Annotated in this window: 51 protein-coding genes, 2 tRNA genes, 1 rRNA gene and 1 pseudogene; 52 read left to right on the forward strand and 3 right to left on the reverse strand. The window is 38.6% G+C overall.

The genetic code is table 11. The features are described 5' to 3' along the window. The first annotated feature begins 469 nt into the window (after positions 1-469). From FXW34_RS20140 to rsmI, 9 genes are all read left to right on the forward strand, one after another. Positions 470-676 carry a sigma factor G inhibitor Gin gene (locus tag FXW34_RS20140; protein ID WP_147535854.1) on the forward strand — a complete coding sequence of 69 codons (207 nt, stop codon included), beginning with the start codon at positions 470-472 and terminating at the stop codon, positions 674-676. Between the two features lie 158 nt (positions 677-834). Continuing rightward, entirely contained in the window at positions 835-2,271 is a 1,437-nt protein-coding gene (locus FXW34_RS20145) for an aminotransferase class I/II-fold pyridoxal phosphate-dependent enzyme (protein WP_147535855.1), read from the forward strand. A 30-nt stretch (positions 2,272-2,301) separates the two neighbouring features. Next, a complete protein-coding gene (tmk, locus tag FXW34_RS20150) occupies positions 2,302-2,931 on the forward strand; it encodes a dTMP kinase (RefSeq protein ID WP_147535902.1) in 630 nt (209 codons plus the stop codon). Between the two features lie 34 nt (positions 2,932-2,965). Then, positions 2,966-3,973: a DNA polymerase III subunit delta' gene (holB, locus tag FXW34_RS20155; RefSeq protein WP_147535856.1), complete on the forward strand. Its 1,008-nt coding sequence runs from the start codon at positions 2,966-2,968 to the stop codon at positions 3,971-3,973. Further along, positions 3,966-4,793, forward strand: coding sequence for a PSP1 domain-containing protein (locus FXW34_RS20160; protein ID WP_147535857.1), 828 nt, complete (start codon positions 3,966-3,968; stop codon positions 4,791-4,793). Before holB ends, FXW34_RS20160 begins: the two co-directional genes overlap by 8 nt. A gap of 13 nt (positions 4,794-4,806) precedes the next feature. Next, on the forward strand, positions 4,807-5,181 hold the full coding sequence (gene yabA, locus FXW34_RS20165) for a DNA replication initiation control protein YabA (protein ID WP_147535858.1): 375 nt from the start codon (positions 4,807-4,809) through the stop codon (positions 5,179-5,181). 83 nt (positions 5,182-5,264) lie between these two features. Next, entirely contained in the window at positions 5,265-6,005 is a 741-nt protein-coding gene (locus tag FXW34_RS20170) for a tRNA1(Val) (adenine(37)-N6)-methyltransferase (RefSeq protein ID WP_147535859.1), read from the forward strand. Then, positions 5,995-6,279, forward strand: coding sequence for a GIY-YIG nuclease family protein (locus tag FXW34_RS20175; protein WP_147535860.1), 285 nt, complete (start codon positions 5,995-5,997; stop codon positions 6,277-6,279). Before FXW34_RS20170 ends, FXW34_RS20175 begins: the two co-directional genes overlap by 11 nt. Then, positions 6,257-7,141: a 16S rRNA (cytidine(1402)-2'-O)-methyltransferase gene (rsmI, locus tag FXW34_RS20180; protein ID WP_147535861.1), complete on the forward strand. Its 885-nt coding sequence runs from the start codon at positions 6,257-6,259 to the stop codon at positions 7,139-7,141. The genes FXW34_RS20175 and rsmI overlap by 23 nt, the downstream gene beginning before the upstream one ends. Before the next feature lie 32 nt (positions 7,142-7,173). Here rsmI and FXW34_RS20185 read toward each other — a convergent pair whose 3' ends face one another. Then, positions 7,174-7,458: a transition state genes transcriptional regulator AbrB gene (locus tag FXW34_RS20185; protein WP_147535862.1), complete on the reverse strand. Its 285-nt coding sequence runs from the start codon at positions 7,456-7,458 to the stop codon at positions 7,174-7,176. Between the two features lie 480 nt (positions 7,459-7,938). On the opposite strand from FXW34_RS20185, the gene metG reads away from it, so the two are divergent. The 26 genes from metG (at position 7,939) to FXW34_RS20315 (ending at position 33,609) form a co-directional block, all read left to right on the forward strand. Then, the gene (metG, locus tag FXW34_RS20190; RefSeq protein ID WP_147535863.1) at positions 7,939-9,906 is read left to right on the forward strand and encodes a methionine--tRNA ligase; all 1,968 of its coding nucleotides are present in this window, start codon (positions 7,939-7,941) and stop codon (positions 9,904-9,906) included. A 171-nt stretch (positions 9,907-10,077) separates the two neighbouring features. After that, entirely contained in the window at positions 10,078-10,845 is a 768-nt protein-coding gene (locus tag FXW34_RS20195) for a TatD family hydrolase (protein WP_147535864.1), read from the forward strand. A gap of 234 nt (positions 10,846-11,079) precedes the next feature. Next, positions 11,080-12,273, forward strand: coding sequence for a resuscitation-promoting factor (locus FXW34_RS20200; protein ID WP_147535865.1), 1,194 nt, complete (start codon positions 11,080-11,082; stop codon positions 12,271-12,273). A 100-nt stretch (positions 12,274-12,373) separates the two neighbouring features. After that, the gene (gene rnmV, locus FXW34_RS20205) at positions 12,374-12,934 is read left to right on the forward strand and encodes a ribonuclease M5 (protein ID WP_147535866.1); all 561 of its coding nucleotides are present in this window, start codon (positions 12,374-12,376) and stop codon (positions 12,932-12,934) included. Next, the gene (rsmA, locus tag FXW34_RS20210) at positions 12,927-13,814 is read left to right on the forward strand and encodes a 16S rRNA (adenine(1518)-N(6)/adenine(1519)-N(6))-dimethyltransferase RsmA (protein WP_147535867.1); all 888 of its coding nucleotides are present in this window, start codon (positions 12,927-12,929) and stop codon (positions 13,812-13,814) included. Before rnmV ends, rsmA begins: the two co-directional genes overlap by 8 nt. Positions 13,815-13,996: 182 nt before the next feature. Further along, positions 13,997-14,887 carry a sporulation peptidase YabG gene (yabG, locus tag FXW34_RS20215; RefSeq protein WP_147535868.1) on the forward strand — a complete coding sequence of 297 codons (891 nt, stop codon included), beginning with the start codon at positions 13,997-13,999 and terminating at the stop codon, positions 14,885-14,887. 299 nt (positions 14,888-15,186) lie between these two features. Continuing rightward, positions 15,187-15,453: a biofilm formation stimulator Veg gene (gene veg / locus FXW34_RS20220; protein ID WP_147535869.1), complete on the forward strand. Its 267-nt coding sequence runs from the start codon at positions 15,187-15,189 to the stop codon at positions 15,451-15,453. Between the two features lie 104 nt (positions 15,454-15,557). After that, a complete protein-coding gene (locus FXW34_RS20225) occupies positions 15,558-15,755 on the forward strand; it encodes a small, acid-soluble spore protein, alpha/beta type (protein WP_147535870.1) in 198 nt (65 codons plus the stop codon). 249 nt (positions 15,756-16,004) lie between these two features. Then, positions 16,005-16,874, forward strand: coding sequence for a 4-(cytidine 5'-diphospho)-2-C-methyl-D-erythritol kinase (ispE, locus tag FXW34_RS20230; RefSeq protein ID WP_147535871.1), 870 nt, complete (start codon positions 16,005-16,007; stop codon positions 16,872-16,874). A gap of 56 nt (positions 16,875-16,930) precedes the next feature. Next, positions 16,931-17,773: a pur operon repressor gene (purR, locus tag FXW34_RS20235; RefSeq protein ID WP_147535872.1), complete on the forward strand. Its 843-nt coding sequence runs from the start codon at positions 16,931-16,933 to the stop codon at positions 17,771-17,773. A 43-nt stretch (positions 17,774-17,816) separates the two neighbouring features. After that, positions 17,817-18,191: a RidA family protein gene (locus FXW34_RS20240; protein ID WP_147535873.1), complete on the forward strand. Its 375-nt coding sequence runs from the start codon at positions 17,817-17,819 to the stop codon at positions 18,189-18,191. 654 nt (positions 18,192-18,845) lie between these two features. Continuing rightward, positions 18,846-19,136: a septation regulator SpoVG gene (spoVG, locus tag FXW34_RS20245; protein ID WP_003347151.1), complete on the forward strand. Its 291-nt coding sequence runs from the start codon at positions 18,846-18,848 to the stop codon at positions 19,134-19,136. Positions 19,137-19,367: 231 nt separating this feature from the next. Further along, complete coding sequence (glmU, locus tag FXW34_RS20250) at positions 19,368-20,741, forward strand: bifunctional UDP-N-acetylglucosamine diphosphorylase/glucosamine-1-phosphate N-acetyltransferase GlmU (protein ID WP_147535874.1); 1,374 nt, start codon at positions 19,368-19,370, stop codon at positions 20,739-20,741. A 16-nt stretch (positions 20,742-20,757) separates the two neighbouring features. After that, a complete protein-coding gene (locus tag FXW34_RS20255) occupies positions 20,758-21,714 on the forward strand; it encodes a ribose-phosphate diphosphokinase (RefSeq protein ID WP_147535875.1) in 957 nt (318 codons plus the stop codon). Positions 21,715-21,800: 86 nt separating this feature from the next. Continuing rightward, the gene (locus tag FXW34_RS20260; RefSeq protein WP_147535876.1) at positions 21,801-22,433 is read left to right on the forward strand and encodes a 50S ribosomal protein L25/general stress protein Ctc; all 633 of its coding nucleotides are present in this window, start codon (positions 21,801-21,803) and stop codon (positions 22,431-22,433) included. Positions 22,434-22,511: 78 nt separating this feature from the next. Beyond that, a complete protein-coding gene (pth, locus tag FXW34_RS20265) occupies positions 22,512-23,072 on the forward strand; it encodes an aminoacyl-tRNA hydrolase (protein WP_147535877.1) in 561 nt (186 codons plus the stop codon). A gap of 104 nt (positions 23,073-23,176) precedes the next feature. Continuing rightward, positions 23,177-23,407, forward strand: coding sequence for an anti-sigma-F factor Fin (fin, locus tag FXW34_RS20270; protein WP_147535878.1), 231 nt, complete (start codon positions 23,177-23,179; stop codon positions 23,405-23,407). Between the two features lie 358 nt (positions 23,408-23,765). Continuing rightward, positions 23,766-27,314, forward strand: a complete 3,549-nt coding sequence (mfd, locus tag FXW34_RS20275) for a transcription-repair coupling factor (RefSeq protein WP_147535879.1) — start codon at positions 23,766-23,768, stop codon at positions 27,312-27,314. A 214-nt stretch (positions 27,315-27,528) separates the two neighbouring features. Further along, positions 27,529-28,065, forward strand: a complete 537-nt coding sequence (gene spoVT, locus FXW34_RS20280; protein ID WP_147535880.1) for a stage V sporulation protein T — start codon at positions 27,529-27,531, stop codon at positions 28,063-28,065. 200 nt (positions 28,066-28,265) lie between these two features. Next, positions 28,266-29,867, forward strand: a complete 1,602-nt coding sequence (locus FXW34_RS20285) for a putative polysaccharide biosynthesis protein (protein ID WP_147535881.1) — start codon at positions 28,266-28,268, stop codon at positions 29,865-29,867. Between the two features lie 5 nt (positions 29,868-29,872). After that, complete coding sequence (gene yabN / locus FXW34_RS20290) at positions 29,873-31,339, forward strand: bifunctional methyltransferase/pyrophosphohydrolase YabN (protein WP_147535882.1); 1,467 nt, start codon at positions 29,873-29,875, stop codon at positions 31,337-31,339. 25 nt (positions 31,340-31,364) lie between these two features. After that, entirely contained in the window at positions 31,365-31,628 is a 264-nt protein-coding gene (locus FXW34_RS20295) for an RNA-binding S4 domain-containing protein (protein ID WP_147535883.1), read from the forward strand. Between the two features lie 91 nt (positions 31,629-31,719). Beyond that, the gene (yabP, locus tag FXW34_RS20300; protein ID WP_425457455.1) at positions 31,720-32,025 is read left to right on the forward strand and encodes a sporulation protein YabP; all 306 of its coding nucleotides are present in this window, start codon (positions 31,720-31,722) and stop codon (positions 32,023-32,025) included. Continuing rightward, complete coding sequence (gene yabQ, locus FXW34_RS20305; protein WP_147535885.1) at positions 32,022-32,663, forward strand: spore cortex biosynthesis protein YabQ; 642 nt, start codon at positions 32,022-32,024, stop codon at positions 32,661-32,663. Before yabP ends, yabQ begins: the two co-directional genes overlap by 4 nt. Positions 32,664-32,683: 20 nt before the next feature. Continuing rightward, positions 32,684-33,076, forward strand: coding sequence for an FtsB family cell division protein (locus FXW34_RS20310; RefSeq protein ID WP_147535886.1), 393 nt, complete (start codon positions 32,684-32,686; stop codon positions 33,074-33,076). Positions 33,077-33,162: 86 nt separating this feature from the next. Beyond that, positions 33,163-33,609 carry a S1 domain-containing RNA-binding protein gene (locus FXW34_RS20315; protein WP_147535887.1) on the forward strand — a complete coding sequence of 149 codons (447 nt, stop codon included), beginning with the start codon at positions 33,163-33,165 and terminating at the stop codon, positions 33,607-33,609. A gap of 702 nt (positions 33,610-34,311) precedes the next feature. Here the strand turns inward: FXW34_RS20315 and FXW34_RS20320 are convergent. Both FXW34_RS20320 and FXW34_RS20330 read right to left on the reverse strand, forming a co-directional pair. After that, positions 34,312-34,383, reverse strand: a tRNA-Glu gene (locus FXW34_RS20320). 257 nt (positions 34,384-34,640) lie between these two features. Next, positions 34,641-34,714 (reverse strand) — tRNA-Met (locus tag FXW34_RS20330). Positions 34,715-34,920: 206 nt separating this feature from the next. On the opposite strand from FXW34_RS20330, the gene spoIIE reads away from it, so the two are divergent. The 17 genes and pseudogenes from spoIIE to FXW34_RS20410 all read left to right on the forward strand — a co-directional run. Continuing rightward, positions 34,921-37,395 (forward strand): stage II sporulation protein E, encoded by a 2,475-nt coding sequence (gene spoIIE, locus FXW34_RS20335; protein WP_147535889.1) that lies wholly within the window; start codon positions 34,921-34,923, stop codon positions 37,393-37,395. Between the two features lie 91 nt (positions 37,396-37,486). Further along, positions 37,487-38,224 carry a VWA domain-containing protein gene (locus FXW34_RS20340; RefSeq protein WP_147535890.1) on the forward strand — a complete coding sequence of 246 codons (738 nt, stop codon included), beginning with the start codon at positions 37,487-37,489 and terminating at the stop codon, positions 38,222-38,224. Further along, on the forward strand, positions 38,193-39,170 hold the full coding sequence (locus FXW34_RS20345) for a protein kinase domain-containing protein (protein WP_147535903.1): 978 nt from the start codon (positions 38,193-38,195) through the stop codon (positions 39,168-39,170). The genes FXW34_RS20340 and FXW34_RS20345 overlap by 32 nt, the downstream gene beginning before the upstream one ends. A gap of 153 nt (positions 39,171-39,323) precedes the next feature. After that, a pseudogene (gene tilS / locus FXW34_RS20350) lies at positions 39,324-40,592 on the forward strand (tRNA lysidine(34) synthetase TilS); the annotation flags it as partial. Between the two features lie 138 nt (positions 40,593-40,730). Next, entirely contained in the window at positions 40,731-41,276 is a 546-nt protein-coding gene (gene hpt, locus FXW34_RS23490) for a hypoxanthine phosphoribosyltransferase (RefSeq protein ID WP_246141239.1), read from the forward strand. 134 nt (positions 41,277-41,410) lie between these two features. Continuing rightward, positions 41,411-43,354 carry an ATP-dependent zinc metalloprotease FtsH gene (gene ftsH, locus FXW34_RS20355; RefSeq protein ID WP_147535892.1) on the forward strand — a complete coding sequence of 648 codons (1,944 nt, stop codon included), beginning with the start codon at positions 41,411-41,413 and terminating at the stop codon, positions 43,352-43,354. Positions 43,355-43,456: 102 nt separating this feature from the next. After that, positions 43,457-44,236: a type III pantothenate kinase gene (locus FXW34_RS20360; protein ID WP_147535893.1), complete on the forward strand. Its 780-nt coding sequence runs from the start codon at positions 43,457-43,459 to the stop codon at positions 44,234-44,236. Positions 44,237-44,263: 27 nt separating this feature from the next. Next, entirely contained in the window at positions 44,264-45,142 is an 879-nt protein-coding gene (gene hslO / locus FXW34_RS20365; RefSeq protein WP_147535894.1) for an Hsp33 family molecular chaperone HslO, read from the forward strand. A 24-nt stretch (positions 45,143-45,166) separates the two neighbouring features. Continuing rightward, a complete protein-coding gene (locus FXW34_RS20370; protein WP_147535895.1) occupies positions 45,167-46,036 on the forward strand; it encodes a peptidyl-prolyl cis-trans isomerase in 870 nt (289 codons plus the stop codon). A gap of 186 nt (positions 46,037-46,222) precedes the next feature. Further along, on the forward strand, positions 46,223-47,149 hold the full coding sequence (gene cysK / locus FXW34_RS20375; RefSeq protein WP_147535896.1) for a cysteine synthase A: 927 nt from the start codon (positions 46,223-46,225) through the stop codon (positions 47,147-47,149). A gap of 269 nt (positions 47,150-47,418) precedes the next feature. Next, positions 47,419-48,198, forward strand: coding sequence for a dihydropteroate synthase (folP, locus tag FXW34_RS20380; RefSeq protein WP_147535904.1), 780 nt, complete (start codon positions 47,419-47,421; stop codon positions 48,196-48,198). Then, a complete protein-coding gene (gene folB, locus FXW34_RS20385; RefSeq protein ID WP_147535897.1) occupies positions 48,185-48,544 on the forward strand; it encodes a dihydroneopterin aldolase in 360 nt (119 codons plus the stop codon). The genes folP and folB overlap by 14 nt, the downstream gene beginning before the upstream one ends. Position 48,545: 1 nt before the next feature. Then, entirely contained in the window at positions 48,546-49,076 is a 531-nt protein-coding gene (gene folK / locus FXW34_RS20390) for a 2-amino-4-hydroxy-6-hydroxymethyldihydropteridine diphosphokinase (RefSeq protein ID WP_147535898.1), read from the forward strand. Beyond that, positions 49,028-49,240 carry a helix-turn-helix domain-containing protein gene (locus tag FXW34_RS20395; RefSeq protein WP_147535899.1) on the forward strand — a complete coding sequence of 71 codons (213 nt, stop codon included), beginning with the start codon at positions 49,028-49,030 and terminating at the stop codon, positions 49,238-49,240. The genes folK and FXW34_RS20395 overlap by 49 nt, the downstream gene beginning before the upstream one ends. Before the next feature lie 49 nt (positions 49,241-49,289). Further along, positions 49,290-50,294: a tRNA dihydrouridine synthase DusB gene (gene dusB, locus FXW34_RS20400; RefSeq protein WP_147535900.1), complete on the forward strand. Its 1,005-nt coding sequence runs from the start codon at positions 49,290-49,292 to the stop codon at positions 50,292-50,294. A gap of 209 nt (positions 50,295-50,503) precedes the next feature. Next, positions 50,504-51,988, forward strand: a complete 1,485-nt coding sequence (gene lysS / locus FXW34_RS20405; RefSeq protein WP_147535901.1) for a lysine--tRNA ligase — start codon at positions 50,504-50,506, stop codon at positions 51,986-51,988. Positions 51,989-52,399: 411 nt separating this feature from the next. Beyond that, positions 52,400-52,530 (forward strand): 16S ribosomal RNA (locus FXW34_RS20410); the annotation flags it as partial.

The raw sequence follows: 52,530 nt of genomic DNA on the forward strand, positions 1-52,530 counted from the left end.
GTATTTTTAAGAAATAGGTATTACTTAATTGAAATATTTGCACAGAAAAATAGCGATATGCACGCCCAATCGTGAATATGATACAATTCAAAAAATATATGCACGACTTTTGAAATATATGATACAAGTTTTCAAATATATGCACGACTTTTGGCGTAACAAAATTTATATGCACACAAAATCACAGATATGCACGTTTAAATGTGGATATGCACACAAATAGTCATATATGCACAGGTGCTTCCCCACCCCTACGGCACCCCAATCCCAACACCCCACCTCCTAACCACCCGGAGCGTCCCCCTAATCCTTAAATACCAAACCAGTAGCGGAAAATGTTATTTTTAAAAAACCTCCAAATAGACATACACCCAATCGCTTAATAAAACATACAATAAAATGCGGTCATCTCCGAGTTGAATATTCAAAAAATTGTATACAAATCAAACAGCACGGCAAGAATAGGCGTATGGAGGTGGGAATATTGAATTCGCAGCATTTAGGGGAAAAATGTGTCATCTGTCAGAAAAATAAGTTGAAGGGAATTCATCTTTATACATCGTATATATGCACAGATTGTGAGACAGATTTGATTAAAACAGAAACGGATGATCCTAAATATAGGTTTTATGTTCAGCAGTTAAAGAAGGCAACAACACCTGAAATATATTCTTAAAATCAAATAATCATATATTTTTGAACGCAAAGTGCTCTAAAGGGGGCACTTATTTTTTTTATAAAGAAGAGTTTGTCAAAAAGTGATGAGGATTTGTTAAAATAAACATTAGTGTTAACAAATCCTTATCTTAACAGAGATAATTAGCGGTGATGAAGATGGAAATACAATTGAAAACACCATTATATGATAAATTAATTACCTACTCGAGCGATAATCCGATCTCCTTTCATGTTCCAGGACATAAAAATGGGGTTATTTTTCAAGAAAAGGGTAGACCTATATTTGAAGGCTTATTAAAGCTTGATGTCACTGAATTAACAGGATTGGATGATTTGCATTCTCCAGAGGGTGTTATTCAGGAATCTCAAAAGTTATTAACTAAGCTTTATGAGGTGGATACAAGCTATTTCTTAGTTAATGGGACAACCGTTGGCAATTTAGCGATGATTATGGCAGCAGTTAATGAAGGCGATGTAGTACTAGTTCAAAGAAACTGTCATAAATCAGTATTAAATGGGCTTCAATTAAGTGGTGCTCGGCCAGTGTTTATCAATCCGGAATATGATGTTGACTGGAATGTAGCATCAGGACTGTCAGTTAATTCGGTACAATCGGCATTAAAGCAATATCCAGATGCTAGAGCGTTAATTGTTACTTATCCTAATTATTATGGGATGGTATATAATCTGAGTGAAATCATTGAACTAGCACATCAAAAAAACATTCCCGTTTTAGTGGATGAAGCCCATGGAGCTCATTTTATTGCAGGGGGGCCTTTCCCAAGCTCTGCAGTTACACTAGGGGCAGATATCGTCGTACAATCTGCACATAAAACTTTACCGGCGCTGACAATGGGGTCTTTTTTACACTTTAATAGTAAGCTTGTCTCGAAAAGCAGACTAGAAAAATATTTGCACATACTGCAATCAAGCAGTCCATCTTATCTCATTATGGCATCATTAGACTTGGCACGAAGTTATGTTGGAACGCTTAATGATTTAGATATAGAGTATTTAACGGAGCAAGTTACCGAGTTTCGCAGGTGTTTAGGAAATCTGCCAGGTATTAAAGTACTGTCATATGAAAATGATGAAGGTGACTTATTAAAAGTTACGATTCAGTCTACCAGAGGAATGAGTGGATTTGAGCTCCAAGATATTTTTGAAAAGGCTGGTATTTATGCGGAGTTAGCTGATCCGGTAAATGTATTGTTGATTTTTCCATTGATAAAAGTTGGTATTAGTTATCCTTTAGTAGAAATCATTTCACGACTCAGACAAGCATTACTTTCATTAGAAGAGCAAGAAGAAAAACAAAAAGAATTCCTTCCCCTTACTAAAGAAGGTACTTCAACACTTGAATTGTCTTTTGGAGAAATGGAAAAACGAGAAATGAAGAAGGTTGACTTCGATCAAGCAGTTGGAAAAATATGTGCTGAAATGATTATTCCATATCCACCTGGAATTCCACTGTTATTTCCTGGGGAAATGATTTCCGAGGAAGATGTGAAGCAAATTGTTTGGCATTTAAATAAAGGAACAAGATTCCAAGGTGGAGAATTGTTAAGGGAAGGCTACTTGAGAGTATTTTAGACGTTTAAAATTATTGGAGGCTTTATAATGATAGATAAAGGTGTATTTATTTCGATTGAAGGCCCTGAAGGTGCTGGAAAATCTACTATTGTTGGAATGATTGCGGAGCATCTGGAGCAAAAAGGATATAAAATTGTTCAAACTAGGGAGCCTGGTGGAATAGATATCGCTGAGCAAATTCGTAATGTGATTCTAGCAAAGGAAAACACAGCGATGGACCCGCGCACTGAGGCATTGTTGTACGCGGCAGCAAGGAGGCAACATTTAGTTGAAAGAGTGAAGCCGGCGCTTGAACAAGGCGCAATCGTTCTTTGCGACCGCTTTATCGATAGCTCGTTAGCATATCAAGGTTATGCTCGGGGCTTGGGGATTGACGAAGTATATAGCATTAATGAGTTTGCCATTGAAAATATGATGCCGAAACTAACTCTTTACTTTGATATTGAGCCAGAGGTGGGCTTGCAGAGAATAAACCAACATAAAGGTCGGGAAGTCAATCGATTAGACTTAGAGGCTATTGATTTTCACCGAAAGGTCCGTGAAGGATATATTCAGTTAAGTAAAAGGTTTGGAAGTCGAATCAAAACCATAGATGCGTCCAAGCCGGTACAGGCTGTTTTTGATGATGCTTTAGGTATAATTGGGAAAATTTTAAAATAGGGATGTTACTAATTTACGTAAGTGAGTGATGGATTTGCCAAAAACTTGGGACCAACTTGAAGTCATCCAGCCAACTGTGTTGAAAATGTTAAGGAATAGTTTGATTCGTAATCGTGTGGCCCACGCCTACCTTTTTGAAGGTTTGAGAGGTACTGGTAAGAAGGAAGTTGGCTTGCTTTTAGCAAAAAGTTTATTTTGCCTCGAACCACAGGATGGATATTTTCCTTGTGACAAATGCGTGAATTGTAGAAGAATCGATAATGGTAATCATCCAGATTTCCATATTATTGAGCCAGACGGATTATCTATTAAAAAGCAACAAATTCTCGCATTGCAGGAGGAATTTTCAAAAACAGGTGTAGAATCTAAGCAAAAAATATATATGATTGTTCATGCGGATAAGATTACGGTTAATGCTGCTAACAGTCTATTAAAATTTTTAGAGGAACCACATCAACAGACCTATGCTATCTTAATAACGGAGCAGATTCAAAGGATTCTGCCAACTATCCTGTCTAGGTGCCAAATATTAACCTTCACACCACTTTCTCCTAAACATTTGATAGAAAAGCTCGTATCTGAGGGAGTAGAACCAAGCGTTGCGCCATTATTGGCTCAGTTGACGAATAATATTGATGAAGCAATGGAGTTAAGTAAGAATGATTGGTTTGCACAAGCACAAAAGATAGTGGTAAAATTATATGAAGTGCTAAAAAAGAATTCGCTAGAAGCTTTAGTTTCACTTCAAGATCAATGGTTTGAGCACTTTAAAGAAAAAGAACAATTGGATAGAGGATTAGATTTATTACTTCTTATTTATAAGGATTTATTATATATACAATTGGGAAATGACCAACAGGTTGTTTTTCAGTCAGAAATGGATCGGTTAAGGCAGTATTCGTTGCAAACAACAGGACGAAGCTTGGCTGAGCAAATGTCAGCAATATTAGAGGCAAAGCGTAAGCTGCAGGCAAATATGAATCAACAGCTGTTAATGGAGCAGCTTGTGCTAAAATTGCAGGAGGGATCTTCATTTGTATGATGTAGTAGGAGTACGCTTTAAAAAAGCGGGTAAAATATATTACTTTGATCCCGGGGATCTTCAAATTCAAAAAGATGAATTTGTCATAGTAGAAACTGTTCGTGGTGTTGAGTACGGTAAAGTGGTTACTGGTCGTAAGCAGGTTGACGAACAGGATGTTGTTCTTCCTCTTAAGAAAGTTTTGCGTTTAGCAGATCAAAAGGATAAACTGATTGTTGAAGAAAACAAGCAAGCTGCGAAGGAAGCCTATGAAGTTTGCTGTAGCAAAGTGAATGAACATCAACTAGATATGAAACTGGTAGATGTGGAATATACGTATGACCGAAACAAAGTTATTTTTTATTTTACCGCTGATGGACGCGTCGATTTTCGCGAATTAGTTAAGGATTTAGCAGCGATTTTCCGAACAAGAATTGAGCTTCGCCAAATTGGGGTTCGTGATGAAGCGAAAATGCTAGGCGGAATTGGCCCTTGTGGTAGAATGCTGTGCTGTTCCACATTTTTAGGTGATTTTGACCCAGTTTCAATAAAAATGGCGAAGGATCAAAACCTTTCATTGAATCCAACTAAAATATCCGGCTTGTGCGGACGTCTAATGTGTTGTTTGAAGTATGAGAATGATGAATATGAAAATGCTAAAGAGCAGCTGCCTGATTTAGGGGAAAAAATTGAAACACCTCATGGAATCGGGAAGGTCGTTGGTTTAAATATTTTAGAACGGGTCCTTCAAGTAGAATACAGCGATCAAGGCCGTGTACTTGAATTCACGCTTGATGAGATTATTAAAGCGGGCGCCGTTTCGATACAATCCACAGATTAATGAGGTGGAATAGGTGGATAAAAAGGAAATCTTTGACTCAGTAATCAATATGGAAGAACAAATTGGTCAATTATACAAACAGCTTGGCGAGTTAAAGCAGCATCTTGCGGAAATACTAGAAGAAAACAATTCGCTAAAGCTTGAAAATGATTTGTTAAGAAGACGGTTTGAATTAACTGCGGAAAAAGAAGAGCAGAAGAAAAAGCCGGCTAAAAAAAATAAAACTCAAGTTGCAGCAACGGATCGATCCAGTTTTGATATTGGTGAAGGCTATGATAATCTTGCCCGACTTTATCAGGAAGGCTTCCATATTTGTAACATCCATTTTGGAAGTCCTAGAAAAGAAGGGGATTGCTTATTCTGCCTATCCTTTTTAAATAAGAAATAATCGCGGCCTTCCTCAATTAGGAAGGCTGTTTTTTCGAACATACAAGTTTGGGCTTTATGGTTTTGGTTAGGAGGAATAGGACGATGGTAATGTTAAAAGACGACGAGCGTTTGGATTACTTGTTAGCAGAAAAATTGAGGATTATTCAAAGTCCGTCTGTTTTTGCTTTTTCATTAGATGCGGTCTTGTTAGCAAAATTTGTTTATGTTCCTATACAAAAGGGACAAATTATTGATTTATGTAGTGGAAACGGGATTATTCCGCTTTTATTAAGCACAAGGTCAAAAGCACGGATTACTGGAGTTGAAATACAAGCACGTCTCTATGATATGGCAATGCGCAGTATTGATTACAATCAATTGACTTCGCAGTTGCAAATGATTCATGGTGATATTAAGGAAATGCCAAAGCAACTTGGCCATGGAAAATTCGATGTAGTGACTTGTAATCCACCGTATTTTATAACGCCTAATAAGAATGAAATCAACGAAAATGAACACTTAGCAATTGCTCGGCATGAAATTTTATGCACGCTAGAAGATGCCGTACGTGTATCGAGCCAGCTTGTTAGACAGGGCGGAAAAGTCGCCTTTGTTCATCGTCCCGGTCGATTGTTGGATATTATTACGTTAATGCGGCAGTATCGCTTAGAGCCAAAACGAATCCAGTTTGTTCATCCCAAAATGGGGAAAGAGGCTAATACGCTATTAATTGAAGCCATTAAGGATGGTCAACCTGATTTAAAAATCTTACCACCATTGTTTGTATATAATAAAAATCAAGAGTATACTCCTGAGGTTAACGAGATTTTGTATGGAAAATAATCATTATTTTTATGTGCTCAAATGTAAGGATGGCAGTTTTTACGGAGGCTATACGAATAATCTTAAACGGCGCATTGAGATGCATAACCAAGGTAAGGGCGCAAAGTATACAAGAGGTCGAGGTCCGGTAGAGCTTTTGTACCAAAAAGCCTTTTCAAACAAAAGTGATGCATTAAAGGCGGAGTATGAGTTTAAGAGTTGGTCGCGGAAAAAGAAGGAACTATTTTTATTAGAAGAGGCAGGTGAAGGGTATGTGGCAGCAGAAGAGCTTTGAGGCGGGGGGACTTGGTGGGATTCTTTATTTAGTGCCAACACCAATTGGGAATTTAGAGGATATGAGCTTTCGGGCAATCCGGATATTAAAAGAAGCGAATGTCATAGCAGCAGAAGATACAAGGAATACAATTAAGCTTCTTAATCATTTTGAAATTGAAACACCTATCGTCAGCTATCATGAACATAATAAACGGAATAGTGGCGAAAAACTGTTAAGCAGATTACGTGCAGGTGAGATTGTAGCACTTGTTAGCGATGCTGGGATGCCAACAATTTCTGACCCAGGCTACGAATTGGTACAAGCGGCTGTTGAGGAACAATTAAAGGTAGTACCACTCCCGGGTGCAAATGCGGCGTTAACTGCTTTAATTGCCTCCGGTTTATGTACTCAACCGTTTTATTTTTACGGTTTTTTAAATCGGCAGAAGAAAGAAAAACGCAAGGAGCTTGAAAAACTGTCGAAAGAGACCGCTACCATTCTGTTATATGAATCTCCTCATCGTTTAAAGGAAACTCTGCAATTAATGAGAGAGAATTTAGGGAATCGGGAAATTGTCTTATGCCGGGAGTTAACAAAGAAATTTGAAGAGTTTATCCGTGGGACCATTGAAGAGGTAATTGAATGGTCGAGCAAGGATGAAATTAGAGGTGAATTTTGCATCGTTGTTGAGGGTGCTAGTGATGAACAATTAGAAGCCGTGGAACATTGGTGGAAGGAAATGAACATAGTAGATCATGTTGATTTTTACATTTCAGACAAGGGTATGCCATCTAAAGAGGCGATTAAGGCAGTTGCAAAAGATCGTCAGCTAAATAAGCGGGATGTCTATCAGGCTTACCATGTTGAAGACGAAAAATAAAGGCTGACGTATGTCAGCCTTTTGATTTTATATTATTTGTTTAGATCAAATGTAGCTTTGATCTCTTCCATTAATTGTTCTGCACCTTCACGGCTTAAAATTAATTTCCCGTCTGCTAAGGTAACATTTTCATCTGAAACTTCGCCAGTAACTTGGCAAGTCATATTTGGTTTATATTTTTTTAATATAATTCTTTCGTCATCAACATAAATCTCTAAAGCATCTTTTTCTGCGATTCCAAGCGTTCTTCTCAATTCAATCGGGATTACAACACGACCTAATTCATCAACTTTACGTACAATTCCTGTAGACTTCATTCCATTAATCTCCTCTCAAATCTGTGTGTTTCTCTCTATTATGGTTTTTATTCGTCATTATTCGACATTTTTTAATCTGTCTTTATAATACCAGCCATTCCCATAATCGTCAATTATTTTTATTTTCATTACAATAACAATTTTTTCCTAAATGTAATAAAGCTTGATTTAGCAACCTTCATCATAAGTACGTTATCTAATTTTTATTTTATTAATAGAGAACAAAAATCATTATCACTAGTTTAATGATTTGTTGACTTCGTGTCCATTCGATAAAATTCGACAAAATTCACCATCTTTTTCTTTTTTTCGAAAAGATGATTTTACAACCTATAGTGTTGTTGCACAATTTTGCATTTTTAGGTATATTTTGATGATATAAGAGGTAATGCTTACATAGGAAATCATTCTATTTATAAAGCTTTTTGAAATAATTATATCTCTACTATATTATTTGAGATTTTTATGGGAGGAATTTTAATGGAGGAAAAACAAAACACCTTTTATCTGTCGACTCCAATCTACTATCCAAGTGGAAATCTTCATATAGGGCATGCATACACAACAGTTGCTGGTGATGCAATGGCACGCTATAAGCGGATGCGCGGTTTTGATGTAATGTATTTGACAGGAACGGATGAACATGGTCAAAAGATTCAAGAAAAGGCAGAAGAAAAAGGCGTGACACCTCAGGCCTATGTTGATGATATTGTTGCTGGGATTCAGGAGCTTTGGAAAAAGCTAGATATCTCCTATAATGATTTCATTCGGACAACTGAAGATCGTCATAAAGAGGTTGTTCAAAAGATTTTTGCCCAACTCCTCGAGCAGGGAGACATTTATTTAGGTGAATATGAGGGTTGGTACTGTACGCCATGTGAATCATACTATACCGAAATCCAATTAGTAGAAGGAAATTGTCCTGATTGTGGACGTCCTGTGCAAAAGGTGAAGGAAGAGTCGTACTTTTTTAAAGTAAGTAAGTATGCTGATCGCTTGCTAGCGTATTATGAAGAAAATCCAGAATTTATCCAGCCAGAATCACGAAAGAATGAAATGATTAATAATTTCATTAAACCAGGCTTAGAGGACTTAGCCGTATCAAGAACTACTTTTGATTGGGGTATTAAAGTTCCTGGAAATCCGAAGCATGTCATTTACGTGTGGATTGATGCACTTTCCAATTATATTACTGCATTAGGATATGGAACAGACAATGACTCAAAATATCAAAATTACTGGCCAGCAAATGTTCATTTAGTAGGAAAAGAGATTGTCCGCTTCCATACTATTTATTGGCCAATTATGCTTATGGCATTAGATTTACCACTTCCGAAAAAGGTATTCGCTCACGGTTGGCTTCTGATGAAGGATGGAAAAATGTCAAAATCAAAAGGGAATGTAGTTGATCCGGTTACGTTAATTGATCGCTACGGTTTAGATTCTTTACGCTACTATTTACTGCGTGAAGTTCCGTTTGGTGCTGACGGCGTGTTCACACCAGAGGGCTTTGTTGATCGAATTAATTTTGATTTAGCAAATGACTTAGGAAATTTGTTAAACCGTACGGTTGCGATGATCAATAAATATTTTGGTGGGGAAATCCCGCAATTAACAGGCTCTAATGGTGACTTTGACCAACAATTAGTAACTGTAAACCAAGAAGCTGTCGCAAAGTATGAAGAGGCAATGGAACGAATGGAGTTTTCGGTTGCCTTAACGTCCATTTGGCAAGTTGTAAGCCGGACCAATAAATATATTGATGAGACACAGCCTTGGGTATTGGCAAAAGAAGAAGCAACAAAGCCTGAATTAGCGAATGTGATGGCACATTTAGCAGAATCTTTACGCCGCGTTGCCATTCTGTTAAAGCCGTTCTTAACACAAGCACCTGATAAGATTTTTGCCCAATTAGGGATTACAGATGAAGCGTTAACAAGCTGGGAAAGTCTTGAAGGGTTCGGTAAAATCCCTTCTGGAACAAAGGTAACAAAGGGTGAGCCAATTTTCCCACGTCTAGATATTGAAGCTGAAGTTGGTTATATAAAAGAAAAAATGGCTCTGCCTGCGCAAGCTACACCGAAACAAGAGGTGAGTGCTTCCGTACCTGAAAAGCCTGAGGTAGAAGAAATTACGATTGATGATTTTATGAAGATTGACTTGCGCGTAGCTGAGGTGATTGAGTGCGAAGCGGTACCAAAAGCTGATAAGCTGTTAAAGCTGCAGTTGGATTTAGGCTATGAGAAGCGCCAGGTGGTTTCAGGAATTGCTCAATATTATAAGCCTGAAGAGTTAGTTGGACGTAAAGTAATCTGTGTGACGAATTTGAAACCTGTGAAATTGCGTGGTCAGCTTTCACAAGGCATGATTTTAGCCGGCAGTCATGATGGTCAATTGTCATTAGCAACAGTAGACCAAAGCCTAGCTAATGGTTCAAAAGTAAAATAACTTTAAAAACTCCTGTGCACAATGTAAAGTACAGGAGTTTTTCTTTATTTTTTTAAGAAACTATTTTTCAAAAATGTTCCACATGAAACATTTTCCATCCTAATGATTTGTTTTTAAATCAGAAAAAGTTAAACTATAAAAGAATTCACAAGATAAAGGGAGTAATAAATCATGCTTTTCGATACACATGTCCATTTAAATGCTGAACAATATAAAGAAGATTTACAAGAAGTGATCCAGCGAGCGCAAGCAGAAGGCGTTACAAAGATGGTTGTGGTTGGTTTTGACAGACCTACGATTACAAAAGCGATTGAGCTTGCTGAAGCTTATGAGTTTCTATATGCAAGTGTTGGCTGGCATCCAGTTGACGCCATCGATATGACAGACGAGGATTTAATCTGGATTGAAGAGTTAGCAACTCATCCTAAAGTGGTAGCGCTTGGAGAAATGGGCTTAGATTACTATTGGGACAAATCTCCTAAAGAAGTGCAAAAAGAAGTGTTCAGGAAGCAAATTCGGTTAGCGCGTAAAGTTAAACTGCCAATTATCATTCATAACCGTGATGCAACCGCTGATATCATTGAAATCTTGAAGGAAGAGAACGCCAGTGAGGTTGGCGGAATCATGCATTGCTTTAGTGGAAGTCCAGAAATTGCCTTGGAGTGTATAAAAATGAACTTCTACATTTCACTTGGAGGCCCAGTTACATTTAAAAATGCCAAACAACCGAAAAAAGTGGCAGAAATGATTCCGTTGGATCGCTTATTAATTGAAACTGATTGTCCATATCTTACTCCACACCCTTATCGAGGAAAACGTAATGAACCTAGTTATGTAAAATTGGTCGCTGAACAAATAGCTGACATAAAGGGTGAAAGTTTTGAAGATATTTGTAAGATTACAACGGAAAATGCCAAGAAAGTATTCGACATAAAATGATGGCGGATACTGTCGAATATAAGAGAAACTTGTCCTAATTTTTAATAATAACTTACTGTTCTACACGCCTCCGAGGATTCATAGGATAAACATGTCGATATAAATTTCTTTACATTTTCACTTGACTTTTTGCATAATAAGTTTACACCAAGGGAAGTGTTTAGTTGACAGTCGGCAGAATAGTCTATATAATTCACTCGAGAAAAGGAGGCGTTTTTCATCGTACTCAAAAACATGAAAAACCTGTATTCCGATCTTTCGAGGAAGAGGAGATGGACCGTATTAATTGCTAGTTTTATAGTTTTTGTTGCAGCGGCTTTCGGAATTATTTATGAAACGAGTAAGAAAACTGTAGCATTAACAATCGACGGTCAAGAAAAAATCATTAGGACCCATGCGAACACCGTTGAGGGAATTTTTGATGATTTAAAAGTCTCACTTCGCTCAGAAGACTATGTGTTTCCTTCGGTAAACACTAAGGTAAAAAACAATCTTAAGGTTGTTTATAAACCGGTAAAACAGGTCGAACTTGTCAAGAATGGCGAGAAGAAAACGGTTTTAACGACAGCTATAACAGTTGCACAGTTATTAAAGGAGCAAAAAATATCATTACAAGAACATGACGAGGTACTTCCCAGGCCGAAGACTAAACTAAGAAACAACTTAACTGTAGATGTGAAATCGGCTCTTTCAGTAACACTTATTGAGGGTGGTAAAGAGCAGAAGGTATGGTCAACTTCGACTACGGTCGCTGACTTTTTAGTACAACAAGGAATTAAACTAAACAAACTAGACCGAGTTGAGCCTAAGCCCGAGCAATCACTCACTAATGATGTGGTGGTTAACGTGATTAGGGTTGAAAAAGTCACCGATGTGGTGGAAGAACCAGTTGATTTCGCGACAATCACGAAACAAGATAATAACCTCGCACAAGGTACTAAACAAGTTGTACAAGAAGGTCAACAAGGTCTAACGAAGCGCACATACGAAATAGTTTACGAGAATGGTAAGGAAGTTGTTCGAAATATATTGAATGAAACAAAGCTCAAAGAAAAAATTGATAAAGTTGTAGCTGTGGGCACAGGTTCGCTGGCGGTGGCTCAACAAGTTTCCCGTGGCGATGCTAACGCTAATACTAACGGTCAAGAGTTTTATGTTACTTCTACTGCTTATACAGCCTCGTGCAATGGCTGTTCTGGTACAACCGCAACAGGGATTAATTTATTAGCAAATCCAAATGCCAAAGTCATTGCTGTTGATCCAAGAATTATTCCACTTGGTACAAAGGTGTATGTAGAAGGTTATGGATATGCAGTGGCTGCTGACACAGGATCAGCGATTAAAGGTTATAAAATCGATGTATTTATTCCTTCAAAAGCGGATGCTTACCGTTGGGGTGTTAGAAAAGTTAAAATCAAAATCTTATAATTAGCGATTTGCAGAGGAAAAGGCTTCCTCTGCATTTTGCATTTTCGCAAATTTTCTTTAATATAGTAAGAGGATCATTTTGATGGAGGAAGGCTTTTAAATGAAAATTAAAGAGATCATAGTGGTAGAAGGAAAGGATGATACCACTGCGATAAGACATGCCGTTGATGCCGATACAATCGAAACGAACGGTTCAGCAATTAATGAAGAAACGCTTGAAAAAATAAAGTTAGCTCAGAAGACACGTGGAGTGATTGTGTTAACTGATCCTGACTTTCCAGGTGAGAAGATAAGGCATACCATTTCACAGCACGTACCAGGAGTTAAACACGCCTTTATTAATAAAGCAGAAGCGTTAGCCCGTAATGGAAGAGGGTTAGGTGTTGAGCATGCTTCGAAGGAAACGATTATTGAAGCACTTAGTCAAGCTCATGAAATGAGTAAATCAATTGCCGAGGTAATTACCCAAGATGACTTAATTGATGCAGGACTGATTGGTGGACAAGGAGCTAAGGAAAGACGAGAGAAGTTGGGGAAATTACTTAAGATTGGCTATACAAATGGAAAACAGCTACATAAGCGATTGATGATGTTTCAAATTAGCGCTGCAGAGTTTAGTGCAGCAATGGCAGTTATTAGACAGGAGGAGAAGAATGAATAAGGATATTGCAACACCGATACGAACAAGAGCGATTCTTGAAAAGTATGGGTTTTCCTTCAAAAAAAGCCTGGGGCAAAACTTTTTAATTGACCCAAATATATTAAAAAGGATTGTCGATCATGCCGATATTACAAAAGAAACCGGTACTATCGAAATTGGACCTGGAATTGGAGCGTTAACAGAGCACTTGGCTCGCAGCAGTAAAAAGGTAGTTGCGTTTGAAATTGACCAAAGATTATTGCCAATCTTAAAAGAAACGCTATCTCCGTATGATAATGTCGAAATCATCCATCAGGATGTCTTAAAGGCCAATGTGAAGGCCGTCATGGACGAGAAGTTTACCGATATTAGCGACGTAATGGTGGTTGCTAATTTGCCATACTATGTAACAACACCAATCATTATGAAATTGTTGGAGGAGAAGCTCCCGATTCGTGGTATTGTCGTTATGCTACAAAAAGAGGTCGCAGAGCGAATTTCAGCACAACCTGGAACGAAGGACTATGGCTCACTCTCGATTGCCATTCAGTATTATACAACTGCAGAGGTAGTCATGACCGTACCAAAAACAGTATTTGTGCCTCAACCAAATGTCGATTCAGCGATCATTAGATTGACACGACGAGATAAACCTGCGGTAGAAATGAAGGATGAGGCTTTCTTTTTCCAAGTCATTAAAGCGAGTTTTGCCCAAAGACGAAAGACGATATTAAATAATTTGACAAACCAATTGCCGTTGGGGAAAGAGAAGAAGGACTTAATTGTTCTTGCGTTAGAGGCTGCTGAGATTGATCCTGGAAGACGGGGCGAAACGTTATCAATTCAAGAATATGCGCGTTTAAGTGATGAGTTACTACCTCATTTTAAAAGTGAAGCTTAATAATATATAGTTTCGTTATTATATTAATGTATTATTTTCGTGATAAGGATTGCCTTTTTGAGAAGAGGGCAATCCTTTTTAATTTTTAACGTAAATTCACACTTTCTCCCGTAGTTGCATAGCCTATACTAGAAATATTTAGTTTAGGAAGGCCAGGCATTGGCCATTTGGAGTGGATGACTGTGACGATAAAAATGATGGATATAGTCGGTAGAAAGTCATACCATTGTGACATCCTCTTCCGCGTGATTGATCTTAGGCAAGATTCAGGAAAAAAAATTGCTATCCTTTATGGAGAGGATTTTCGGTTAATTGCCGATGCACCTTATGAGGATCTCATTATTATCAACCCAGCACAATTACGAAAAAAAACACAAGAGTTCAGGTCGTTGGAGCAACAATCATTTGAATTATTTCGACAAGATGTAAGCTTGCTAAAAGAAAAACAAGAGTTTGCAGCAACCGAAGGATTTAGTAAGGATATAAATATTTTTCAAGTTCCTGGAAAGGTTTTGCATCTTGATGGTGACCCATCGTATTTAAAGAAATGTATGATGGTTTACGAAAAGGTCGGCGTTCCGGTATATGGGGTCCATTGTAATGAAAAGGAAATGCCGCTTAAGGTGGGGCAGCTTTTGGATTATTATCGCCCAGATATATTAGTCATCACTGGACATGATTCTTATTCAAAGTCAAAGGGGAAAATGTCTGATATAAATGCTTATCGACATTCATTACATTTTATGCAAACTGTAATGGAGGCAAGGAAAAAGAACCCCCATCTAGATCAGTTGGTGATCTTTGCTGGTGCATGCCAGTCTCATTTTGAGTCATTAATTCAAGCAGGTGCCAACTTTGCGAGTTCTCCATCCCGCGTTAATATTCATGCGCTGGATCCTGTATATATAGTAGCAAAAATCAGTTTTACTCCTTTTATGGAAAGAATTCATGTCTGGGACGTTCTAAGGAACACGTTAACTGGTGAAAAAGGTCTTGGTGGAATTGAAACAAGAGGAGTTCTTAGAACTGGTATGCCCTACAAGCTTCCATTGGAAGATGAAAGTCAAAAATAAGCCGTCTACAAAATTCGGCTTATTTTTGCATTATGCATAATACGATCAAATGTTTTTTATGAAAAGCGTTTTTAATTCCTGTCCTTTAACGTATTAACGTTTGTGATCGGATATTGTTATACTAATGAAATTTAGTTACATAATCTATAGTGAATTCGGCAATTATAAAAATGTAGAAATTTAGCAAAAAAAGTGGAATGAAAAACATTGACAATCGATTAATTTGACTGTTATAATTTTATATTTTATTTGACTTTTTAAGCTAAAAGTGTTATACTTTTCATAGTGAGGTGGACCGAATGCCAAAAACATTAGCGGATATTAAGAAGGCTCTCGACTCAAATCTAGGGAAAAGACTGATGCTAAAGGCGAATGGGGGACGAAGAAAGACGATTGAACGTTCCGGTGTTTTAGCAGAAACCTATCCTTCTGTATTTGTGATTGAATTGGATCAGGAAGAAAATGCGTTTGAACGGGTATCATACAGCTACGCAGATATTTTAACAGAGACGGTTCAGATTACCTTCTATGAGGATCCAACAACTGGTACTGTAGCTTTAAGTTAATACTTGTTTTAAATTGCAGTGGACTCTTGTTTACTGCTTTTTATTTTGTTTTCTTTTTGGGACTATATTTGCTCGAATATCACAAACTACTAAGGCCGATGTGAATGAGGAGGTTGTTTGATTTGAGCAGAAGAAGAAGAGGGATTATGTCTGAACATTTTAAAGAGGAGCTCGCTAAGGAGCTTGGTTTTTATGATGTGGTTCAAAAGGAAGGTTGGGGCGGAATTAGAGCCAAAGATGCTGGGAATATGGTGAAAAGAGCCATCCAACTTGCTCAGCAGCAGCTTGCGAACAAACAATAATTTCTCTTATTATTTAGCTTTTGATGCAATCAATATACATCACACGGCACAGGAAGTCAGGGAATAGCCTTGACTTCTTTCTTTTTGTGCTTCAAAACGCTGCTTCTTCTGTTTTGTAAAAGTATTTTAGGAAAATAATGTTTATAATTCAGAATAATGTAAGGAAGTTCCGTTCTTCCTCGTCTGTTTTATGGTAAAATAGGACAAAATATGAAGATATCGTCGAATTTTGTAAAGTAGGTGGATATGTTGAAGCTGTTAGTGAAAGCACCGGCGAAGATCAATTTGTCATTAGATGTACTGCATAAACGTCCTGATGGTTACCATGAGGTGGAAATGATTATGACGACAATTGATCTCGCTGATCGCCTTGAGCTTTCTTTATTAGATAAAGATGAAATACATATTGTTTCTCATAATCGCTTTGTTCCTGATGATCAAAGGAATTTAGCCTATCAGGCAGCTAAGCTATTGAAGGAACGTTTCCATGTTAAGCAAGGTGTACGTATTGCCATAGAAAAAATGATTCCAGTAGCTGCTGGTCTGGCGGGAGGAAGCAGTGATGCAGCAGCAGCTCTAAGAGGGCTTAATAAGCTTTGGGGATTGGGTTTATCTTTAGATGAACTTGCAGTGCTAGGGGCAGAAATCGGCTCAGATGTCTCTTTTTGTGTGTACGGAGGGACTGCACTGGCCACAGGGCGTGGAGAAATCATTTCTGAGCTTCCGGTTCCACCGACATGTTGGGTGATTTTAGCTAAGCCGTTTATTGGAGTATCCACCGCAGATGTATATAGACGTTTAGATATCAATAAAATTAATCACCCTAATACAGCTGCAATGATAAACGCCATTCATTCCAAAAACTATCAGCAGATTTGTCAACAAGTCGGAAATGTTCTGGAAGATGTCACGTTGAATCTTCATCCAGAGGTTGCCCAGATTAAGGATCAAATGCGGCGTTTTGGTGCTGATGCGGTATTAATGAGCGGTAGTGGTCCTACAGTGTTTTGTCTTGTTCAGCATGATTCAAGGATGCATCGGATCTATAATGGCTTAAGAGGTTTTTGTGATCAAGTATTTGCTGTGAGGATATTAGGTGACCGTCATAAGCTTGATTAAAGCCGGATATTAATGATATATTATCGTTAAACATTCGGTTTTTGGAGGTCCCTTTTATGAAATTCCGACGGAGTGAACGTTTACTTGACATGGCTCATTATTTAATTGAACATCCCCGCCAATTGGTTTCGCTTACATTTTTTGCTGAACGCTATAAATCGGCTAAATCGTCCATAAGTGAGGATTTAGCTATTATTAAAGATACCTTTGAACAACGAGGTATTGGCACGCTGCAAACGGTTCCTGGAGCGGCAGGAGGGGTAAAATATTATGTTAAGGTCGGTGAGACAGAAGCCAAGGAATACGTCCAAGAGCTCTGTGAGTTGATGGCTAGTCCAGAGCGACTTCTACCGGGTGGTTATTTGTATATGACAGATATTATCGGGAATCCTTCTATTATCCGAAAAGCAGGTCGGATGTTTGCATCAGCATATGCTTTTGCGGATATTGATGCTGTTATGACTGTTGCAACTAAGGGGATTCCACTAGCATATGCTGTGGCAGCACAAATAAATGTCCCGGTTGTAATCGTTAGAAGAGACAGTAAGGTGACAGAAGGATCGACTGTAAGCATAAATTATGTGTCGGGTTCTTCCAAACGAATTCAAACGATGGTCCTATCGAAGCGAAGCTTAGCGGAAGGTTCAAAAGTTCTGATTGTTGACGATTTTATGAAAGCAGGCGGAACGGTTAATGGGATGAAGAGCCTGTTAGAGGAATTTAAAGCTCAGCTAGCTGGAATTGCAGTGTTGGTTGAATCAGAAAATATCGAGGAAAGACTAGTAGATGAATATATTTCGTTAGTCAGATTATCAAATGTCGATGAAAAGGCGAAAACGATTAATGTAAGTGAAGGTAATTATTTTACATTATCGGGCAATATGTCTTGGGAAAAATAAGTAATTATTCATTACATATAAACTATCTTGGGAGGTTTTTAAGGTGAAAGTAGTACAAACGAATGCTGCACCTGCAGCGATCGGTCCGTATTCACAAGGGATTATCGTTAATAATATGTTTTATAGTTCAGGTCAAATCCCTTTAACAGCAGACGGTGTCTTAATTGAGGGGGATGTTCAAGTTCAAACACATCAAGTGTTTAAAAACCTTCAAGCAGTTCTAGAAGAAGCAGGCTCTTCACTTGAAAAGGTTGTTAAAACGACTGTGTTTATTAAGGACATGAACGATTTTGCAGCAATGAATGAAATTTATGGGGAATATTTTTCTGTTCATAAGCCAGCACGTTCTTGCGTAGAGGTTGCAAGACTTCCAAAAGATGTATTGGTTGAAATTGAAGTAATAGCGCTCGTTAGCTAATAACGAGCTTTTTTTATTTATGGCTATGTATTGTTGTTTTCCGCTGCAGGCACGTGCGGTTCACGGGGCCAGTTGGGAGCCTGTCTAGCTGCAGCGGCTAGGAGCTCGGGGTCATAAGCCAAATCACTCCAGAGACTAACGTCTCTTGCGCGATTCGTCTTATGCCTGTCGCCCCTGGGCAAGCCACTTCCGCTTTTCTGTCTAGCTCCAGTGGCTAGGAGCTCGGGGTCATAAGCCAAATCACTCCAGAGACTAACGTCTCTTGCGCGATTCGTCTTATGCCTGTCGCTCCTGGGCAAGCCACTTCCGCTTTTCGAACTCCTCGGCGCATTTGCGCCTGTGGGGTCTCCCATACCAGCTACTCCCGTAGGAGTCTCCGTGCCTTCCGCTCCAATCAACTCAAAAAAGTAAATTATAAGCTTTAAAATTTCATTCTAATTATTAAAAAAATATCAAAAATTCAAAACAATATAAGCATAATGTAAACCGCATTGCAGTGCGTTTAGTCACACTATTTCGAAAATCGATTCATTTTTTGTTCACAATTTGAGCCAATTTTTTGAAAAAAAGTATTTCTTGGGGAGGAAATTTGGAAATACTTGTTGAATAATTTAGGTGGTTTTCATTTTGAAAATTAAAAAGGTGGTGAACATGATGGAAGTGACAGACGTAAGATTACGCCGAGTTAACACAGATGGACGTATGAGAGCAATCGCTTCAATTACATTAGACAATGAATTCGTAGTTCATGATATCCGTGTAATTGACGGTAATAATGGATTATTTGTAGCGATGCCGAGCAAACGGACACCAGATGGAGAGTTTCGTGATATTGCCCATCCAATTAATTCGGGGACTCGTGGCAAAATTCAAGAAGCCGTGTTGGCGGAATACCATCGATTAGGTGAATTAGAAGTTGAATTTGAAGAAGCTGGAGCGTCCTAAAAACAATTAGCTAAACAACGAGAGCCTGCTATCATAAGTAAGGCTCTTTTTTTATGGGATTACAAAATTACCCTTGAAAAACCCCTATAAACATTGATTATTTTCCTCGAAAAACATTTCCATTTAATTCCCACATATAACAATTATTCGCACTTTGTGAGGATTCCTTGAAATAAGCAGCTTTTTAAGATATATTCTTAATGGATAAAAAGGTAAATTGGAGGGCCATACATGTCTACACGGTATGCAATAATATTAGCTGCAGGTCAGGGAACACGTATGAAATCAAAGCTTTATAAAGTGTTGCACCCTGTATGTGGCAAACCAATGGTTCAACATGTTGTTGATCAAGTTTCAAAGCTTAACATAGATGAAATGGTCACAATTATTGGTCATGGTGCGGAAAAAGTGAAAGCTCAGCTTGGTGATAAAAGCCAATATGCGTTGCAGGAAAGCCAGCTTGGTACAGCACATGCTGTGATTCAAGCTAAGGGAACTTTAGCAGGAAAGCAAGGAGTAACTATCGTTGTTTGTGGAGACACACCTCTAATCGAGGCGGAAACAATGGAGGCGCTCATCAAACAGCATGAAGCAATGAATGCAAAGGTAACAGTATTAACCGCTGCTACAGACAATCCTACTGGGTATGGGAGAATCGTGCGGAATGCAGAGGGACATGTTGAAAAAATCGTAGAGCATAAAGATGCTACCGATCAAGAACGCAGTATTAAAGAAATAAACACCGGTACATATTGCTTTGATAATAAAGCGCTTTTTGAAGCATTAGAACAGGTATCGAACGATAATGTCCAAGGTGAATATTACTTGCCTGATGTGATTGAAATTTTGAAAAAACAGGGTGAAATTGTTACGGCGTATCAAACTGGAAACTTTGAAGAAACACTAGGTGTCAATGATAGAGTTGCCCTTAGTCAAGCAGAGCAAATCATGAAAAATAGAATTAATGAATCACATATGCGTAACGGCGTAACGTTAATTGATCCAACATCTACGTATATTGGCGCTGATGTTGAAATTGGTCAAGACACAGTTATCTATCCAGGAACTGTTGTTTCTGGAAGAACCGTTATTGGTTCAGACTGTGTCATTGGACCTAACAGTGAAATCAAGGATTGTAAAATTGGTGATGCCACTACAATCCGCCAATCTGTTGCACATGATAGTAGTATCGGTTCAAATGTTAACATAGGTCCTTTTGCTCACATTCGCCCTTCATCAGATATTCATGATGAAGTGAAAATCGGTAACTTTGTGGAAATTAAAAAGGCTGTATTTGGTCAAGGTAGCAAAGCGTCTCATCTTAGCTATATTGGCGATGCGGAAGTTGGCAAGGATGTAAACATTGGCTGCGGTTCAATAACAGTCAACTATGATGGGAAAAATAAATTCCTAACAAAAATTGAGGATAATGTATTTGTGGGATGCAATTCCAATTTAGTAGCTCCAGTCACAATTGGTAAAGGCTCTTATGTGGCTGCAGGTTCTACAATTACGAATAATGTTCCTGAAGAAGCACTGTCAATCGCTCGTGCGCGTCAAGTGAATAAAGAAAACTATGTCCAAAAATTAAATTTAAAGAAATAAGCTGGAGGGGCTTTACATGTCTAATCAATATTTAGATCCAAATTTAAAGGTATTTAGCTTAAATTCGAACAAAGAGCTTGCTGAAGAAATTGCTAAAGTAATTGGTGTTGAACTAGGGAAATGCTCAGTTAAACGTTTTAGTGATGGCGAAATCCAAATTAACATCGAAGAGAGTATTCGTGGTTGTGATGTATTTATTATTCAATCAACTAGTTCTCCAGTTAATGAGCACCTAATGGAGTTACTTATTTTAATTGATGCATTAAAGCGCGCCTCTGCAAAAACAATCAATCTTGTTATCCCTTATTACGGTTATGCACGACAAGACCGTAAAGCACGGGCCCGTGAGCCAATTACAGCGAAGCTTGTGGCAAATCTGCTTGAAACAGCTGGTGCAACACGTGTTATTACTTTAGATTTGCATGCACCACAAATTCAAGGCTTCTTCGATATTCCAATCGATCACTTAATGGGTGTACCAATTCTTGCAGAATACTTTAAAAATAAACATTATGATAAAGATATTGTCATTGTATCACCAGACCATGGTGGTGTAACACGTGCTCGTAAAATGGCTGAGCGCCTAAAAGCACCGATTGCGATTATTGACAAACGTCGACCAAAGCCAAACGTGGCAGAAGTAATGAATATTGTCGGTAATATCGAAGGTAAGGTTGCTATTTTAATTGATGATATTATTGATACAGCTGGTACAATTACGCTTGCTGCTAACGCCTTGGTGGAAAACGGCGCAGCGGAAGTATATGCTTGCTGTACGCACCCTGTATTATCAGGTCCGGCAATGAGCCGAATTGAAAATTCTAATATTAAAGAGCTTGTTATTACAAATTCAATTGCTCTTCCGGAAGACAAAATGATTGATAAAATTGTTAATCTGTCAGTTGCTTCATTGCTAGGTGATGCGATCATTCGCGTCCATGAAGAACAATCTGTCAGTGTATTATTTGAATAGTCGCTAAGAAAAGATGTTTATTCCTTCCTCATTTAGGGAACTTTTATAGAGAACCTATCGATAATAAATGAGGAAGGTGTATATTGATGAATGTAGAATTAGAAGCTAGGGAACGTACTGGTTCCCAACGCTCGATTTTAAAGAGCTTGCGTGATAATGGTGATATCCCGGCGATTATCTATGGTGCAAATACCGGTAATCAAACCGTTTCCGTCAATGTTGGCGATTTGATGAAAACGATTCGTGACAACGGACGGAATAGTGTTATTTCCTTACAGGTTGAAGGAAAGAGCTGCAATGTGATTTTATCGGACTATCAGAAGGATCCGGTTAAACAGGATATCATTCATGCTGATTTTCTCACCGTCGATATGACAACCGAGATTTCAGTAAATGTGCGGATCCAATTAGATGGAGAACCACAAGGAGTAAAGGATGGCGGAGTATTGCAGCAAACCCTCCATGAAGTCTCCATTACGGCAACACCAGATCAAATTCCACAATCAATCAATATTAATATCTCGGACTTGCAGGTTAATGAACACATGACTGTTGCCGATATTTATACGGCCAATCAGTTTACGATTAATCATGATCCAGAAGAAGTACTTGTAACGATTCTTCCTCCGAAGCAGGAGAAGGAAATTAGTACCGGAGAACAGCAGGAAGGTGGCCTGCCAGACAACCTTGAAGGCAGGGAAACAGACCCTTCTCAATAATAAATTTAGACGTAACCTAGTTCAGGTTACGTCTTTTATAGTATTATGGAAATAGCCATAAATGAGGGAGGTGGAAGCGTGAAGTTAATAGTGGGTCTGGGTAACCCAGGAAAGCAATATGAGCAGACTAGACATAATATTGGTTTTAAGGTTATTGATAAGCTTGCTAATGAGCTTGACATACAGTTAGATCAAGCTAAGCATAAAGGTCTTTACGGAATGAAAAATATTAGCGGAGAAAAAGTCTTTTTATTGAAGCCGCTTACTTATATGAATTTATCTGGAGAGTCAATTCGCGCAGTGATGGATTATTATCAAATTGAACCTGATGAAATAGTTGTCATTTATGACGATTTAGATTTACCTGTTGGGAAGATTCGCCTCCGTCAGAAGGGAAGCCCGGGTGGTCATAACGGGATGAAATCAACAATTGCTCATTTAGGTACTGAGAATTTTAATCGTATCCGTGTTGGTATTGATCGTCCGAAAAATGGAATGAAGGTCACTGATTATGTACTAGGGAGATTTTCTAAGGAAGAAGAAGAAGTACTGGTTGAAGTGATCGATAAAAGCGCTGCTGCCGCTATGAAATGGCTCAACCAACCATTTTTACAAGTAATGAATGAATTCAATGCTTAATTGATTCATGTTTACTAGGAAAATAACATACAATAGGCTTACGAATAAGTTTCCTTGAAACCGTAAATAATAACATTATCTACGGAGTTTGAGGAGGAAGTCATTTGGCTATACATTATCATTGCAGACATTGTGGGATGAAAATGGGCACGATTGATCAAGTGTCTATACATAGCGAACAACTTGGTTTACACAAGTTATCAGCTGAGGAACGCCAGGAAATGGTTTCGTATGATCAACAAGGCGAAATTCATATAGCCACAATTTGTGAGGATTGTCAGGAGTATTTGACAAGAAATCCTGAGTATCATCAATATGATTTTTTAATACATTAACAGCTTTGGAAGCAATCCAAAGCGTTTTTCTGTTATATATATGGGTTAAAAAGTAGGTAGGTCTGTCGCCCCTGAGCAAGCCACCTACGCTTTTCGTTTTGTCTAGCTACAGCGGCTAGGAGCACATGTCATAAGCCAAATCTCTCCAGAGACTAACGTCTCTTGCGTGATTCGTCTTATGCCAATGCTCCTGAGCAAGCCGCTTTCGCTTTTCGTTTTGTCTAGCTTCGGTGGCTAGGGGCTCGGGGTCATAAGCCAATCCGTCCAGAAGGTCAAAGAACGACCTTCTAGCCGGCTCGTCTTATGCCTGTCGCCCCTGAGCAAGCCACCTACGCTTTTCTTTGAGAGGAGGGTTCGGATGGAAGGGCTTAAAAATGTCATAACAAATTTAGATGATGTTCAATCGGTTATTGCCGGTGTGAATGAAGGATTAAAGGAACAGTTAATCGCCGGATTATCTGGTTCGGCGCGAACACTTTTCCTTGCTTCTGTCTATGAAAAAACAAATAAACCACAACTAATCGTGACTCATAATTTACTACAAGCCCAAAAAATTTATGATGACATGATTAATTTACTCGGAGAGAAGGAAGTCTTTCTATACCCGGCTAATGAATTAATTGCTGCAGAAATCAGTATTGCTAGTCCAGAGCTAAAGGCGCAACGGATTGATACAATCAATCATTTAATTAGTGGGAATAGCGGAATCGTCATCGTTCCTGTTGCAGGTCTCAGAAAAATAGTGCCTCCAAAAGCACTTTGGGAAATCTATCAGATTTCACTTAAAGTTGGGGATGATATCAATCTAGATGAGCTATTAAATAAATTAGTAAAAATGGGCTATATTCGCGCTGATATGGTTTCCGCACCTGGTGAATTTAGCGTTCGCGGCGGGATCGTTGATATATATCCGCTAACCGAGGCAGATCCTCTCCGGATTGAGCTATTTGATACAGAGATTGATTCAATTCGGACATTTTCACTAGACAATCAGCGCTCTAAACTTAAGTTAAAGGAAGTCAGCATCGCCCCAGCGACTGAATATATATTTGAGTCTGAGCATTTTGGGAAATTGATAGAGCACATCGAGACAGGACTTGCCAAAACGTTAAAATCGGTAAAACAAGATAATGTTAAAACTTTGCTTACGCAAAATGTTGGCTATGAGCTCGAACAGCTTAAAGCGGGACAAAAACCGGAGCAAGTCTTTAAATATTTATCATTTGCTTATGAAAAAGAAAATAGTTTACTAGATTATTTACCTTCACATGCTCTCGTTTTTGTTGATGAAATTAGCAGAGTTCAAGAAATGAATGATTCTTTGGAAAAAGAAGAAGCTGAATGGTATACAAGCTTATTAGGTGAAGGGAAAATTGTTCATGATGTAAAGATATCCCATCAACTTACGCCTTTACTACATAAATCGCCACAGGCAATTGCATATTTATCATTATTCTTGCGGCATGTACCGAACACGAATCCGCAAAACATTATCAATGTATCTTGTAAGCAAATGCAAAACTTTCATGGCCAAATGAATGTGTTAAAAACAGAGCTAGATCGCTGGGCGAAAGGTAAGTATACCGTTTTATTTCTTGGACCAGACGAAGAACGGGTCGATAAACTGCAGCGTGTACTAGAAGATTATGACATAGAAGCATCATTTATTGGAAAAGGACAGGATTTGCGGATAGGCAATATTCAGATAGCTGAAGGGAATTTACTAACCGGCTTTGAACTACCTATTCAAAAATTAGCTGTCATTACCGAAGAAGAATTATTTAATAAACGAACAGCAAAAAAATCAACAAGACGCCAAAAGCTTTCGAATGCTGAACGGATAAAAAGCTACTCTGAGCTTCGTGTTGGTGATCATGTCGTTCACGTCAATCATGGGATTGGGAAATATCTTGGTATTGAAACACTAGTGATCAATGGTGTCCATAAAGACTATCTTCATATTCGTTATCAAGGTAGTGACAAGCTTTATGTACCAGTTGAACAAATTGATTTAGTACAAAAATACGTTGGCTCTGAAGGTAAAGAGCCAAAAATCTATAAATTAGGTGGTTCTGATTGGAAGCGGGTCAAGAAGAAAGTTGAATCGTCTGTACAAAATATTGCGGAGGATTTAATAAAGCTATATGCAGAACGTGAAGCTGCGAAAGGGCATGCTTTCTCGCCTGATGGAGATATGCAACGTGAATTTGAAATGGCGTTCCCTTATCAAGAGACCGATGATCAAATTCGCTCTATTAACGAAATTAAAAAAGATATGGAACGAGAACGTCCAATGGATCGTTTGCTATGCGGTGATGTCGGCTACGGGAAAACTGAAGTCGCAATTCGTGCTGCTTTTAAAGCTATCGCTGATGGGAAACAAGTGGCCTTCTTAGTACCAACAACTATTCTAGCGCAACAGCATTATGAAACTATGCGTGAGCGTTTCCAGGAATATCCGATTAAAATAGGTTTACTTAGCCGCTTTCGCACAAGGAAGGAACAGCAGGAAACAATGAAGGGCTTAAAAGCCGGAACAGTCGATATTGTTGTCGGCACACATCGCTTGTTATCCAAGGATATTACCTATCGTGATTTAGGGTTATTAATTATTGATGAAGAGCAGCGCTTCGGTGTTACTCATAAGGAAAAAATAAAACAGTTAAAGACGAATGTTGATGTATTGACCTTAACAGCAACACCAATTCCTAGAACGCTCCATATGTCGATGTTAGGGGTACGCGATTTATCCGTAATTGAAACTCCGCCAGAAAATCGTTTTCCAGTGCAAACATATGTTATGGAGTATAATGGCGGCTTAGTTAGGGAAGCAATTGAACGTGAATTAGCACGGGATGGACAGGTTTATTTCCTATATAACCGTGTCGAGGATATTGAGCGGAAGGCTGAAGAAATCTCGATGCTTGTTCCCGATGCCCGCGTAACTTATGCACATGGACAAATGTCTGAAAATGAACTTGAATCAGTCATGCTCGGCTTTTTAGAAGGCGAATTTGATGTATTAGTTAGCACAACCATTATTGAAACAGGTGTAGATATTCCAAATGTTAATACCCTAATTGTTTTTGATGCCGATCGGATGGGACTTTCGCAGCTTTACCAGCTCCGCGGGCGTGTTGGACGTTCAAACCGCGTTGCATATGCTTATTTTACCTATCGCAAGGATAAAGTGCTGACTGAAGTAGCTGAAAAACGTTTGCAGGCAATAAAAGAATTCACAGAACTAGGCTCAGGCTTTAAAATTGCTATGCGCGATTTATCGATTCGAGGCGCAGGTAATTTGCTAGGGGCAGAGCAGCATGGTTTTATTGATTCTGTCGGGTTTGATCTTTATTCGCAAATGCTAAAAGATGCTATTGAAGCTAGAAAAGGTGATTTGAATTTAGCAGAAACGGCTGCTTTAGAGATTGATGTAGAGGTTGATGCTTATATTCCAGACGCATATATTGGTGACGGTCATCAAAAAATTGAAATGTATAAGCGATTCCGCTCATTAGCAAACGTCGAGGAATTAGAGGAGCTACAAGAGGAAATGATTGATCGCTTTGGCGAGTATCCTGATGAGGTAGCTTTTTTATTCCAAATAGCTGAGATAAAGGTATTTGCCCAATTAGCAAAGGTTGAATACATTAAGCAAGTTAAACACGATGTGACCATTCTTTTTTCAGAAAAAGGAAGTCAAAATAACGATATGAAACAAATTGTTCAAATTCTTAATAAATACGGACGTATGGTTGGCATGGGTCAAGATGGAACAAAGTTTAAGCTGGTCCTTCACATTAAGGGAGTTTCTCCGCAAAAGTGGATGGAGGTAGCCTTAGAGCTCATCCAAGCCGTTTATGAATCAAAGACAGAGCCAGAAAAAAACATTGTTTCAAAACAATAAAAATCAACTAAGTTAGTAGTAAGCCATAGTTTGAAGTAATTGTTAAGATTTTACATTATTGGTATAACTATCATTATTGAGAAAAAATCGTTGATTGTGCATAGAACTTTCCAGATGAAAGATAATATATCTAACATGGTGATGATTTACCAAATGAACCACCATGAATCATTGCCAAACAACAAATCATCAGATGAAAGTGAGGCAACATTGGATGAAAGCAACTGGTATTGTTCGTCGAATCGATGATTTAGGTCGTGTGGTTATTCCAAAGGAAATTCGTAGGACGTTAAGAATTCGCGAAGGTGATCCACTCGAAATATTCGTGGACCGAGACGGAGAGGTAATTTTAAAGAAGTATTCTCCAATCAGTGAGCTAAGCGATTTCGCGAAGGAGTATGCCGAGGCATTATATGATAGTCTTGGCAATCCAGTATTAATTTGCGACAGAGATACATATATTGCTGTTGCAGGAGGTTCCAAAAAGGACTATTTAAATAAGAATATTAGTGACTTAGTTGAAAAAACAATGGAAGATCGCAATTCTGTACTGGTGAATCAGCAGGAAAATGCTTCACTAGTAGATGGTAATGATGAGAGTATTTCAGCATATACAATTGGTCCAATCATTGCAAATGGTGATCCAATTGGAGCAGTGATTATTGTGGCGAAAGAAGGTTCATTAGGTGAGGTGGAACAAAAAGCTGTTGAAACAGCTTCTAGCTTTCTAGCTCGCCAAATGGAATCGTAACAGAATGAAGATTTTTGATTCGATATTTTGCAACATAAACATAGTGTTTTTGATAAAAAGGTGGCGAAAAGCTGCCTTTTTTCCATTTGTGCTCTGGGCAAGTTATCGTGATTTATTAGAAACTGACCGTAAAGCCCTTAGTATGCTATAATACGTTGGAAAAATGATAAGGAAAATATTTCTGGAAGGTGAGATGGGCGATGAGCCCTATACATGAACAAAAAACGGTTTTAAAAGGTGTATTTATTTTAACTATAGGGGCTATTTTAACGAAAATTTTGAGCGCCGTCTATCGAATCCCGTTTCAAAATATGGTAGGGGATGTCGGTTTTTATATTTATCAACAAGTCTATCCTTTTTATGGCTTGGCACTCGTTATGACTACAAGTGGCTTTCCGGTCATCATTTCAAAGCTTTATGCGGAAAGAAAGGGAAATGATGCGAAGCGGTTGCTGCTAATCTCCTTCTTTTTCTTATTTGGTCTTGGGCTGGTGAGCTTTATTGCGATGTATTTAGGCGCGGACTTGCTCGCTGCAAGTATGAATGATGCACATTTAGCAATCTTGTTTCGCGTTATATCGATTATTTTCCTCATTCTCCCATTCACTGCTGTATTGCGCGGATATTTTCAGGGAGAAGGAGATATGCTACCAACTGCTGTATCTCAAGTTGGGGAACAGCTAATGCGTGTAGCAACAATCCTCGGTTTATCGGGTCTGTTTATGAGTGAAGGCTATTCCCTTTATGTTGTCGGGAGCGGGGCGTCATTTGGTTCAATAACCGGAGGGATACTGGCTGTTATCCTTCTCCTTTTTTATTTTAAGAAAAGAAAACGGTCAAGGAGTCTTTCTTTAGCGCGCTTATTGAAAACCATTAGACTCAGAGAAGTTATCGCGGTTAGCAAAGTTCTTTCTTTGCAGGGCTTTGCTGTATGTATTTCCGGGATGTTATTAATCTTTATACAATTGGCAGACTCTATTAATTTATATACTTTACTTATCTCATCTGGTTATGAGCCTTTGGAGGCTAAAGGGCTGAAGGGGATTTACGACCGCGGTCAGCCGCTTATTCAATTAGGAACCGTACTAGCAACATCGATGTCATTATCGTTAGTACCGCTCATTTCGAGCGAAAAAGTAAAAAGTGATAAACAATTATTATTGGAAAAAATACAAACAGCTTTAAAGATCAGCATGATGGTTGGTGCTGCAGGAGCGATTGGTCTAATATCTATTATGAAGCCAACCAATATGATGTTGTTTAAAAATTCACATGGTACAAATGTGTTAGCAATCATCGCCATCGTTATTTTTTTCTCATCTGTGATTATTACGATTTCAAGTATTCTACAAGGTTTAGGCGCAACGGTTTTTCCTGCAATAGTCATTTTAATTGGCTTTGCGATTAAGTGTATTGCCAATATTCCTTTGGTTCTTAAATTCGGAACTGTCGGAGCTGCAATCTCATCCGTTGTGGCGATGATGTTTATTTTCATTTTATTAAGTTTAAAATTAAAGAAGACTATCCAAGCACGGCTATTACCAAAGGGCTTTGGGCAATCCATTAGCTTAGCAACGATTATGATGGGAAGTAGTTTGCTAGCATACGTAAGATTAACTGATTTTCTTTTCGCAGGGGAGAGATTGTTAGCAACAATTCAAGCTCTTTCAGGGGTTATAATTGGAGGAAGTCTCTATTTGTTTATTGTTTTCAGAAGTGGAATTTTTAATGAGGCAGAATTATCACTGCTTCCATTTGGAGACAAACTTAAGGCGCTATTGCCAAATAAGAGCAGGAGATGATTGATTTGTCTAATAAAATTACGATTATCGGGTTGGGAGCCGGAGATCTAAACCAAATACCGTTCGGTGTGTATAAAATGATGCTTAAGGCAGAGCTTGTTTATTTACGAACGAAGGAGCACCCAGTTGTAGCTGAACTCGAAAAAGAAGGTGTTCAGTTTATTTCCTATGATGATGTGTATGAGAAACATGATTCGTTCGGAAAGGTCTATGAAGAGATTAGTGAAAGCTTATTAAATAAAGCACAGCAGCAATCGATTATTTATGCTGTTCCTGGTCATCCAATTGTTGCAGAACAAACCGTCCAGCTTTTATTGGAAAATGGACCAACACAAGGAATACAAATTGAACTCGCCGGCGGTCAGAGCTTCATTGATGCCATTTTTCAAGCATTAAAAATTGACCCAATTGATGGCTTTCAATTATTAGATGGTACTTCGTTAACAAAAGAAAGCCTAAATCTGCACCAGCATATCGTGATAGGCCAAGTATATGATACATATGTAGCCTCAAATGTGAAATTGACATTAATGGAGCGCTTGCCAGACGATTATCAAATTGTTGTCGTTAGTGCAGCTGGAAGTGAAGCTGAACAAATCGAATCAATTCCGTTGTATGAATTGGACCGGGTTGTGAAAGTAAACAATTTAACATCTATTTATGTACCACCAGTTCAAGAAGAGACGATCCTTTACAAGGAGTTTGATAAGCTTCGCGAGGTGATTGCTGAACTGCGTGGACCAAACGGCTGTCCATGGGATAAAAAGCAAACCCATAGTAGCTTGAAAAAATACTTAATTGAAGAAGCTTACGAGTTAATTGAAGCCATTGGGCAGGATGATATCGATCATATGATTGAGGAGTTGGGGGATGTTCTACTTCAAGTCATGCTTCATGCCCAAATTGGTGAAGACGATGGGTATTTTTCAATAAACGATGTGATCGAATCCATTACAGCAAAAATGATTCGTCGTCATCCGCACGTATTTGGAACAGTTGAAGTTAACGGTGTAGAAGATGTGCTTTCGAATTGGAACGAAATTAAAACACAGGAAAAATCCGGAGAGGATGACAAGTCACTGTTAGACTCTATCGGCTTGTCCCAACCATCGATGCTAAGGGCGTATGAACTGCAAAAGGCAGCAGCTAAAGTGGGCTTTGATTGGCAGGAGGTTGAACCAGTTTGGGACAAGGTAAAGGAAGAATTACAGGAATTTGAAGCAGAGTTAATCGGTAAAGAAGTAAATGAAAATGCTGTAAAAGAATTTGGTGACTTGATGTTTGCGATGATTAATTTAGCAAGATTTTATAAAATACATCCAGAAGAAGCACTACTTTCAACTAACCTAAAGTTTACTGACCGTTTTAAGTTTGTGGAAAAACGGGTGAAGGAAAGCGGAAAAGACTTTGCCCAGCATTCGCTTGAGGAACTGGATCAATATTGGGATGAGGCAAAGGAACTCGGATTATAAAATGATATAAAAGGGAGTAGAGCATATGCGCTTAGATAAATTTTTAAAAGTTTCGCGATTGATAAAACGTCGTACCGTAGCGAAAGAAATTTCCGACCAAGGTCGAATCGACATTAATGGTAAACAGGCAAAATCTAGTTCAACTGTGAAAGTTGGCGATGTGTTAACCGTAAAGTTTGGCCAAAGAATTGTTACCGTCAAAATTGAACGAATTCAGGAAACCTCTCGCAAGGAGGAAGCGGCTGAAATGTACTCGATTGTAAGTGAAGAACGGGTATCAGAGGCTTAAACCTAGTTTATAGTCGAAACGAGTGTGTTCTAATTATCTCTCCAAGTTCATAAACTTGTACAAAAACCAGCACTATGACTGTGAGGGATAAATGTTGAACCAATATTATGATCAAAATACAACGAAATCATCAGTACAAGACCATGATGTGATTATGAGAGGAAGACGCCTGCTGGAAATTACCGGTGTCAAGCAGGTTGAAAGCTTTGATAATGAGGAGTTTCTTTTAGAAACAGTAATGGGCTTTCTGGCAATAAAAGGGCAAAACTTACAAATGAAAAACCTTGATGTTGATAAAGGGATTGTTGCGATTAAAGGAAAGGTTTATGAATTACTTTATTTAGACGATCAGCATGGGGAGAAGGCTAAAGGCTTCTTTAGCAAGTTGTTCCGATGACACTGTCTACACAATTTATTACCATGCTGACAATGGTTGGCATGGGATCCTTTTTTGGAGCAGCATTTGATACGTATAATCGCTTTTTGAAACGGGCTTCCCGGAAAAGTTGGCTCGTCTTCTTGAACGATGTGTTATTTTGGGTCCTGCAAGGTCTGTTAATTTTCTATGTGTTATTTCTTGTGAATGAAGGAGAAATGCGATTTTATATATTCATAGCATTGGTGTGTGGCTTTGCTGCATACCAAAGCTTACTGAGACGAATATATTTGCATGTTTTAGAAATCGTAATTACCTGGATCGTATCCATTTGGCGATTCCTTGTAAGGTTATTTATGGGCTTAATATATAAACCAATTTTAGCCTTGCTTGCGTTTTGCCTTTCGACCATCGTACTAATAGGCAAAGCGCTTTTTTCACTTAGCAAATCACTATTAAGACTTCTAGGTTGGATTGTTCTTATCATCTTAAAACCAATCCAATTGATATTGTTATTATTTTGGAAACTTTTGCCGAAAGGAATTAAAAAAAGCGTCGAGAAGTTATATAATAGAATGGCAGGATTTTTACGAAAAATAAAGAAATATTTCAGTAAGGCAGTAGCTTTTCTTAAAAATAAAATTAAACATAAAAAATAAATAAAGGGGGTTTTGCGTGAATGGGTGCCATTAGAAGAAAAAAAGTAGCCAAGATTCAAACACAATTAACACAACAACATGAAATCACCGAGGTACGCGTTGCAAGAAAGCGAAAAAAACTAGTCCGTCGCTTGTTTTTTTTCGCGATGTTAGTTATTGCAACAGCATATATAATGGTCTCCACACTCATTTCGCAAGCCTCCACGATTGAAAAAAGGCAAGCCGAGAAGCAAAAGCTGCAGCATGAACTATCAGAATTAAGAGATGAACAAAGTGCCTTAAAAGAAGAAATCATTAAGCTTAACGATAAAGATTATATTGCTAAGCTTGCGCGAAGGGATTATTTCTTGTCAGAGAGTAATGAAATTATTTTTAATATTCCTGAGGAAAAGAAGCAGAAACAGGTTGAATAGTGGGTTTATTGACACGCTTTTTTCCACTTTTGTATAATATGGAATATGTATGATTTTTTATATTCTTAAGGAGGAAAATTCTTTATATGTCAATCGAAGTAGGCAGCAAGTTGCAAGGAAAGGTAACGGGCATTACGAAATTCGGAGCGTTTGTGGAGCTGCCAGAAGGTTCAACTGGTCTTGTTCACATCAGTGAGGTCGCAGATAATTATGTGAAGGATATCAATGATCATTTGAAAGTTGGCGACATTGTCGAAGTTAAAGTCATGAATGTTGAAAAAGATGGGAAGATTGGTCTTTCCATCAAGAAAGCTAAAGACAGAGCTGAACATAAGACACATTCGCATTCGAATTCCCACTCACACTCACAGCGTCCTCGTCATGGACGGTCAAATGATTACCGCAATAATAATAAAGTGGAAAACTTTGAATCAAAGATGGCACGTTTCTTAAAGGATAGTGAAGATCGCTTATCGTCTTTGAAACGCAGTACTGAGTCAAAGCGCGGTGGCAGAGGGGCTAAAAGAGGTTAACTTGTTGCTTATTTTTTTGGTATATAGTTATGAATTTGATTATAGATTGCTTATTAGACAAGTCGTTATCCGGCTTGTCTTTTTGGTGTGTTTGGGGTGCGGGGTAGAGGAATGGATTGAGTGTTTGAGTTGTAAGTTGTGGTAGGTAGTTGTGCATAAGAGGGGAAAACTGTGCATATATGTATTTTTTGTGCATATCGTGTTTTTCTTGTGCGAATATTTTCAGTGCTTCTCAAAAGTTGTGCATATATTTGAAAAGTCGTGTATATATCAAAAAAGTTGTATCATATAATTTTGGAAGTGTTGCAAATAGACAATTTCGTGTGCATATATGAGTTTTGTTGTGCATATATTTGCGTGGATAATAATAAAATTGATCAATTCTCGATTTTTTTATTAAAGTTTTCTTTTTTTAGAAAAAAATAAAGATCTTTCTTCCGGAAAAATAGAGATTTCCTAAAAAAATCTCTATTTTTTTAATAAGACTAGTAAAAAAATGAGGAAATCAATAAATTACACAAAAAAGGTTGTCCCGCACATAACTTGGGACAACCTTTTTTGTACTTCCGCTTTTCGTATGTCCAGCTGCAGGTGCCATCGGCTCGAGGTCATAAGTCAATCAGTCCAAAAGGTAAAAAGCAACCTTTCGGCCTGCTCGCCTTATGCTTGTCGCCGATAAACGGGCACCTTCCGCTTTTCGTATGACCCCTACGGGATTCGAACCCGTGTTACCGCCGTGAAAGGGCGGTGTCTTAACCGCTTGACCAAGGGGCCGAGATAAATAATGTCCAGCTGCAGTGGCTAGAGGCTCGGGGTCATAAGCCAATCCGTCCAGAAGGTTAAAGAACAACCTTCCGGCCGGCTCGTCTTATGCCTGTCGCCTCTGGGTAAGCCACTTCCGCTTTTCGTTTGTCTAGCTCCGTTCGCTAGCCCCTCGGGGTCATAAGCCAAATCACTCCAGAGGCTGACGCCTCCTGCGTGATTCGTCTTATGCCTGTCGGGGCTGAGCAAGCGAACTCCGCTTTTCGTTATAGCGGCGGAGGGGATCGAACCCCCGACCTTACGGGTATGAACCGTACGCTCTAGCCAGCTGAGCTACACCGCCAAATATTTAAGCACAAAAAATATAATACAGTCGAATCATTATAGTGTCAATAATTTTTTAGCTGAATCTGTCGGTAAATGCTTGTTTTGTACAAAGACAGGGAATTAAGTCGAGAAAAAATTGGAATACCCCTTGTAATTGTGACAATATTCTGAAAATAATCTATTTATAATGAATATAATTATGAACGTAAGGGAGTGTGGTTAATGGCTAAGACAGAGCAAAATTTTACTAAGCCAATTGGCGAAGTTAATTTTAATAGTCCAAAAATGGAATTCTCTAATGGATTGAATAAAATGCTATTAAAACTAGACAGCTTTTTTATTAAAAAAGGCTATATTCTCTTATTTATTGGGTTTTTATTAGGACGAGCTCTTATCTTATCGAAACTAACTCCATTCAGTTTGCCATTTTTTGCAGCTGTATACTTGATGAAACGAGAGCGAGCTCCGCTTGCGCTAATTGGAATTATTGCAGGCGCGGCAACGATAACGATTGCTGATTCCGTCCTATCATTTGCATGTGCTTGTGTTTTTTTACTGATCTACCGAATTACTCATAAATGGAATAGTAATGATTTAAAGGTAGTACCTGTCATTGTGTTCTTTACCCTCTTAGTTGGCAATCTACTACAAATATTATTCATCGAACAAAGGTTATCAGTTTATGATGGGGTGATGGCAGGGGTTGAGGCGGGTCTAGGCAGCATTTTAACTTTGATTTTCCAACAAAGCATTCCGTTAATAACGATGAACAAGCGAAAGCAACTGTTAAAAACAGAGGAAATTGTTTGCATGATCATTATGCTGGCTTCAATCATGACGGGAACGATTGGCTGGGCTGTTTATAATCTATCAATTGAGCATATTGTTGCTAGATATTTAGTATTACTATTTTCATTTGTAGCGGGTGCAACAGTCGGTTCCACAGTAGGAGTTGTCACAGGCCTAATTCTAAGCCTCGCTAATGTAACTAGCTTCTTCCAAATGAGCCTACTCGCATTTTCTGGATTATTAGGTGGACTCCTTAAAGAGGGCAAAAGAATTGGTGTGGCTATCGGTCTATTAATTGCTACCGTATTAGTAGGAATGTATGGAGAAGGGGGCGGAGAATTATCGAAAACTATCTACGAATCATTAGCCGCAATATTATTATTTTTGATAACACCTAGAGTGATTACGACAAGATTGGCCAGGCATATACCTGGAACAGCGGAATACGCTGCAGAACAGCAGCAATATATGAGGAAAATGCGCGACGTGACAGCTTCTAAGGTCTCCCAATTCTCCAGCGTGTTTCAGGCTTTGTCAAAAAGCTTCAATACAAATGAGGAAAATGAGCGTTATGATGATTCGGAACGAGAATTGGACTTTTTTCTAAGCAATGTTACCGAAAAAACCTGTCAAACATGTTTTAAAAAGGATTATTGCTGGACGAGGAACTTTGAGACTACCTACGAATATATGAGTGATATTATGCGAGAAATGGATCATCACGATAGTGTTTTATCAGCAAAAACAATGCGTGAATGGGAAAAGCATTGTACAAGGGCCAATAAGGTGGTTGATTCCATCGGTCAGGAACTTACCTACTTTCAGGCAAATCAAAAGCTAAAAAAACAAGTTCAAGAAAGTCGTAGATTAGTAGCCGAGCAGCTATTAGGTGTTTCCGAGGTAATGGAAAATTTCGCCAATGAAATACAGCGCGAAAGAGAAAACCACTATAAACAGGAGGAGCAAATATTAGAGGCAATACAAGAATTTGGTATACAAGTCGAACAGGTCGAAATTTATAGCTTAATTAAGGGAAATGTCGATATTGATATGACGATTCCGTATTGTAACGGTCATGGCGAATGTGAAAAGTTGGTCGCGCCGATGCTCTCAGATATTCTTGGTGAAACAATTGTTGTGAATTCAGAAGAATGCTCAGCTTATCCAAATGGATTTTGCCAGGTTACCTTTGGCTCAGCTAAAGCTTTTGTTGTTGAAACTGGTGTATCCCACGCCGCAAAGGATGGTGGTTTTGTTTCAGGTGATAGCTATTCAACCATTGAGCTTGGACTAGGCAAATATGCGATTGCTATTAGTGATGGGATGGGAAATGGAGAGAGGGCTCATTTTGAAAGCATGGAAACCATCAGCTTGCTGCAAAAAATCCTTCAGTCCGGAATTGAAGAAAAGGTTGCGATTAAATCAGTCAACTCGGTGTTATCGTTACGGACAAATGACGAGATTTTTTCGACACTTGATTTAGCAATGATTGATCTGCAAAATGCTTCCGCAAAATTCTTGAAAATAAGTTCGACACCTAGTTTTATAAAACGAGGCAAGAAGGTAATGAAGATCCAAGCAAGTAATTTACCGATGGGTATTTTTCAGGACTTTGATGTGGATGTAGTAGGCGAACAATTAAAGGCTGGAGATTTGCTTATTATGATGAGTGATGGGGTATTTGAAGGTCCGAAGCATGTTGAAAATTATGATTTATGGATGAAGCGGAAATTGCAGGAATTACAAACAGATGACCCACAGCAAATCGCTGATTTAATTATCGAAGAGGTGATTCGTTCAAGAGGTGGCTCAATAGATGATGATATGACGATTGTTGTATCCAAAATTAAGCATAATACGCCAAAATGGGCATCCATTCCTGTTTCAAAACAACAAAAAAATGCATAAATCTTATCTTACCCTCCGAGGCCGTTAAATATGTATAAATTTCTCTTTACATGGCGATGATGTTAGCAATTATATGCTGGAGGGGAAATAAGTGAAGACAGGAACTTTAAGACAGGTTTTACTCATAACAGATGGTTGTTCAAATCAAGGTGAAGATCCAGTTGCAATGGCGGCACTTGCTTATGAGCAAGGGGTTACAATTAACGTCATTGGGGTAATGGACCAAGACATTATTGACGAAAAAGGCATGCGCGAAATTGAAGATATTGCGATGGCGGGTAAAGGGGTTAGCCAAGTTGTTTATGCAACTCAGCTTTCACAAACCGTTCAAATGGTGACAAGAAAGGCGATGACCCAAACGCTTCAAGGATTAGTTAACAAGGAGCTTCAACATATTCTTGGGGGTGCAAAAACAGTTGAAGACCTCCCGCCGGAAAAGCGTGGCGAGGTGATGGAAGTTGTTGATGAACTCGGTGAAACTGCAAAATTAGAGGTGCTAATTCTTGTTGATACAAGTGCAAGTATGAAACAAAAGCTCCCTACCGTCAAAGAGGCATTATTAGATTTATCGCTTAGCTTGAATGCTAGATCTGGAGATAATCGGTTTGCGGTGTTTGTATTTCCTGGGAAAAAGAATGAAGTCGAGAAGCTGTTAGATTGGACTCCGGATTTAAGTGCCTTAACGAAGGTTTTTTCAAAGCTGACAACAGGTGGAATTACTCCGACTGGTCCGGCTATCCGTGAGGCATTATCTTATTTCCAGAAAAAACGTTCACTAAGGAGTTTGTTATCTCGTGATGATGAATCATTCTTTGAAGAATCAGTGTAAAGTAAATCCTGGAACTATAATCGAAGGAAAATGGCATCGAAACCGTTATACAATAATAAAAGAACTAGGAAATGGTGCGAATGGCATCGTTTATCTAGCTCGAGCTAGCAATCACAAGCAGGTTGCACTAAAAATGAGCGATAATAGTATGTCAATCACTTCTGAAGTGAATGTGCTAAAATCCTTTGCTAAGGTCCAGGGGTCAACCCTTGGACCTTCTTTGCTTGATGTTGATGATTGGGTAAGACGCACTGGTAATATTTCATTTTATGTAATGGAATATATCGATGGGCCTGACCTTTTGACTTATATTCAAAAAAGAGGTCAGGAGTGGACAAATGTATTAATTTTGCAATTATTATCAGATTTGGACCAACTTCATCAAAATGGTTGGGTATTTGGAGATTTGAAGCCTGAGAATTTAATTGTGTCAGGTCCCCCGCCGCAAATCCGTTGCATCGATGTCGGAGGAACGACGATTAAGGGGCGGGCAATCAAAGAGTTTACTGAGTTTTTTGACCGAGGCTTTTGGGGTATGGGAAGCAGAAAAGCTGACCCAAGCTATGACCTGTTTGCGGTTGCAATGATCATCTTAAACACGGTTTATCCAAAGCGATTCAACAAAACGAGCGGCGGGATTATCCAATTAAAGGAAATGATTCGCCAAAAAAGTGAATTAAAGAAAATAGAGGGAGTGTTACTAAACGCATTACAAGGAAATTACACTTCAGCTGGGCAGATGCGAACGGAGATGTTGAATGCGCTAAATCGCGTCCCTAATCAAACTCGGCAAGCTCCAAACAAAGCACGTAACCCACACACAAATACAAGTAGAAGCCATTATACAAAGCGTAAAAAGAAGAGTAATTTTATTGAAACAATGGTTATTACGATGATTATTATCATTTTATATACGGTCTATATTTTTGGACAGCTATTACCGTAAAAATAATGAAAAGGCTGAAACCAAATTGATTTTCATTCGTATGTAATAAGATTAAGTAATTTAATAAAAACCTGGCAAATAGAGGTAATGTTTTGGTACTGCTTAAGGAAAAGTGATAAGCTTTTATTAACAATAATAATAAGGAAGATTATCATGTTAGAAAATAAGGTGGACCTCTTTCTCAAACACCAAGGAATTGACTTAACAAATAAGGGAGTGATTGTAGGAGTTTCGGGTGGTCCAGATTCGTTAGCATTGCTCCATTTTTTATGGTCGCGTCGTAAAATTTGGAATTTAGCAATTGTGGCCGCCCATGTTGATCATATGTTTCGTGGTAACGAATCATATATGGAGGCGAAATTTGTAGAAGATTATTGCGAAAGGTTGGGTATTCCGTGTGAAATAAAGCATATTGATGTCCCTGCTATTATTTCCAACACAAACAAGAATGCCCAGGTTGCTTCCAGAGAATGTCGATACCAATTCTATCAGCAAGTAATGGAGACTTATCAGTCAGACTTTTTGGCGCTCGGTCACCATGGTGATGACCAAATGGAAACCATATTAATGAGACTAACACGTGGAAGTACCGGGATGGCTAGAGCTGGTATTTTATTTAAACGTCCATTCAATCAAGGTCATATCATCCGACCGTTTTTATGCGTAAATCGTGATGAAATTGAAATGTACTGCCAAAGGAATCAGCTTGAGCCAAGACGCGATCCTAGCAATCATAAGGACATTTATAGCCGTAATCGATTTCGAAAGCATATACTCCCTTTTTTAAAGAGAGAAAATCCCCAAGTACACAATCATTTTCAGCGGTATAGCGAAGAAATCCAAAGTGATGAGGAATTTCTGCAGGAATTAACGCTTCAAAAAATGAATACAGTAATGAAAAAAGAACAGGGAAAAATAACTCTTGACATTAAAATGTTTTCAACAATGCCAATGCCTTTACAACGGAGAGGGATTCAACTAATATTAAAATATCTTTATCAAGAAAGGCTTGAACTTCTATCGAATATACATACTGATCAAATTTTTAGCCTTATTACACATACTCATCCATCGGGAAAACTCGATTTACCTGAAAAGCTTTCGGTGACCCGCGCATATGACGTCATTATTTTCCAATTTAAAGAAAAATGCGTAGAAACCTATCACTACGAAATACTTGATACTCAAACAATTGAGCTACCAAATGGACAAACACTATCTATCAACTTTAATCAGGACAAGATGTGCAAGCCTGATCATTTTTCTTTCTCGCTGAATCCACAGCAAATTAACTTGCCTCTCGTGATTCGTACCCGGAAAAATGGTGACAAAATGAGGATAAAGGGTATGTCTGGTACGAAAAAGATAAAAGATATCTTTATTGACCAAAAAATCCCGATTCATATGCGGAATCAATGGCCCGTTGTTACAGACAGTAAAGATAATATTCTGTGGCTGCCCGGACTAAAAAAATCCAAATATGATGCTACGGGAACTGTTGAAACCGGCACTATACAATTAATATATAATAGCAATGATTCTTCTAGGGGGCATCTAGTAATGAAAAGAGATATTGAAAAGGTATTGATCACAGAAGAAGAGATCCAAACGAAAATTAAGGATCTTGCACATCAATTGACTGAGGAATACCAAGATAAATTTCCTTTGGCGATTGGGGTTTTAAAGGGAGCTATGCCATTTATGGGCGATTTGTTAAAACGAATCGACACCTATTTGGAAATGGATTTTATGGATGTATCCAGCTATGGAAATTCAACCGTATCTTCTGGGGAAGTGAAAATTTTAAAGGACCTCGATACTTCTGTTGAAGGGCGAAATATCTTGATTATTGAAGATATTATCGATAGCGGTTTAACTTTAAGCTACCTAGTTGAGCTATTCCGATATCGCAAAGCAAAGTCGATTAAAATTGTGACCTTGCTTGATAAACCAACTGGACGTAAAGCAGACCTTCATGCAGATTATGTAGGGTTTGTCGTACCAGATGCTTTTGTTGTAGGGTATGGTCTAGATTATGCTGAAAAGTATCGCAACCTTCCATATATTGGGGTTTTAAAACCTGAGGTATACACCAATAACAAATAAGTGAAAAATAAGGAACGGGATGGCCGTTAATTCATGAACGTACATTGTAAGACAGACAAGGTCAATTCCTTGTAATAGCGCATTTTTTTATGATAGTATTTAGTATAGTTTGTTCAGTAGGGAGGAGGTAAGGGATGAATCGGATCTTCCGAAATACCATCTTTTATTTATTAATATTCTTAGTCATAATTGGCGTAGTTAGCTTCTTTAACGGTAATAACGAGCCAACAGAAAATATAACATACGATAAGTTTATCCAACATCTGGAAGATGGTCAGGTTACTACACTTACATTACAACCTGAACGCGGTGTTTATCAAGTCCGTGGTCAGTTGAAAAATTATGAAGAAGGTAAGTTTTTCTTAACTTACGTTTGGAACAGTGAGGAATCATTGTCCCAAATCCAAAAAGCAGCAGCTAAAGCAGAGGTTGAAGTGTTGCCAGCTAAGGAAACAAGTGGTTGGGTAACATTTTTTACATCGATTATTCCTTTTATCATTATCTTTATTCTCTTTTTCTTCTTATTAAACCAAGCTCAAGGTGGCGGCAGCCGTGTAATGAACTTTGGTAAAAGTAAAGCCAAGCTTTACAATGATGAAAAGAAAAAGGTTCGCTTCAAGGATGTAGCAGGAGCGGATGAAGAAAAGCAAGAATTAGTAGAAGTGGTTGAATTCTTAAAGGATCCACGCAAATTCGCAGAACTTGGAGCACGAATTCCTAAAGGCGTTCTGTTAGTTGGTCCTCCAGGAACAGGTAAAACCTTATTGGCAAGAGCGGTTGCTGGAGAAGCTGGCGTACCATTCTTCTCAATCAGTGGTTCTGACTTCGTAGAGATGTTCGTTGGGGTAGGGGCATCCCGTGTTCGTGACTTGTTTGAAACAGCGAAGAAGAACTCCCCATGTATTATTTTTATTGACGAAATTGATGCGGTTGGACGTCAACGTGGCGCTGGTTTAGGTGGCGGACATGATGAACGTGAACAAACGCTAAACCAATTACTCGTTGAGATGGATGGTTTCGGAGCTAACGAAGGTATCATAATTGTTGCGGCAACAAACCGCCCAGATATTTTAGACCCAGCACTATTAAGACCAGGTCGTTTTGACCGTCAAATTACCGTTGACCGTCCGGATGTAAACGGACGTGAAGCAGTTCTGAAAGTACATGCCCGCAATAAACCGCTAGATGATTCAGTTAATCTTCGAGCGATTGCGACCAGAACGCCTGGATTCTCAGGTGCAGATTTAGAAAACCTATTAAATGAAGCTGCGTTAATAGCAGCAAGACGCAATAAGAAAAAAGTTGATATGTTAGATATTGATGAAGCAACCGACCGTGTTATCGCTGGACCAGCGAAAAAGAGCCGTGTTATCTCTAAAAAAGAGCGAAACATTGTTGCTTTCCATGAAGCAGGTCATACAGTAATTGGTCTAATTCTGGACCAAGCTGATATGGTTCACAAAGTTACAATTGTCCCTCGTGGCCAAGCAGGCGGTTATGCTGTTATGCTTCCAAGAGAAGATCGCTATTTCATGACAAAGCCTGAATTATTAGATAAAATTACAGGTTTACTCGGTGGCCGTGTTGCTGAAGAAATCGTATTCGGTGAAGTAAGTACCGGCGCTCACAATGACTTCCAGCGTGCAACTGGAATTGCGCGTAAAATGATCACAGAATACGGGATGAGTGATAAGCTTGGACCGATGCAATTTGGTCAAGCCCAAGGTCAAGTATTCTTAGGCAGAGATATTGGAAATGAACAAAATTATTCTGATGCCATTGCATATGAAATCGATCTTGAAATGCAACGTTTCGTTAAAGATTGCTATGAAAATGCACGGAAGATTTTAACAGAGAATCGTGATTTATTGAATCTTATTGCCAATACACTATTGGAAGTTGAAACTTTAGATGCTGAACAAATTATGAGTCTAAAGGATCACGGCACATTACCTGATCGTAAAGTCAGCTCTTCCAACAATGAAACACCAAGCTTAGATGATGTGATTGTAAACATCTCTTCAAAGCAAGAGGATTCTTCTAAGAAGGATGAAGATCCAAACAATAAAGTTGATTAACAACTAGGAAGGCGCTCAAAGCGAGCGCCTTTTTTTTCACGATTAATCCCTAATGTGATATGATGCAAAATAGATAAAATTAATAGTAAAGTGGTGAGTGCGGTGATTTTTGTTTTTGACGTTGGCAATACGAATATCGTTTTGGGTGTTTATGACAATGATGAACTAAAACACCATTGGAGAATCGAAACGAATCGAAATAGAACTGAAGATGAATATGGAATGGTAGTGAAGCAATTATTTGATCATGCTAAGTTATCCTTTTCAGAGATTAACGGTATCATCATTTCTTCCGTAGTTCCTCCAATTATGTTTGCTTTGGAAAGAATGTGCAATAAGTATTTCCATGTAAAGCCCGTCGTAGTTGGGCCTGGAATTAAAACAGGACTCAATATTAAATATGAGAACCCACGTGAGGTTGGTGCAGATCGAATCGTCAATGCTGTCGCTGCCATTCACGAATATGGAAGTCCGCTCATTATTGTTGATTTTGGTACCGCTACTACATATTGTTATGTGAATGAACATAGTCAATATATGGGCGGGGCGATTGCACCGGGGATTGGTATATCTACCGAAGCGCTTTATTCAAGAGCGGCTAAATTACCGCGCATTGAAATCGTGCGCCCTGAACATGTCATCGGTAAGAATACCGTCGCAGCAATGCAGGCTGGTATTTTGTATGGATATGTTGGTCAAGTTGAAGGTATTGTCCAAAGAATGAAGGATCAAAGCCCAGTGCCGGCAAAAGTAATTGCTACTGGAGGTTTGGCGACGTTAATTGCTGAGGAATCCAAAGTAATCGATGTGGTCGACCCTTACCTCACTTTAAAGGGTTTAAAGCTTATTTATAAACGTAATATGGAAAATATAAAGAGATAAGCTTGCTATCAAGAAAGGAGCAAAAGCATGAATGATTATTTAGTCAAAGCATTAGCCTTTGATGGTCAAATCAGAGCTTATGCAGTAAGGTCGACTGAAACGGTCAGTGAGGCACAAAAGCGTCACCATACATGGCCGATTGCCTCTGCCGCTTTGGGTAGAACATTGTCAGCTGGTGCCATGATGGGTGCGATGTTAAAGGGTGACGCAAAACTCACGATAAAAATTGAAGGTGGCGGTCCGATTGGGCCGATTTTAGTTGACAGCAATACAAAAGGCGAAGTACGTGGCTATGTCACCAATCCTCATATACACTTTGAAAATAATGATCAAGGTAAATTAAATGTAGGTAAAGCGGTTGGCCGTGATGGAATGCTTTCAGTGGTAAAGGATCTTGGTATGCGTGACTTTTTCTCCGGTCAGGTACCGCTCATTTCAGGTGAATTAGGCGAGGACTTCACTTATTATTTCGCCTCCTCTGAGCAGGTGCCATCGTCTGTAGGTGTTGGCGTATTGGTTAATCCGGACAACTCAATCCTAGCCGCAGGTGGCTTTATAATCCAGCTGATGCCGGATACAGATGATCAAACGATTTCAAAAATCGAGGAAAGTCTCAAAAACATTTCGCCAGTCTCAAGTCTTATTGAAAAAGGGTTAACTCCTGAAGAACTATTAGAGGAAGTGTTGGGTAAAGGAAATGTTCAATTCCTTGAAACTCTTCCGGTTAAGTTCTCATGTAATTGTTCAAAAGACCGATTTGCAACGGCCATTATTGGTTTAGGAAAAAAGGAAATCGAAGATATGATTGACGAAGATGGACAAGCAGAAGTGCATTGTCATTTTTGTAATGAATATTATTTATTTACAAAAGAGGAATTAACTGAATTACATAAAGAGGCACAATAAAGGAGAAGCAGTGGAGGAAGAAATGTGAAAAAACAGCATTTTCTTATCATAATTGCCTGTCTAGTAGTATTCAACATCGCTACCATTGCCTATTTTCTGTATCGCTCAACTGATTCTGGTGAATCTGTCGCTTCCATTGGGAAGGAAGATATTACGCGTCAGGAATGGCTCAATGAAATGGAAGCAAGGTACGGTGAGAGTGTTCTAAAGGATTTAGTTGATCAAAAAGTAATTAAACAAATTGCCCAAAAGTATAATATTACCGTAAGTGATAAGGAAGTTGAGCGCGAGCTATTATTTGTTAGGACAACTTCCTATATGGAAAATCAGCAGAAAAATAAGGAAAAGCTGAAAGAGCAGATTAAACTTAATCTACTGCTTGAGGAGATTCTTACGAAGGATGTTGCAATCCCCAATAAGGATTTAATGAACTATTATGAAGGAAACAAAAAGCAGTTCTCGATTCCTAATGCCTATCATCTTTCGCAAATTATAGTTAAAACTAAAAAAGAAGCGTTAAGGACAATACAGGAATTAGAGCAGGATTCAAGTTTTGAAGTCTTGGCAATGGAAAAATCAATTGATGATTTTTCTGCCAACCAAGGTGGAGATATTGGTTTTGTTAGTGAGAATGAGGAGCGGGTTTCCCCTGATATCCTCGTGAAAATTAAGAAATTATCACCGGGGAAATGGACTGAGCCAATTAAAACAGAAGAGGGATATGCTATTTTTCTGCTAAAGGAAAAAATTTCAGAAAGAAATTATGACTTTAAAGAGGTTAAAAACCAAATTAGACGTCAGCTCGCCTTGGAACAAATGGGGATGAGGTTAAACGCTGACGTGTTTTGGGATGAAGCAAAAGTTGAATGGTTTTACGGAAATAAGGAAAATTAATAAAGATGGCTAAAAAAGGGTATCTGTTTTATAAACAAATACCCTTTTTAATACCCATTTTTTGATGAATGAGGCCGACTAGATAAATTTTTTAATTTTTCTCTCAAAAATGATTGACAATTACTTAGTAAGTTGGTAGGATTTAATTAAACCTATAAAAATACTCGGATTAAGAGGTGGAGAGAAATGGTACGTGTAGCAAACTCAGTTGCAGAATTAGTTGGGCAAACGCCAATCGTAAAATTAAATCGTGTATTAGATGAAAACAGCGCAGATGTTTATTTGAAATTAGAATATTTTAATCCAGGAAGCAGTGTAAAAGACCGTATCGCTTTAGCGATGATCGAAGCAGCAGAAGCAGAAGGTGCTTTAAAACCAGGAGCGACTATCATCGAGCCGACAAGTGGTAACACAGGAATTGGTTTAGCGATGATCGCAGCTGCCAAAGGCTATCGTGCAATCTTGGTAATGCCTGAAACAATGAGCTTGGAGCGTCGTAATTTACTACGTGCATATGGTGCGGAATTAGTATTAACTCCAGGACCAGAAGGAATGGGTGGAGCAATTCGCAAAGCGGAAGAGTTAGCTAAAGAAAATGGCTACTTCGTTCCACAACAATTTAACAACTTTGCTAATCCAGAGGTTCATAAAAATACAACAGCAAAAGAAATTGTTGAACAAGTTGGGGGACAATTAGACGCATTTATCGCAGGTATCGGAACAGGTGGCACGATTACTGGTGTCGGTCAAGTTCTTCGTGAAGAAATTCCAGGAGTTAAAGTATATGCAGTAGAACCTTCTGATTCACCAGTATTGTCAGGTGGAAAACCAGGTCCACACAAAATCCAAGGTATCGGAGCAGGTTTCGTACCAAAAGTATTAAACACAGATATCTATGATGAAGTTATCCAAGTATCTACAGAACAAGCATATGAAGCAGCTCGTAATACTGCTAGCAAAGAGGGAATTCTTGCAGGTGTTTCTGGTGGAGCAGCAATTTACTCCGCGCTTAAAATTGCGAAAGAGCTAGGAAAAGGTAAAAAGGTTTTAGCGATTATTCCAGATAATGGGGAGCGCTATTTCAGTACACCACTTTATCAATTTGAAGATTAATTTGAATGATAAATAGAGGCAGAAGCTTAGGCTGCTGCCTTTTTTTAATGGGGAAAATCAAGAATATTCTTACAACGCATCACGGTCTTTATTTGGATATATGAAAAATATTGTAAAATCATGTAGAATAAGAGTAGGAAAGTAAAGAAAGTATCCCTACTCGGAACAATGGTCGGTCATTACAGGAGGAAAATGAATTGGAAAAAGGACCAAAAAAAATCATTCAGTGTGGCCCCTACACTCTTGACTATGGAAAAAAGACATTAATTATGGGGATTTTAAATGTGACTCCAGATTCTTTCTCAGATGGAGGACGTTTTGATCAAATAGATCTAGCAGTTCAACATGCAATGAGGATGGTTGATGAGGGAGCAGATATCATTGATGTTGGTGGAGAATCGACCCGTCCTGGCTACGAACAAATATCAGTTGAAGAGGAACTTAACCGTGTAATCCCAGTTATTAAGGCACTTGCTGAAAATGTTCAAGTTCCCATATCAATTGATACATATAAAGCAGAGGTAGCTCGACAAGCGATTCTTGCTGGGGCGCAAATTATTAATGATATATGGGGAGCTAAGGCAGACCCAAATATGGCAGCTGTGGCAGCTGAATTGAATGTCCCAATTATTCTCATGCACAATCGTCCCGAACGTGATTATCAAGTATTCATGCGAGATGTCCTTGGGGACTTATATGAGAGTATTTTGAAGGTCAAACAGGCAGGTGTTAAGGCTGAAAATATTATCCTCGACCCTGGTATCGGCTTCGCACGAGATCTTGAACAGAATCTGGAAACTATGAGGAACTTGGACAAGATAGTAGCTTTAGGTTATCCCGTTTTATTAGGAACTTCCCGTAAATCTATGATTGGTAATGTCTTAAACTTACCGCCTAGTGAACGATTAGAAGGTACTGCTGCAACTGTTTGCTACGGAATCCAAAAGGGCTGCCAAATAGTTCGAGTTCATGACGTAAAGGAAATAGCCAGAACTGCCAAAATGATGGATGCGCTATTAGAGAAGGGGGAGTATAGTGGACAAAATTGAATTAAAACAAATGGAATTCTTCGGTTATCATGGAGTATTTCCAGAGGAAAATAAACTTGGGCAACGTTTTATCGTAGATTTAACCGTTTATACTGACTTAAGCAAGGCTGGGCAAACGGACAATCTTGAGGATTCAATTAATTACGCTGAGTTATTTTTTATTTGTCAAAAGGTGGTTGAGGGATCTCCATTTAAACTAATTGAAGCTATTGCTGAAAAGATTGCCAGCAATATATTGAATGGCTATTCCTCGATAAAAGAGTGCATTGTAAAAGTTATCAAACCTGACCCGCCTATTCCTGGTCATTACCAGCATGTTGCGGTTGAAATAAAAAGGAGCAGATAAATTGGGGAAGAATATAGCTTATTTAGCCCTAGGATCAAACCTCGGTAATCGATTTGATAACCTGAAACTAGCTATTAGAGCTTTGAAAAATGAAGAAGATATTGAAGTGGTAAATATTTCATCTGTCTATGAAACTGATCCTGTAGGATATGTTGATCAAAGCTCGTTTTTAAATATGGTCATCCAAGTAGAAACTGGACTTTCCGCAATGGAACTGCTAAAGTTATGTTTAAAAATCGAAAACGACCTTGGCAGAATTAGGGAAATAAAGTGGGGGCCAAGAACATTAGACCTTGACATTCTAATGTATAATCATGAAAATATTGAAACAGAAGAGTTAATAGTTCCTCATCCTCGGATGCATCAAAGAGCATTTGTATTAATACCTCTCTTAGAAATCAACCAACACATCCACGTACCGAAGATAGAGAAACCTTTGAAATTATGGGTAGAGAATCTACCTGATAAAGAAGGAGTACGGATATGGAAGCGGATAAATGGGGAAGACGTATTCGCGCTTTTCGAAAGCTGAAAGGTTTTACGCAAGAGAATTTTGCAAAAAAAGTCGGTGTGTCTGTATCGATTTTGGGGGAAATCGAAAGAGGCAATCGAATTCCAACACAAGAATTTCTTGAAGAAGTTGCAGGTATCCTGCAAATTGACGTCGTCGAACTAACACCACCAGATGAACTTTAATTAATATTGGACATAAGTTTAGGCACCTTAGAAGAAAGGGGTAGCTTGTTTGTTAAAAATCGGAAACATCGAAATGAAGAATCCAGTTGTTCTTGCACCGATGGCGGGAGTTTGTAATGTTGCTTTTCGTCTCACTGTGAAAGAGTTTGGTGCAGGTTTAGTTTGTGCAGAAATGGTAAGTGATAAAGGCATCGTCTATAAAAACGAGAAAACTCTGAATATGCTTTATATAGATGAGCAAGAAAAACCACTTAGCCTTCAAATTTTTGGAGGAGAAAAGAAGACGCTTGTAGAAGCGGCACAATTTGTTGATAAGCATACAAATGCCGACATCATTGATATTAATATGGGTTGCCCCGTTCCGAAAATTACAAAAGTAGATGCAGGTGCTAAATGGCTCCTCGATCCAGAAAAAATTTATGAAATGGTCTCGGCTGTTGTCGATGCAGTTGATAAGCCTGTCACCGTCAAAATGCGGATGGGCTGGGATCCAGCTCATATTTATGCAGTGCAAAATGCTCAAGCTGTTGAGAGAGCTGGAGGTCAAGCTGTTGCGTTGCATGGTCGGACACGCTATCAAATGTATGAAGGTAAGGCTGATTGGGATATTATTCGTCAAGTTAAACAAGCGGTCAATATTCCGATAATCGGAAATGGAGATGTAAATTCTCCCCAGGATGCGAAACAAATGCTTGAGGAGACCGGTTGTGATGGAGTTATGATTGGTCGAGCAGCACTAGGTAATCCGTGGATGATTTATCGTACCGTCAAATACTTAGAATCTGGTGAACTGATTGGTGAGCCAACCCCTCGTGAAAAAATTGACGTCTGTGTCCTTCACCTTGATCGATTGATTGCCTTAAAAAATGAAAAAATCGGCGTCCGCGAAATGCGAAAGCACGCAGCATGGTACTTAAAAGGAATCAAAGGAAATGCTAGAGTTCGCAATGCAATTAACGAATGTAATACAAGAGCAGAATTAGTAAATCTATTATATGGACTAGTTGAAGATATTGAAATTATTGAAGATCTTGATGCATCACAAGTCGTATAAGTTTGACTTTGTATACAACTTTTCCTATAATACCTTTGTTAAATAAATAAACTGCCAGTATAAAACTGGCAGTTTATTTGTATTTAAAATACATTTTTGATGTCTGAATAGCAAAGATTGTGTAAAATAATATAGTATGCAAAAAAACGGATAAGTGCAAAACGCCAATGGCTGACATAAAAGTTAATATAAATGGAGTGATCAATCAGATGAGTCAGGAAGAATTAAACGACCAATTGAGGGTTCGGCGCGAAAAAATGAATCAATTACGTGAAAAAGGACTTGATCCTTTCGGTAAACGTTTTGAACGCTCTAATAACACTCAAGAACTTATTAATCAATACGGAGAGTTAGAAAAAGAAGAAATCGAGCAACAGGACATAAATGTAACCATTGCTGGACGGATTATGACAAAGCGCGGAAAAGGTAAAGCTGGATTTGCTCATATTCAAGACTTAACCGGGCAAATTCAATTATATGTAAGAAAAGATGCAGTCGGTGAAGAACAATATGAACTATTCGACACTTCCGACTTAGGAGATATCGTCGGAGTTTCTGGAACACTTTTTAAAACAAAAGTAGGTGAGCTTTCTGTTAAGGTAAAAGAGTTTACCTTATTAACAAAAGCGCTACGTCCTTTACCTGATAAATTCCATGGCTTAAAGGATATTGAACAACGCTATCGTCAACGTTACTTGGATTTGATTATGAGTCCAGAAAGTAAAAGCACTTTTATTACAAGATCATTAATCATCCAATCAATGCGCCGTTATTTGGATAGCCATGGCTACTTAGAGGTTGAAACACCAATGATGCATGCTATCGCTGGTGGAGCATCTGCTCGTCCGTTCATCACGCATCATAATGCGTTGGACATGCCTTTATACATGCGTATTGCGATTGAGCTTCATTTAAAACGCCTCATCGTAGGTGGATTAGAGAAGGTTTATGAAATTGGTCGAGTTTTCCGTAACGAAGGAGTTTCAACTCGCCATAATCCTGAATTCACGATGATTGAATTGTATGAAGCATACGCAGATTACCGAGATATCATGAGTTTAACCGAAAATGTGATTGCGCACGTTGCGCAAGAAGTGCTAGGTACAACAACAGTTCAATACGGTGACTATCAAGTGGATCTTAAGCCTGAGTGGAAGAGAGTCCACATGGTAGATGCAATTAAAGAAGCGACTGGTGCAGACTTCTGGAAAGAAATGACCACAGAGGAAGCCCGAGAACTAGCTAAAGAGCATGGTGTTGAAATTAATGAACATATGACATACGGTCATATTGTTAATGAATTCTTCGAGCAAAAAGTAGAAGAAACATTAATTCAGCCAACTTTCGTATTCGGACATCCTGTGGAAATTTCACCTCTTGCTAAAAAGAATGATGAAGATCCACGCTTCACAGATCGTTTCGAATTATTTATTGTTGCGCGTGAGCATGCAAATGCATTTACAGAGTTAAATGACCCTATTGATCAAAGAGAAAGATTTGAAGCACAGCTAAAAGAGCGTGAACAAGGTAATGATGAAGCTCATTTAATGGATGATGACTTTGTAGAGGCGTTAGAATATGGTATGCCTCCAACAGGCGGATTAGGAATCGGCATTGACCGTCTAGTAATGCTATTAACTAATTCTCCATCAATCCGTGACGTTTTATTATTCCCATTAATGCGTCATCGCTAATATTTTGAAGCAGACCCATTTTGGGGTCTGCTTTTTTGGTTTTTTAGAAATTTTTCGTGTTACGTTATTATTCTCAGATAGGAGAGATTCATTGAATGTAACTATAATAATAGTTTAAAAATTCCGTCTTTTTCGTTTGTACAAAAAAGTGACAAAAACGTATTGCAACAATTATATAATGGTGGTATATTATTATCTGTTGCCACAACAAAGAAACATTTTGAAAAAATAATTTCAAAAAGATGTTGACGCAACATTAACAATCTGTTAATATTAAAAAGTCGCTTTTGAGAAGTGATAAAAATTGCTCTTTGAAAACTAAACAAACAAACGTCAACAATAAACAAATTTTAGTGTATCTGACTTCGGTTATGAACACTAGCCAACGTAACTTTATGAGCTAAATCAACTTTCTTGGAGAGTTTGATCCTGGCTCAGGACGAACGCTGGCGGCGTGCCTAATACATGCAAGTCGAGCGGACTTGAGGGAGCTTGCTCCCGATAGTCAGCGGCGGACGGGTGAGTAACACGTGGGCAACCTG

Source organism: Bacillus marasmi, assembly GCF_902168435.1.
Classification (GTDB): Bacteria; Bacillota; Bacilli; order Bacillales; family Cytobacillaceae; genus Bacillus_BU; species Bacillus_BU marasmi.

Excerpts from the sequence above, each read along its gene's own strand:
- FXW34_RS20140 (WP_147535854.1), top strand. The coding sequence starts at position 470 with ATGGAGGTGGGAATATTGAATTCGCAGCATTTAGGGGAAAAATGTGTC.
- FXW34_RS20145 (WP_147535855.1), top strand. The coding sequence starts at position 835 with ATGGAAATACAATTGAAAACACCATTATATGATAAATTAATTACCTAC.
- FXW34_RS20170 (WP_147535859.1), top strand. The coding sequence starts at position 5,265 with ATGGTAATGTTAAAAGACGACGAGCGTTTGGATTACTTGTTAGCAGAA.
- FXW34_RS20175 (WP_147535860.1), top strand. The coding sequence starts at position 5,995 with ATGGAAAATAATCATTATTTTTATGTGCTCAAATGTAAGGATGGCAGT.
- rsmI (WP_147535861.1), top strand. The coding sequence starts at position 6,257 with ATGTGGCAGCAGAAGAGCTTTGAGGCGGGGGGACTTGGTGGGATTCTT.
- FXW34_RS20185 (WP_147535862.1), bottom strand. The coding sequence starts at position 7,458 with ATGAAGTCTACAGGAATTGTACGTAAAGTTGATGAATTAGGTCGTGTT.
- metG (WP_147535863.1), top strand. The coding sequence starts at position 7,939 with ATGGAGGAAAAACAAAACACCTTTTATCTGTCGACTCCAATCTACTAT.
- FXW34_RS20195 (WP_147535864.1), top strand. The coding sequence starts at position 10,078 with ATGCTTTTCGATACACATGTCCATTTAAATGCTGAACAATATAAAGAA.
- FXW34_RS20200 (WP_147535865.1), top strand. The coding sequence starts at position 11,080 with ATGAAAAACCTGTATTCCGATCTTTCGAGGAAGAGGAGATGGACCGTA.
- rnmV (WP_147535866.1), top strand. The coding sequence starts at position 12,374 with ATGAAAATTAAAGAGATCATAGTGGTAGAAGGAAAGGATGATACCACT.
- rsmA (WP_147535867.1), top strand. The coding sequence starts at position 12,927 with ATGAATAAGGATATTGCAACACCGATACGAACAAGAGCGATTCTTGAA.
- veg (WP_147535869.1), top strand. The coding sequence starts at position 15,187 with ATGCCAAAAACATTAGCGGATATTAAGAAGGCTCTCGACTCAAATCTA.
- FXW34_RS20225 (WP_147535870.1), top strand. The coding sequence starts at position 15,558 with ATGAGGAGGTTGTTTGATTTGAGCAGAAGAAGAAGAGGGATTATGTCT.
- purR (WP_147535872.1), top strand. The coding sequence starts at position 16,931 with ATGAAATTCCGACGGAGTGAACGTTTACTTGACATGGCTCATTATTTA.
- spoVG (WP_003347151.1), top strand. The coding sequence starts at position 18,846 with ATGGAAGTGACAGACGTAAGATTACGCCGAGTTAACACAGATGGACGT.
- glmU (WP_147535874.1), top strand. The coding sequence starts at position 19,368 with ATGTCTACACGGTATGCAATAATATTAGCTGCAGGTCAGGGAACACGT.
- FXW34_RS20255 (WP_147535875.1), top strand. The coding sequence starts at position 20,758 with ATGTCTAATCAATATTTAGATCCAAATTTAAAGGTATTTAGCTTAAAT.
- FXW34_RS20260 (WP_147535876.1), top strand. The coding sequence starts at position 21,801 with ATGAATGTAGAATTAGAAGCTAGGGAACGTACTGGTTCCCAACGCTCG.
- mfd (WP_147535879.1), top strand. The coding sequence starts at position 23,766 with ATGGAAGGGCTTAAAAATGTCATAACAAATTTAGATGATGTTCAATCG.
- spoVT (WP_147535880.1), top strand. The coding sequence starts at position 27,529 with ATGAAAGCAACTGGTATTGTTCGTCGAATCGATGATTTAGGTCGTGTG.
- FXW34_RS20285 (WP_147535881.1), top strand. The coding sequence starts at position 28,266 with ATGAGCCCTATACATGAACAAAAAACGGTTTTAAAAGGTGTATTTATT.
- FXW34_RS20295 (WP_147535883.1), top strand. The coding sequence starts at position 31,365 with ATGCGCTTAGATAAATTTTTAAAAGTTTCGCGATTGATAAAACGTCGT.
- yabP (WP_425457455.1), top strand. The coding sequence starts at position 31,720 with ATGTTGAACCAATATTATGATCAAAATACAACGAAATCATCAGTACAA.
- yabQ (WP_147535885.1), top strand. The coding sequence starts at position 32,022 with ATGACACTGTCTACACAATTTATTACCATGCTGACAATGGTTGGCATG.
- FXW34_RS20310 (WP_147535886.1), top strand. The coding sequence starts at position 32,684 with ATGGGTGCCATTAGAAGAAAAAAAGTAGCCAAGATTCAAACACAATTA.
- FXW34_RS20315 (WP_147535887.1), top strand. The coding sequence starts at position 33,163 with ATGTCAATCGAAGTAGGCAGCAAGTTGCAAGGAAAGGTAACGGGCATT.
- spoIIE (WP_147535889.1), top strand. The coding sequence starts at position 34,921 with ATGGCTAAGACAGAGCAAAATTTTACTAAGCCAATTGGCGAAGTTAAT.
- FXW34_RS20345 (WP_147535903.1), top strand. The coding sequence starts at position 38,193 with ATGATGAATCATTCTTTGAAGAATCAGTGTAAAGTAAATCCTGGAACT.
- hpt (WP_246141239.1), top strand. The coding sequence starts at position 40,731 with ATGAAAAGAGATATTGAAAAGGTATTGATCACAGAAGAAGAGATCCAA.
- ftsH (WP_147535892.1), top strand. The coding sequence starts at position 41,411 with ATGAATCGGATCTTCCGAAATACCATCTTTTATTTATTAATATTCTTA.
- hslO (WP_147535894.1), top strand. The coding sequence starts at position 44,264 with ATGAATGATTATTTAGTCAAAGCATTAGCCTTTGATGGTCAAATCAGA.
- cysK (WP_147535896.1), top strand. The coding sequence starts at position 46,223 with ATGGTACGTGTAGCAAACTCAGTTGCAGAATTAGTTGGGCAAACGCCA.
- folP (WP_147535904.1), top strand. The coding sequence starts at position 47,419 with ATGGGGATTTTAAATGTGACTCCAGATTCTTTCTCAGATGGAGGACGT.
- FXW34_RS20395 (WP_147535899.1), top strand. The coding sequence starts at position 49,028 with ATGGAAGCGGATAAATGGGGAAGACGTATTCGCGCTTTTCGAAAGCTG.
- lysS (WP_147535901.1), top strand. The coding sequence starts at position 50,504 with ATGAGTCAGGAAGAATTAAACGACCAATTGAGGGTTCGGCGCGAAAAA.